Origin of the sequence: Paenibacillus sp. cl6col (assembly GCF_900102125.1) — a bacterium.
GTDB lineage: Bacteria > Bacillota > Bacilli > Paenibacillales > Paenibacillaceae > Paenibacillus_B > Paenibacillus_B suaedae.
The window spans coordinates 1-57671 of sequence record NZ_FNAZ01000003.1 but is presented as its reverse complement, the minus strand read 5'-3'; the positions used below and the strand labels follow the sequence as shown (position 1 = coordinate 57671).

At 51.7% G+C, this 57671-nt stretch carries 32 protein-coding genes (1 of these 32 running past the window's edge); 30 read left to right on the top strand and 2 right to left on the bottom strand.

Annotated elements, in window-relative coordinates; all coding sequences use genetic code 11:
- The 21 genes from BLS15_RS08075 to BLS15_RS07975 form a co-directional block, all read left to right on the top strand.
- Nucleotides 1-577, top strand: the final stretch of a protein-coding gene (locus tag BLS15_RS08075) for an S-layer homology domain-containing protein (protein WP_090511087.1). Its footprint begins 2198 nt before the window's first position; the window shows 577 of its 2775 coding nt (coding positions 2199-2775); the start codon falls outside the window, past its left edge; it ends in the stop codon at nucleotides 575-577.
- 191 nt (nucleotides 578-768) lie between these two features.
- A complete protein-coding gene (locus BLS15_RS08070; RefSeq protein ID WP_090511085.1) occupies nucleotides 769-1719 on the top strand; it encodes a creatininase family protein in 951 nt (316 codons plus the stop codon).
- Nucleotides 1720-1924: 205 nt separating this feature from the next.
- Nucleotides 1925-2914: an ABC transporter substrate-binding protein gene (locus tag BLS15_RS08065; RefSeq protein ID WP_090511083.1), complete on the top strand. Its 990-nt coding sequence runs from the start codon at nucleotides 1925-1927 to the stop codon at nucleotides 2912-2914.
- Between the two features lie 79 nt (nucleotides 2915-2993).
- The gene (locus BLS15_RS08060) at nucleotides 2994-4769 is read left to right on the top strand and encodes an ABC transporter ATP-binding protein (protein WP_090511080.1); all 1776 of its coding nucleotides are present in this window, start codon (nucleotides 2994-2996) and stop codon (nucleotides 4767-4769) included.
- Nucleotides 4666-6525: an ABC transporter ATP-binding protein gene (locus BLS15_RS08055; protein ID WP_254777329.1), complete on the top strand. Its 1860-nt coding sequence runs from the start codon at nucleotides 4666-4668 to the stop codon at nucleotides 6523-6525. The genes BLS15_RS08060 and BLS15_RS08055 overlap by 104 nt, the downstream gene beginning before the upstream one ends.
- A 311-nt stretch (nucleotides 6526-6836) precedes the next feature.
- Nucleotides 6837-9857 carry an Ig-like domain-containing protein gene (locus BLS15_RS08050; RefSeq protein WP_090511073.1) on the top strand — a complete coding sequence of 1007 codons (3021 nt, stop codon included), beginning with the start codon at nucleotides 6837-6839 and terminating at the stop codon, nucleotides 9855-9857.
- A 229-nt stretch (nucleotides 9858-10086) separates the two neighbouring features.
- Nucleotides 10087-10296, top strand: coding sequence for a hypothetical protein (locus tag BLS15_RS08045; RefSeq protein ID WP_090511066.1), 210 nt, complete (start codon nucleotides 10087-10089; stop codon nucleotides 10294-10296).
- 28 nt (nucleotides 10297-10324) lie between these two features.
- Nucleotides 10325-11026 (top strand): hypothetical protein, encoded by a 702-nt coding sequence (locus tag BLS15_RS08040; RefSeq protein WP_090511063.1) that lies wholly within the window; start codon nucleotides 10325-10327, stop codon nucleotides 11024-11026.
- Complete coding sequence (locus BLS15_RS08035; RefSeq protein WP_028532276.1) at nucleotides 11026-12216, top strand: glutathionylspermidine synthase family protein; 1191 nt, start codon at nucleotides 11026-11028, stop codon at nucleotides 12214-12216. Before BLS15_RS08040 ends, BLS15_RS08035 begins: the two co-directional genes overlap by 1 nt.
- On the top strand, nucleotides 12216-12896 hold the full coding sequence (locus BLS15_RS08030; RefSeq protein ID WP_090511060.1) for a hypothetical protein: 681 nt from the start codon (nucleotides 12216-12218) through the stop codon (nucleotides 12894-12896). Before BLS15_RS08035 ends, BLS15_RS08030 begins: the two co-directional genes overlap by 1 nt.
- The gene (locus BLS15_RS08025; RefSeq protein WP_021255924.1) at nucleotides 12893-13282 is read left to right on the top strand and encodes a DUF350 domain-containing protein; all 390 of its coding nucleotides are present in this window, start codon (nucleotides 12893-12895) and stop codon (nucleotides 13280-13282) included. The genes BLS15_RS08030 and BLS15_RS08025 overlap by 4 nt, the downstream gene beginning before the upstream one ends.
- 226 nt (nucleotides 13283-13508) lie before the next feature.
- Nucleotides 13509-14327: an inositol monophosphatase family protein gene (locus tag BLS15_RS08020; protein ID WP_368087122.1), complete on the top strand. Its 819-nt coding sequence runs from the start codon at nucleotides 13509-13511 to the stop codon at nucleotides 14325-14327.
- Between the two features lie 59 nt (nucleotides 14328-14386).
- Nucleotides 14387-15109 carry a thioesterase II family protein gene (locus BLS15_RS08015; RefSeq protein WP_090511055.1) on the top strand — a complete coding sequence of 241 codons (723 nt, stop codon included), beginning with the start codon at nucleotides 14387-14389 and terminating at the stop codon, nucleotides 15107-15109.
- A 175-nt stretch (nucleotides 15110-15284) separates the two neighbouring features.
- Nucleotides 15285-15542, top strand: a complete 258-nt coding sequence (locus BLS15_RS08010; protein WP_090511052.1) for a response regulator — start codon at nucleotides 15285-15287, stop codon at nucleotides 15540-15542.
- On the top strand, nucleotides 15542-16000 hold the full coding sequence (locus tag BLS15_RS08005) for an efflux RND transporter permease subunit (RefSeq protein ID WP_090511049.1): 459 nt from the start codon (nucleotides 15542-15544) through the stop codon (nucleotides 15998-16000). Before BLS15_RS08010 ends, BLS15_RS08005 begins: the two co-directional genes overlap by 1 nt.
- A gap of 128 nt (nucleotides 16001-16128) precedes the next feature.
- A complete protein-coding gene (locus tag BLS15_RS08000) occupies nucleotides 16129-16584 on the top strand; it encodes a GrpB family protein (protein ID WP_090511046.1) in 456 nt (151 codons plus the stop codon).
- A gap of 107 nt (nucleotides 16585-16691) precedes the next feature.
- Entirely contained in the window at nucleotides 16692-17054 is a 363-nt protein-coding gene (locus BLS15_RS07995) for a hypothetical protein (protein ID WP_090511043.1), read from the top strand.
- Nucleotides 16964-17332 (top strand): GNAT family N-acetyltransferase, encoded by a 369-nt coding sequence (locus tag BLS15_RS07990; RefSeq protein WP_090511041.1) that lies wholly within the window; start codon nucleotides 16964-16966, stop codon nucleotides 17330-17332. The genes BLS15_RS07995 and BLS15_RS07990 overlap by 91 nt, the downstream gene beginning before the upstream one ends.
- A gap of 70 nt (nucleotides 17333-17402) precedes the next feature.
- Entirely contained in the window at nucleotides 17403-17870 is a 468-nt protein-coding gene (locus tag BLS15_RS07985; protein ID WP_090511038.1) for a GNAT family N-acetyltransferase, read from the top strand.
- Between the two features lie 173 nt (nucleotides 17871-18043).
- Nucleotides 18044-18574 carry a 2'-5' RNA ligase family protein gene (locus BLS15_RS07980; RefSeq protein WP_175460742.1) on the top strand — a complete coding sequence of 177 codons (531 nt, stop codon included), beginning with the start codon at nucleotides 18044-18046 and terminating at the stop codon, nucleotides 18572-18574.
- Nucleotides 18575-18620: 46 nt separating this feature from the next.
- Nucleotides 18621-19160: a GNAT family N-acetyltransferase gene (locus tag BLS15_RS07975; RefSeq protein WP_021255914.1), complete on the top strand. Its 540-nt coding sequence runs from the start codon at nucleotides 18621-18623 to the stop codon at nucleotides 19158-19160.
- Here the strand turns inward: BLS15_RS07975 and BLS15_RS07970 are convergent.
- Both BLS15_RS07970 and BLS15_RS07965 read right to left on the bottom strand, forming a co-directional pair.
- Complete coding sequence (locus BLS15_RS07970; RefSeq protein ID WP_021255913.1) at nucleotides 19157-19498, bottom strand: hypothetical protein; 342 nt, start codon at nucleotides 19496-19498, stop codon at nucleotides 19157-19159. The genes BLS15_RS07975 and BLS15_RS07970 overlap by 4 nt on opposite strands.
- Nucleotides 19499-19715: 217 nt before the next feature.
- A complete protein-coding gene (locus BLS15_RS07965) occupies nucleotides 19716-20804 on the bottom strand; it encodes a cohesin domain-containing protein (RefSeq protein ID WP_090511032.1) in 1089 nt (362 codons plus the stop codon).
- 245 nt (nucleotides 20805-21049) lie between these two features.
- On the opposite strand from BLS15_RS07965, the gene ant(6) reads away from it, so the two are divergent.
- From ant(6) to BLS15_RS07915, 9 genes are all read left to right on the top strand, one after another.
- Entirely contained in the window at nucleotides 21050-21904 is an 855-nt protein-coding gene (gene ant(6) / locus BLS15_RS07960; protein ID WP_090511029.1) for an aminoglycoside 6-adenylyltransferase, read from the top strand.
- A 218-nt stretch (nucleotides 21905-22122) separates the two neighbouring features.
- The gene (locus BLS15_RS29785) at nucleotides 22123-22338 is read left to right on the top strand and encodes a tyrosine-type recombinase/integrase (RefSeq protein WP_175460741.1); all 216 of its coding nucleotides are present in this window, start codon (nucleotides 22123-22125) and stop codon (nucleotides 22336-22338) included.
- A 735-nt stretch (nucleotides 22339-23073) separates the two neighbouring features.
- Nucleotides 23074-24357, top strand: a complete 1284-nt coding sequence (gene ectB / locus BLS15_RS07945) for a diaminobutyrate--2-oxoglutarate transaminase (protein ID WP_090511027.1) — start codon at nucleotides 23074-23076, stop codon at nucleotides 24355-24357.
- A gap of 439 nt (nucleotides 24358-24796) precedes the next feature.
- On the top strand, nucleotides 24797-25039 hold the full coding sequence (locus tag BLS15_RS07940) for a hypothetical protein (RefSeq protein WP_028532286.1): 243 nt from the start codon (nucleotides 24797-24799) through the stop codon (nucleotides 25037-25039).
- A 45-nt stretch (nucleotides 25040-25084) separates the two neighbouring features.
- Nucleotides 25085-40021 carry a non-ribosomal peptide synthetase gene (locus tag BLS15_RS07935; protein WP_090511527.1) on the top strand — a complete coding sequence of 4979 codons (14937 nt, stop codon included), beginning with the start codon at nucleotides 25085-25087 and terminating at the stop codon, nucleotides 40019-40021.
- A 411-nt stretch (nucleotides 40022-40432) separates the two neighbouring features.
- On the top strand, nucleotides 40433-43741 hold the full coding sequence (locus BLS15_RS07930) for a non-ribosomal peptide synthetase (RefSeq protein ID WP_090511024.1): 3309 nt from the start codon (nucleotides 40433-40435) through the stop codon (nucleotides 43739-43741).
- Complete coding sequence (locus BLS15_RS07925) at nucleotides 43731-45557, top strand: ABC transporter ATP-binding protein (RefSeq protein ID WP_090511021.1); 1827 nt, start codon at nucleotides 43731-43733, stop codon at nucleotides 45555-45557. Before BLS15_RS07930 ends, BLS15_RS07925 begins: the two co-directional genes overlap by 11 nt.
- Nucleotides 45554-47287, top strand: a complete 1734-nt coding sequence (locus BLS15_RS07920) for an ABC transporter ATP-binding protein (protein WP_090511018.1) — start codon at nucleotides 45554-45556, stop codon at nucleotides 47285-47287. The genes BLS15_RS07925 and BLS15_RS07920 overlap by 4 nt, the downstream gene beginning before the upstream one ends.
- Nucleotides 47288-47517: 230 nt before the next feature.
- Nucleotides 47518-57671 (top strand): non-ribosomal peptide synthetase (locus BLS15_RS07915; RefSeq protein ID WP_139170650.1); only part of this gene is annotated, 10154 nt, incomplete at its 3' end.

Here is a 57671-nt window from a genome sequence, read left to right as displayed (position 1 = left end):
TCTTGTAGAAGAGAATTCAAAATCATTCCCGGATATGAACGGCAGAGATCCAGAGTTGATGCAAGCGGTGCAGTTTTTAGGCTCCAAAGGAATCGTTTCTGGAAAAGGAAACGGCAATTTTATGCCCGATTCTCTGCTAACCCGTGCAGAGTTCACGACGATGCTGGTCAAAGTGTTTAACGCTATGGATGAAACGGCAAAGGAAAGCTTCTCGGACGTGGAGCCGCCGCAATGGCATTATCCATTTATCGCTTCTTCCGAAAAAAATCATATCGTTGAAGGTTATCCTGACGGAACATTTATGCCGGATCGTACCATAGAGCGGCAAGAAATGACCGCTATTGGCGCAAGATTCCTGCATGAGAGGAAGCATTATTATTATCCTTCGAATCCGGAGGAGTACTTAAATCGATTTGTAGATAAAGAAACAGTATCCAAGTGGGCTAAGCCCACAATGTCCTTGGCTGTGAAGCAGCGCCTGATCGATGTTCCTGCCGATAAACAGATTAAAGCACGCGAGGCGGTTACGCGCGGGGAAGCCGCACGAATGCTGTATCGTCTTTATTTACAGCTGTGACCCTAGCAATAGCACCGATAAGCAGTTCGCTCCAGATACTTTCTGGCAGCTACTGAAGGAATAATCGACAAGGCTTGTCATAAGCGCATGACACCATTTCAACACAAAAACCGCTCCATAAGGGGCGGTTTTTTATGTTTCGATAGGTAGTTGTATGTTAGTGTGCAAATCGCTACGAGTGAAATTGCAATATGCACAACGCTTTACCCTTATTTCAATCTAAGTATACCAAATGTTTACTTCCAAATATAGACTTGTTATTTTCTGGTTTTTCCATACAATACAAACATAATGATCGGGAGGGATCTTCCATGTATTCTATTTTCGAAGACACGATGGCGGATATGGCGTGGACAGAAATTGAGAGCAGTATTCAAAAGGGGGCGATTGTGCTGCTTCCCTCGGGTGTCATTGAACAACAAGGGCCTCATTTGGCTACAGGAACCGATATTTACGTAAGCCATCTTATTTGCAAAAAGATAAAGCATGAACTAGAGAAAGCGGAAATCGAAAGCATCATTGCTCCTCCATTTTACTGGGGAATCAATCATGTGACTGGGGGATTCCCAGGCTCCTTTACAACTCGAAAAGAAACGATGAAGCATGTCCTTTTTGATATCTTTGCTTGTTTGCACCGTTGGAGCGTAAAACATGTTTTTCTTATAGATATACATGGTGATCATCAGAATGGGATCGCCCTTTACGAAGCGATTGCGGAAGGGCGAGAACAGTTGGGGCTTGATATCCGATCTGTCATTTCTCATTGGGTTGCCAATGAACTGCAGATTGATCAAGATAACAAGAACTTTCTTATTTTTCATGTAGACTTGCCAGCATCTCCGCAACCCCAATATGCTGATGTCCACGCAGGGGCTGGCGGAACGGCAATGATGATGAAGTACTTTCCGAGTTTAGTGAATGTTCAGTTGGCAAAGGAATTGGAAGCTACGAATCTTACTTATGAGGAGTTGAAAAAATGGCAGCATGGCGGGGATATCGCGAGAAAGATTACGCCCCTTGGTTATGTTGGAGCCCCGTCAGAATTTGAGCAGGTAAATGTTGATGACATGGATTTTGTTTCTGTTTTTAGTCGGCAGGCGGCATTTTCAATGAAAGAATACTTGGAAGATTATAAAGGATAAAGGCAAATAGATGTTCTACATATTAAATTGTTATGACTGCTTCCAAGTGAAGCAGTTTTTTTGTTGCCATTATCCGTACAACCGCCAAACTACTCCCTCTACTGGTGGTCAGGAAGAAACGGAAGGTAGTAACATGAATCTATTGATAATGGTTCTCACTACTGTCGTCGATCAGTTTAGAACTAGCAAAGGGGAAGTAGAGAAGATGAAAACAATGAAACGATTCACGGTAATGTTATGTGCATGTCTGCTGCTGATTGCAGGATGCGGCAATCATGATGCCAATGATGCCAAGGAAAATGCCGACAAAGAGAAAGAAGTGGTACAGCAGACAGTTGCGGGCAATAAAGCAGCATCAGCGGCAGCTTACCCGCGAACGATTACACATTTGTCCGGCAAGACGATCGTGGAAGCGAAGCCGCTTAAGATCGCAACGCCTTATATATCCTTTGTCGATTATATGGCCGTATTGGACACGTATCCGATTGCCGGTCAAGGAATTGAAATTATCAAGCGGAATTTCCCCAGCTTGAGCAAGCAAATCGCAGGCAAAGGAATTCAGGACTTGGGTATGGAGACCAATCTCGAGAAGCTGCTGGCGGTTCAGCCGGATTTGATCATCGCGGCAGATGATATGAAGGAGCAGTATGAGCGATTGTCGCAGATCGCCCCGACGGTTATTTTCCCGCAGGCTGGAGAATGGCGAGAAACGCTGAAGCAAATTGCTGAAGTCATTGGCGAGGAGGAGAAGGCTGAGCAGGTGCTCGCGGAATTCGATCACAAGAGCGCGGAGTATAAGGAAAAACTGGCGTTCCGCCAGAATGAGTCCGTTCTATTTACGATGTATAGCGGCAAAGAGATGTTTGTCATGTGGAATGACGGGCGATTTGATCCGTTCTATAAGGGGCTTGGCTTGAAGCCGGTAGAAGCTGCACAAGCGAACGGACAAATAACGCTCGAAAGCCTTGCTGCCTTGAACCCGGATCACTTGTTCGTCATCAACAACTGGCAGAATCCGATCCAAGGCGGTGTTAGGGAAGCGATGAAGATCAGCAAGGTGTGGAACAGCATGAATGCCGTCAAGAACAACCGGGTGTATGAGCTTGCAGACCCTTCACTGCCTGGGCCAATGGCATTGGCGAAGATCGACGGGATCGAAGAGATCATGCAAGCTATGGGGAAAAAGGATCAGTAAGATTAGATGATCCATAGTTCCAGTTATTTGCTGTTCGTTTTAGATTGACGTTTGGAATAAGGAAGGGAGATGCTGCATCATGGCAACGACACCATTGCCGTTTATGCTGCGGCTGGTACAGAAGCGGCGCGTCAAATTAATCGCCTCCTGTATCTGCTCCGCGGCAGGCGCTGTATTTGCTTTGGTTCCGTACGTGCTTGTGTTCCGCATCACGGATCTCTTGCTGCGCTCGACTGTGGAGTGGCACGACATACGTTGGCTCATTCTTATGGCCTTTATTTCGATATTGCTGCGCTTCATCTTGATGGGGGCTTCGACCATGCTGGCGCATGCCGCAGCTTTTCATGTGCTCTATGATTTGCGTGTGCGCTTGATCGATAAGCTGGGCAAGCTGCCGCTTGGCTTTTTCAGTGAACAACACTCAGGACGTGTGAAAAAAATCGTAGCCGATGATGTGGAGCGAATTGAGTCTTTCATCGCTCACCATCTTCCGGATTTGACGGCTTCCCTTGTGGCACCATTGTTAACGATAGCATACTTATTCAGCGTGGACTGGAGCCTTGCGATCGCCGCCTTGCTGCCGATTCCAGCAGCTTATGCGATTCAGGGCATTATATTTTTGCGTGGAAGACGCTCAGAGGATATGAAACAGATGCATCATTTATCGGAAACGATGAACGGCGCAATTGTTGAGTTTGTCCATGCGATGCCTGTCATTAAATCGTTTAATCAAACCGTACATTCCTTTGCCCGCTATCGCAACTCTGTTGAGAGCTATGCAGCCCTGTGGGGGGAGATTGCGCGCAAAAAAACGCCGCTGTATACGCTGTTCCTGCTTCTATTGGAATCGGGATTGCTGTTTATTATGCCGCTGGGAGCTTGGTTGTACGGTCAAGGAAGTGTAACCTTCCCTGTGCTTGTATTGTTTCTGCTGCTCGGTGTCGGATTAACTGCACCGCTGCGCCAGATTTCTACCTTGGCTCATATGATGCAGAACAACATGGAAGGGGTTCGGCGTATTCAACAGCTGTTAGCGGAAGAGGAGCTGTCATCCTCCTTGACCGTCTGCACGGGGAACATGCCAACCACCCGATTCGATATTTCCTTTCAAAATGTCACGTTTGCGTATGAGGATCGGCAAGTGTTACACGACATTCATTTTACGGCAGAGCATGGTAAGGTGACCGCACTCGTTGGGCCTTCAGGAGCGGGTAAGTCAACAGCAGCTCAATTAATCGCGCGTTTCTACGAGGTTTCAGGTGGATCGATTCAGATTGGCGGGATTGATATCCGCTCGATCCCACCAGAGCAATTGATGGATATGGTGTCGTTTGTGTTCCAGGATGTTCCCGTCGTGAGTGATACAGTAGCAGCTAATTTGCGCATGGGGAAAGGGGAAGCTCAGGACGATGAGCTGATATCTGCCACTAAAGCCGCGCAGGCGCATGAATTCATTATGGCGCTGCCAAACGGCTATAACACGTTGATCGGTGAGGGCGGCGTGCATATTAGCGGTGGAGAACGACAGCGCATTGCAATCGCACGTGCCATTTTGAAGGATGCTCCGATAATTATTTTAGATGAAGCCTTTGCATTCGCAGATGCGGAAAATGAAGCGAAAATTCAGGATGCACTAAGCAGACTGATGCATCAACGGACAGTCATCGTGATCGCGCATCGACTGTCCTCGATAACAGATGTCGATTGCATCGTCGTGTTGGAGGATGGACGCATATCCGGCATGGGCACGCATGACGAACTGCTTGCACACAATCCGCTGTATGCCGGCATGTGGAAGGCGCATCGCGGAGCAGACGATTGGTCACTGGAAGGAAGGGACGGGGCCTATGTTTGACACAATACGCTTCATAACCGGTCGTTCGGGAGCCTTATTCACTCGAGCAACACTTTTCACCATCGTGGAAATGGTCGCAAATGCCGCGCCAATGGGGCTGCTATTCGTGGTATTGATATCCTTGTTCAACGGTTCGCCTACGCCCTTGGAAATTGGCTGGTGGCTGGCGATTTTGCTGCTGTTATTTTGCGTCCAAGCGATATTTGCGAGTATGGGACAGATCGATGCACAGCGTACAGGCGCATTGATCATGAAGGATGTGCGGCTGCGCCTGGGCGAACATTTGCGCAAGCTCCCGATGGGGTACTTTTCACGGAAGGATCAAGGGGATATTAGTCACACGCTCTTGGCAAATGTGGATGAAGTGGAAATGATTCTGACGCATCTGTTCAATCAATTCATTGGGGCGATTACACTGCCCATCGTAAGCGCACTGTTCCTGCTGCTTGTCGATTGGCGATTAGCGCTCGCTGTATTTGTATCCGTGCCCTTCGCCTTGCCATTATTATTCTGGTCGCAGCGAGTGATGGCAAAGCGCAGCAAGCAGCGGCAATCTGCAGCAGTGGCTGTAAACTCGCGTCTATTGGAATATGTACAGACGATTCGACTGATGAAGGCTCACAATCAAACAGGTCAGCGATTTAGGAGATTGGAGCAAGCCATGGCACGACTGCGAGATGATAGTATACGAGTGGAGGCAATGACTTCGCCTGTTGTCATGCTGTTCTCCATTGTGCTGGAACTTGGGTTTATCCTGCTGCTTATGGTGGGCTGCTACTTGCTGGAAGGCGGGGTTATCGATGTCTCTGTGCTGCTTATTTTTCTGGTTGTCAGCATGAAGTTCTATCAGCCGCTTCGTGTGGCAGGCGCATCACTGATTCAAATTCGCTATATGACCTCTGCAGGGGAACGCATCAGGGACATTTTTGATGAGGAGCCATTGGAAGAGCCTGCACAGCCCCAGCTTCCGCAATCATTCGAGATTGAATTTGATCACGTATCGTTCAGTCACGGGGATGCTGAGGTGTTACAGGATATTCATTTGCATATCCCTGAAAACAGCCTGACCGCTATCGTTGGGCCTTCCGGTGCAGGCAAGTCTACATTAGCGGGCTTGGTGTCACGTTATTGGGATGTGACGAAGGGATCTGTAAAAATCGGCGGCGTAGATGTGCGTGCGATAAGAAGTGAGGAGCTATTAAGCCGAATTAGTACGGTGCAGCAGCAACCATATCTCTTCAATGAAACGATTGCAGGCAATATTCGAATGGGCAAGCTGGATGCATCGGATGAGGAAGTGGTGAAGGTAGCTAAGGAGGCTTATTGCCATGACTTCATTATGAAGCTTCCGCGCGGTTACGCTACGATTGCTGGAGAAGGCGGGGCGATGTTGTCAGGAGGAGAAAAGCAGCGAATTGCGATCGCTAGAGCCATTCTCAAGGACGCACCAATCATCATTTTGGATGAAGCGACGGCCTCGCTGGATCCGGAGAACGAGATGCATTTGCAGCGCGCGATTAAGAAGCTGACGCAGCGCAAGACGGTGCTCGTCATCGCTCACCGCCTGAAGACGATCCGCGGAGCGGATAACATCGTTGTGCTGGAGCAGGGTCGGGTTGCGGAGCAAGGCACACATGAAGAACTGCTTGCGCATGAAGGCACGTATTATCGCCTATGGCATGAGCAGCAGAAGATCGGCGGCTGGAAGATCCGGAGAGAGGGAAGTGGCAGTAGGGAAAATGGTTGGTTAGATTAGACAAATAGGGGGAAGAGAAGAATAGGGAGAAGGTAATGTTCATTTTCATTGAAAAAGAGAGTCAAGAGATTCACTTAAGATATGTAAATCTAAGGTTGATTAGAATATGATTTCGTCTTGTCATATAGAGGTGTCTACTAAGTCGTTAAGACTCTGTAGACATCTTTTATCTTTTTATTGTGTTATTATTCTTGAAACACTTTGAACAATAATGAGAAAATATTCCCCTGCTTCTATAAAACCATGTATACTAAGTTGTGTAATTATACCAAATGATAGGTTTATAAAAAGAGAGGGGTAACTATCAAAATATGCTAGCAAAGAAAAAACGGAAGAGCACGCTGCGGCAAATATCAATCCTGCTCGTCTGTGCATTAGGATTTGTCTCTGCATTTGGAGGGCTATCGAATCATGTGGCAGCTCAAGTAGCTCATAAAGAAGTAAAATCAGTTTCCTTCCGGGACATTGATGACTCCTACGCTAAGGATGCAATTGTAAATTTGCAGCGCGCAGGCATTGTTGATGGAGAAGGCGCAGGGGAGTTTTTCCCTAAACGCGTAATTACGCGAGCAGAAGCATCTAAGTTTATTGTGCTTGCTTTAGGTCTTGAACAGGATCAAACCTCTGTCCAAGCATTCAAGGATGTGCCTAAGGACAGCTGGTATGCTGGCTTTGTTGGCGCGCTTGTGAAAGCCGGAATTATTCAGGGAACATCAGCAACTACTTTCTCTCCTCAAGATCAAGTAACGAGAGAACAGCTCGCTGTTCTATTTATCCGTGCTCTGGGCTTGCATACTCAGTCTGTTAATGAAAAGGATTATAAAGCAATATCGGACTGGAGTTCCGTTACTGAATGGGCCAAGTCTTCGATTCAAATCGCATTGCATATCGGATTCATCAAGGGAATTGATAATGGGAATGGTACGATACGTTTCGAACCAAAGGAGGCGGCAGAACGTCAAGCCATTGCTTTGCTGACAAACGAAATGATGACGAATAAGTCTACATACTTGAAGTGGGTAAAAGGTTCAGCCGAGGAATCAAAACCAGGTACAGATGATAAAGGTACAACAATACCGCCTACTATGAACAGCAATGGAATCAATAACGGAGGTAGTGGTTCAGTTGGAGGATCTGGAAGTGGAGGTTCAGGAGGCGGTGGCTCTAATGGTGGTTCCACAGGAAATAACGGAGAATCACCGAAGATAGCTTCACTTACTCCTGTCGTAACGGAAGAGATATATAATGTGGCCGGCACGCAGGTTACAGGTTCAGCTGAGAAAAATACTACTGTGTCCATTCGTCATCAAGGAAAGGTAATCGCAGAACAAAAATCGAACGCAAATGGTGAATTTACTATCGATATCCCGAATATCCATATGTTCTCGATTTCTGGTGGCGATACGATAGAAATCACGGCTAAGGCAGATGGCAAAGAAGTAAGTGCACCGCTGCAGAAAACAGTGAAGCAAGGCAGAAAGCCTTCGGGTGCCAAGATTTATGGTTATATAGATGAAGATGGCGGAATTATTGGAACTTCAAAAATTGCAGCAACACTGCAAGATATGATTGTAGTGAAGCAAGATGGCTCATTTATTGAGTGCAAGGAATCTCGTGGTGTAGAGGATGGGGCATGTGCGCTTGCGATAGATAATTCTCTAGCACCACATGAGACACTGAAAGTCTACGCTATGTTCAACGGGCTATCAGTAAGCGATCCTACTGAAATTGAGGTTGAGCCCGTCAAGGGGGAAACCGAGTTCACCGTTGTTACTGCTGCGGTGTACGATGGGTTAAGCTATGTTGATATTAGAGCACCGAAGTATACCCAATTTACGGTGAGGGATAGCAAATTTCAAGTACTTGAAATTAACGTGAAGAAAGAAGCTTATAAAAAATCTGTTCGATTATCCTTAGATGGCCACCACCTTCAACCAGGTGATAACGTTTATGTCTTTGCGAACGGACATAAGAAAAAAATAAGTGAGGCGTATCCGATTACGATACAGTCTGCTGAAAGGGTCAGTATTCCAACGGTAACTGGCGATGTATATAGTGGTGGTGGTGTGATTTCAGGTAAATCAGAACCTGATGCGATTGTAGAAATACATACGGAGAAAGGGGAACTAATTAAAACTGTAAAGACGGACAATCAGGGGAATTTCGCTGCGGGTTTCCAAATTATTGATCCCTTATCCCCTCTTGAGCGCTTGACAGTCACAATCAAAAAGATTGGAAAGAAAGAGAGTATTCCCGTTTATATTATTGCTAAACCGATTACAGGTAAGACAGAACCGCCTAAAAAATTGCCGAATCAAATGAAGGAAGCAAGTAACTTAATATTTGGTATAGCAGATCCATATTCAAGTATCAAGTTTAAGAAAACGGACGGTACTCTTTTGTGGACGCTTTATTCTGAAGAATCAGGTGCTTTTTCGGGAAGAATCCCAATCAAAGGGCAGAAAGAAATAATAGTTACCGCTAATTCCTTCGGAAAAGAAGAAAGCGATCCGGTTACAATTAAAATCATAACATCAAAAACAACAGAAACCCCAATAATATTAGGTGATGTTTATGATGTGAATCCTATTTTCACGGGAACAACTGTCCCTGGAGCTACAGTTGTAGTTAAATCTCTGAATGGATATGGTGAGTACAGCACTTATTCAAGTGATGGTACGTTTCGGATTGAATCAACCCAAAATTATCAAGCGGGCGACGAATTTGGAGTAATTGCAAGGGTTAGTGATCAATGGAGTAGCGCTCCTGCTTTAGTTACAGTTTTGCCAGCATCAGCTTCAAAGGCTGAAGCGCCTACTGTTGTTACTGCTGCTGTATATGAAGATGGGGGAAAACTTGAAGTGATGACATCGCAAAATGCGAGAGTATTTGTAAAAGACAAATTTGGTATGGTCATCGATTCAAGTAGTGGTGATATCATGGGTAAATTTGGATTTTCCTTGTCAGAAGAGCAAGTTCTGCATAATACGGAACTCTTTATTAGCACTAGAGTAAAGGGATTAGTTGATAGTACGCAGGTTACCGTCTCATTACTGCCTGTACAAGGTATTACTCCAGTTCCGACAGTTGTAGGTAATGTATATGCTGAGAGGTCTTATTTTTACGTTAACACTGTTCCGAACGCGCTGATTGTTGTGATGGATGAACAAGGAAATATCATACAAGAAGAAAGAGCAGATCGTCTTGGAAATGTTTTTGTTGTTGTTTTTACTAGACTGGAAGATATCAAAATGCTTACCATAATCGCTGATGGGTTTGGCTTAACCCCAAGTGCACCATTAATTGTCGAAGTTCTCCCTGGCAGGGGATAAACGCATAAACTAAGGGATACGAATAATAATGTCGATAGTTTATGGAAGTATTCTCCTTATAATAAATTGAAAACCGTTCTAAAGTAAAAGGGACTGTAGTACCCATTTACTTTGGAGCGGTTTTTTTCATGCAGGAATAGAGGTTCTTGTCTACAATTCGTACGCTAAAATGATATACTAGGTTAGCTAATGTGGTTTATTTCATCATTTAAGATGGGAGAAATGTGTCATGCAATTAAATATCCTAATTCTTGAAAAAACGTCTTCAGGAGAACTGGTGAAAATAGACGAGCGTGCATGGACTACCAGTATGGTGCAGCTGCTTGAACATGCGAATTATTTGCTCGTGAATGATGCGGAATATGAGATGCTGGAGGGCCGGTTGAATGTAAACACCGGCAATTTTGAATTGCTCGTCGAGTCAGTTCGAAAGCCTTGAAAATATACCGGAAAGCAGGGAAGGAATAATGGAACGAAATGAACAGGAGCAGAAGACGACAAGTCCAGAGACGACTGAATCCTGTACGACTTCGGCAAAGCCGCTCAAGGTATTAAGCACATCCCTGGGCGTTGCGCTCGCCGCCAATCTGCTTATGAGTTCGTCTGCGATGGGTCAACAGAGTGCAGCTCCGTCTGATCAGGCGAAGCTGGTTGAATGGTCGACAGAGGAAGTAAAGCAGTATTTCGATGCCAATATGGACTGGAACATTCCAGTACCTGAGGAGAAACAATCAGAAGGCAGTAGTGTTGGCGGGAGCACTGGCAGCGGATCATCCGGAGGAGGCAGCTCGTCAGGGGGAGGGTCATCTCATACGACATACGTCCATCACGGAGGATTTGGCTGGGATGACATGCTGCTCTATCACATGATCTTCAATCGAGGAAGCGCGTATTCCTCTACGAGTTGGTCTTCAGGCGGTAGCGTGTATGATACGCGGACGAATTCACCTTATCGTGCGAAATCGTTCTCCTCTGATAGTTTTCAGAATCGTCCTGTCGTGAATTCAAGGGTTCGACCTACTACTTCGAACGGCTCGGGTTCCATTATTCGCAGATCGTCGGTTGGATCAAGTAAATCAAGTTCCTCGTCGCCTGGAGGAATCGGCGGTAAATCAAGCAGCTTTAGTTCGTCAGGCGGTTCCAAAAGCGGAGGGTGGTTCGGCGGATAATGGGATTTGAAGTCATTGGTCAGCCGCATCCGAATCGAGCAGAACGTGTCGCGCAATTGGCAGAGCTCGGATTCAACTGGGCGAATATCGAAGAGGAACAATATTGGGTAGATCAGGTCATTGCAATCAATGCGGGCATGAGCCAGGAGCTGCATGTGGTGTCGGCGAAGCTGTGGAGCATCTTTGACAAGGCTGCCCGTTTTATTATCGGTCGCAGAGACCTCTATGAACTCCTCTCGATTCCGGAAGTGTTATGGGACGGCTTGGAGCAGATTGAGCCTAATGAAATAGGTAAGCTGAGTCAATATGCTCGGTTTGACTTTGCTATCGATCATAATGGATCGATTAAGCTGTTGGAGTTGAATGCAGATACCCCAACGGGGTATGTAGAAGCAGCTGTTGCTACACCGTGGGTGTGCAAGCAGTACGGACTTGAGACACCGAATAATGAAATGTCGAAGCGAGTGAAGGAAGCCTGGGCGAGTAATCCGCCTGAATATGCTGCATGTGTAGGTTATGGTGAGCATGCAGAAGATTCGGGTACGATTGACATGCTCGTTAAGCATTCAGAGTTGCCGATGCGATGCATCGATTGTCTGGATTTATGGGTGGATCAAGGGGAGCTGAAGGTAGGAGAGCAGACGATACGCAGTCTGTTCGCGCTGTACCCGAAGGAATGGATGGCCATTGACGAAGGTGGAGAAGCACTTGCTTATTCCATTGAAAATGGGTATACAACGATACTGAACTCACCGCATGCGATCATTTTGCAATCGAAGGGACTGCAGGCGGTTATTTGGGCGATTCATGAACTAGGCTCAGAAATGTTCACGCAGGAAGAGCATGCAGTCATTGCGCATTACATGCTGCCAACATACAACAAAGCTGTCTTTGACGGAAGCTATGTATCCAAGTCGATGTTCGGCCGCGAAGGTGGTTCTGTGCGGCTATTCGATTCGCAAGGAAATGTAGAAACCGAAGATAAGGATGGATTTGATACAAGTCGATTCTTCAGCAGAGTCTATCAAAAACGTGCCGAAATGGCACAAGTGGATTTGCATAACGGCTCCTTTCATTTATTAACGGGTGTGTTCGTCATCAACGGGGTGCCATGCGGGATACTTGGCAGAGTTGGCGGGCTTATTACCGGGAATAACAGCCATTTCATAGCGATTGGAGTGAAAAAATAATGAGCCTGAATCGAAATAGCGGGAGTCGAAATCACGACATTCGTGTTCAGCAGCAAAAAAAGAAACGAATGATCAACAATCTGCTTGTGCTAGGGATATTTGCTTGTCTAATTATTTTCTTCGTGTACATCATTAATCTCGGAGCTGAGGGTAACGACAATTCCACAGAATTAGATACAGCAACGGTACCTTGGGATTATAAGATTGAGAGCGCTAAGGTAGGAGACATCATCGGAGGAGATATGACAATCCTGCCGGATAATCAACTGCTGCCGAATGACAACAATTATGCGACTGGTGATCAAGTATGGACACTCAAGTATATGACAGCTAATATGCTCCCTATTAACGAGAAGGGGAACGATATTAATTTGTCTTCATGGGAACCGATTAAATCGTACTCATCCAAGGAAGCGGCCGAGAGAGATTTGAAGGAGCTGAAGCTCAACTTGAAGGCCGAGGTTGAACTAGTGGGTGTGTACAAAACCGAGTACCAGAGTAAACACCGTCAATTCGCCGTGATTACACTTCCATCCGGACATACGGTGAAGCAGCCAATTGATGACGTGCGTTACCAGAAGTTCAAAAACAAGAAAAAGGTCAGCGTGATGCTGGAGGAAGTTCATGATTTTGTGGACTATGATTTAGCGATGGCCAAATTCCGGGGGTGGGCAGAATGATATTTGTGAATATTTTGATCAGTATTCTTACGATCATGGCGTTGCAATTTATCGGCATGTATGTGTTCAGTGTGCTGACGCCATTTAATGATTTCGAAGAATTGAAGAAGGGCAATGTTGCAGTAGGGCTTGCGATGGGCGGCAAGTTCATGGGCACGGCAATTGTGCTCGGTGTGTCGGCTTTTACGAACTCATCCATTATCCATATGGCACTATGGTTTGGCGTTGGATACATCTGTTTGATCGCAACGTATTTGCTGTTTGATCTCGTTACTCCGAAGATGAGTGTAGCTGAGCAGTTGCAGAATCGGAATACTGCAGTTGGCATATTATTGTGTTTCCTATACATTGGCATGGGATTCGCTATTAGCAGTTTAATCATATAATCGCTTGTGTACACAAAGACTCCCTGATTAGTAACTTAGGAACATGAACTTTTGTTCTATAGAAGGGAGTCTTTTTTTCGTGTGGTTGTCTCAAGGCAAGGAATGGCACCTTCTTTTACAAAATGATTATGTTGTACATGATGTATCTATGAATTGCCTAGTTAACTCGAACCTAGTAAACTGTATACAAGAAATGGAAGATAGATCGAGATAGTTAGGAGGTTATATTCTGAATCAACATGTCATTCAGGATGCAAGAGAAGTAGCGATCAAGGCGGCTCGACAAGCTGGACAGGCAATTAAGCAATTGTTCGATCAAGTGGCGCACGTGGAAATGAAGGATGAGCATGGAGACGTCGTTACAGAGGCTGATCTATTAGCGGAAGCAATCATTGTGAAGGAAATACAGGCTGCCTTCCCTGATCATCAAATCCATAGTGAGGAAGCTGGGGTTATTGGAGTCAGCAGTGATTGGCAATGGCTCGTAGATCCGCTGGACGGAACAAATAATTTTGCAATTGGTATGCCGCTTTTCTCCTGCTCCATTACCGTTATGTACCAACAAGAACCGGTTGTGGGCGTAGTGTATGAGCCGATGACGGATCGACTATTTCACGCAACCGTTGGGAATGGAGCCTATTGCAATGACCAGCGAATGCAAGTGAAGAGCTGTCCTAGCTTGCACAAAGGGAATATTGGCTGGATTCAAGGGCATAAGGTACAGCAGGATCCTACCGCAGTTGGCTTGCGCCATTATATTGACACAAGATGCAAGCGAATGATGCGCCTATGGGCTCCAACCTTGCAATGGTCTATGCTTGCCAAGGGGGATTTGGATGCAATCGTGCTGTACAAATCCGAAGGAGATGACTTGTATTCAGGCATTCTGATGGTTAAGGAAGCGGGAGGGTCTGTCATTCATTTCCATGGAAAACCGTTTACAGGGATGCATTCGGAGCCTTACCTGATTGCTTGTCATCCAGACCATGAGCAAGAGCTGATGCGGATGGTGCGAACGGGCATGTCAGTACCAGCACGACTGTAACTCAGAGCCATATCAATGCTTGTATAGAGATATAAAGCTATATATTTTAGGAGGTAAAGATGAAGCCAGAGATGAAATTATTTTGTTTCCCGTATGCAGGAGCGTCTGCCATGATTTATAACAAGTGGAAAGCCCATATGGCAGAGGGCATTGAACTGATTCCCGTAGAATTGGCAGGCAGAGGCAAGTATTTTGGAACCCCGTTCTATGACAGTTTCGAAGACATGATCGAAGACGTGTATCGCAAGATCGAAAGTCAGCTTGATGAAGGCCCCTACTCGATATTCGGGCACAGTATGGGAAGCTGGATTGCTTATGATCTCGCGCACAAAATATCGGAGCTGAAGCGACCCGAGCCCGAGCATATCTTTTTCTCCGGGCGTAGAGCACCGCATATCGAAAGCAGACGGACGAAATATTACGATCTCCCGGACGATGAGTTTCTGGATGAGATTATTCGATTAGGGGGAACGCCCAAAGAGTTGCTCGAGAATAAAGAGCTTTTAACGCTGTTTCTTCCCGTATTGAGGACGGATTTCAGACTTGTGGATTTGTATCAATATGAAGAGCGTCTGGGCAAACTTTCCTGCAACATTTCTGTATTAAGCGGGGAGGAGGATGCAATCTCCTTGCCAGATTTGCATGCTTGGGAGCAGCACAGCTCGGCTGATTGCACCGTACATATGCTTCCAGGCGGGCATTTCTTTATTAACGAACAGACCGTGCAAGTAACGGATATTTTGAATTGTACCTTAACACGTACGCTCGCCAGACAATACTGAATCGGAAATGCATATACTACTATGAAAGATCTATCATGAATGTTTTATCATGAATGTTTTATCATGCAAGTTCATTAGCGCACATGATTTCAATGCTGCGCTTTTTTTTATGGGCTCAAGAATATAAAAAAGGTGAAACTGATAAGAATTTCCGAATCGAAAGACTTAGCCATTCTTGCATTTGACCGATGAAGGGTTCGAAATTATCGAAATCTCTAATGGCGAGGATACGTGGAAATACGCTGCCGAAGGGCGCCCATTTGATATGGTTATTCTCGACATTATGATGCCCAAGCTGGATGGATGGGAGTTATGCCGCAAGCTGCGCGAACAAGGGGAGTTTCCGATATTGATGATTACCGCCAAAGGCGATCAGGATCATAAAATCAAGGGACTTCATCTGGGGACGGACGACTATTTGACGAAACCGTGATGACCGTAACATTTGGCGGGCTGCTGACGCCATTGATTATTCTGTCTTCGCTGCTGTTCGTTCAAATCGGCTCGTTCGGCGCCTTGCTCGTTACAGGACAGACGTTATCCATGAGCTCAATGATCGGTGTGCTGATGCTCGTCGGCATTGTCGTCACGAATGCGGTCGTCATGCTGGATCGCGTTGAACGGAATGCGAAGTCTGGCATGGAGCTGCAGGAAGCGATCGTCGAAGCGTGTGCGACGCGTCTGAGACCGATACTGATGACAGCCTTTGCCACCATTTTGGCGCTGATGCCGCTTGCCTTGTCGCATTCGACGACAAGCTTGATTTCGGGTGGACTGGCCATCACGGTTATCGGTGGTTTAACGACATCAACACTGCTGACGCTTATCTTCGTTCCGGTGCTATATCTATTGACCGGGCGCAAACGAAAGTTTATCGAAGAAAGCTTCTAAGAGAGAATGAAGTTATTGTATAATAGTGGAATATGACATAGCGACGCGCGACCCGACTTGAGATAATCTTATCTAAGTCCGGGTCGCGTTATTGTTGTGAAGAGGAACGAAACGGGAGGTATGAAACAATGCTGGGTCTTTCGAAAGGAACCATCCATATCCATATCCATAACTATGATCCATATTGCGTTGAATCTTTTCAGGAAGAGAAAGCGATTCTCACCCCTATATTGGGCGATTGTGTAATTGACATTCAGCACGTGGGAAGTACGGCAATCGGAATTCAGGCGAAACCGATCGTGGATATGGCAGTCGGCGTAAACGATCTTGGGGACATATCAACATTTAATGATAAACGCCTGAGGGAGCATCAATATTATAGACTACAGGTACAGCTTGAGGACGAAGTCGTGTATGCCAAATTTTCAAGCCTCGAAAATCTGGTTAAGACTCACTTTCTGCACGTCGTTGTTCATAATAGCGAGAAATGGAATGCGCTATTTATATTCAGAGACCAATTAAGAGCCAATCCGAATCTTGCACAAGAATATGTCGAGCTAAAGCAGAGCCTCGCAGCGTTATAAAGCAATGACGAACTCGCTTACACCGTAGGAAAGGAAGCATTTGTAAAGAAAGTAATACAGGATTTTCGTTCGAATAACTCTTAGATCAGAGAGGGAAGTGATTCAGTATGAAATCTCCTGGTGGATCGATATTTCCTTACTATTACAAGGGTGGGGAAATCCACTGCCTGAAGTACGGAAGCCATTATTCGGATACAGAAAAGTTGTTCGAACTGATGAAGCAAGAAGAGGAGTTTATCCTTCACACCAACAGGAGATTGAAGATATGGGTGGATTTTTATAAGACCACGATTACGGAACAAGTGCTGCAGCAATTTATCGCTCATATTACGAATTTACATGCACGCATTGATAAGCTGTCGATAGTAGGGTTAACAAGATTCAATATGCGGAAGATTGGGGCAGGGAAGGCGATCTGGGTTATATCGCTGAAAATGCCGAAGGCGAATCCATTGGCTCTATCACGGTGAGATACTTTAGTGAGGATAAACCAGGGTACGGATTTGTAAGCAGCGAAGTGCCGGAACTGGGAATGGCGATTTTACCGGCTTATCGCGGACAAGGATTAGGAAGCGCTTTAATGAAGAAATTGTTTGCTGGATTGAGCGAGCAGGGAGTTGAACGCGTATCCTTAAGCGTAGATCCAGACAATGCGGCAGCCGTGAAATTGTATCAGCGATTCGGGTTCAAGGCAGTAGGTGAGGTGGGAACGTCCATCACGATGCTGGCTCACGTAAATAGGGCATGAACTAAGGAATATGAATAGGAACGAGATACATAACGTACTTGATAACTAGACTAGCATGAGGAGATCAACTATGAAAAAACTATTTATCCATCCTGTTACGCGGGATAATTGGGAGACTGCTATTCAAATTAAGATTCATGAGGAGCAAGTGCCATTCGTACCTTCTATTTATGAAGCGCTGACGTATGCATATATCAAGCCTTGGGATGAGGCGCTGGATCCCTTTCTTGTATGTGATGAAGAGATTACGATCGGATTTTTCTACATCAGCTATACACCGAATAGCGCAGATAATTACTGGATTGGCGGCTTTCAAATCGATAAGTCTTGCCAAGGAAAAGGCTACGGTAAGCAGGCAATGAAAAGGATCATTGAATTCATTTGTGAGACTCATCCTTCGTGTAAGCTTATTTCCCTAACGGTTGAGCAGGACAACAAGCTGGCTCAGCGGCTTTATGAAAGCATTGGCTTTGTGAACCAACAGGAGCATAATCAAGACGACGAAGTCATTTACCAACTGGTTCTTGAAGGATCGTAACGCATGAGACCTCAGATCGTGTTACATCTTTTTTTTCGCTGGATGGCAGATTGACGATACCTCCTAACCGCAATGTCAGCGAATGGATGGCGTCGGGATCGATGGGAGAGTCAATTAGTAGCGGGTGAGAGCTATTTTGCGTGCTAGTTATCAGGATGAATGGAGTGGATGCTATGAAGTATTTTTTCGGAATTGTTCCACCTTTGAGCATTTATGAAAAATTGATGTCGGTGCGCAATCAATATCATTACTCTGGGGTTGAACCGCATATTACAGTTAAACTTTCGTACGGGACAGGAACGATAATGCCTGTGAATTGGATGTCCGAATGTAAGAGAATAATAGAAGGATTTCGTCCGTTTTCCGTATCCGTTGGCGAGCTCCGCTATTTCGGTGATAAGGACGTGTTATATATAGGGGCTGACTCTCCCGAATTAATCGAATTACATCGAAAGCTTGTCGCCGTATTTGAGCCGACTGAAGAACAAACGAAGCGTTGCTTCGAATTGAATTTGTATATCCCTCATATAACGGTTGCCAAAAAATCAAGTTTGTCGGAAGAGATTCTCGAAGAAATGGAGCGAACACTATTTCCACATTTTCAGGATAGACAAACCTTTGACGTTCATGAGATCCGGCTGTATGCGCGGGACGATCAGAATAAGACATTTCAGAAATATGAGGACATTCAGATGACACGGTAAGTTAACATAGAGCTGCCCACAAAATAATCATAAAGGAAGATGCCTCATGAAGTTGGAATCGCCACGATTGCTTATCCGCGATTTGCGTAGAGACGATTGGCTAGACGTGCATGAATACGCCTCCAATCCTGAAGTAACGAAATATATGCTTTGGGGCCCGAATTCCGAAGCGGATACGAAAGCATATATGGAGGAACAGCTCGAGCAACAGCAAGCTGCCGAGCGAAGCCATTATGAGTTCGGCGTTATATTGAAGGATACGAATACATTCATTGGCGGCTGTGGGATATACCTGCAAGGAAGTAATGCCGAGATTGGGTATTGTTTCAACCGTGATTATCACGGACAAGGATATGCGACAGAAGCGGCGCATGCCTTGCTCAGGTTTGGATTCGAAACCCTCAATGTGCATCGCATTTATGCCACCTGTCGTCCTGATAACATCGCCTCCGCAAATGTCATGAGAAGGCTCGGCATGATGCAGGAGGGGCATTTAAGGGAACATTTATGGAGCAAAGGGATGTATCACGATTCCTATTTATTCTCTATTCTGCAGCACGAGTACGATTATCCGGTGAAATCCTAAGAGTTATCCTTCATGTAAGCAGATCGTCGGCTCGGTCCAAGGCTCTGGATGACTTGTCCTGTATCGGGGTCAATCGCAACTGAAAAATCATAAAAGTTCTCGCTGAACCCTTCCATCCAGTCTACTAGATCCTCCGAATAGAACCAGAACGAGAGGATGCGGGAATCGGACTGTTGTGCTAGACGCTCCTCCCGACAGTCTATGGAGCAGTTGCTGAGATCCAGACCCAACTCATCCGCTTTCGCCTGAGCCGCTTCGATCGCCTTCATCAGATGTGCGGTATAGGTACGATCAATATTAAAGATACTGTTTGGAAATTGCCTATTTTCACACGTCATCGATTTCTCCTCCAATTCATAAGTCCAACGGCAATCATAGTAGGAGATTCCTACGATAACATACTTTATTTTATAGTAGATGTTAGAGGAACGGAATCATATTTCTGTAAATGGAACAGAAAAAACTGACGCCGGTTTGATGCCGACGCCAGTTGCAGCTTATGCTACGGAGATTTCTTATACGGGAAACCTTCCGTGAGCATAAGTTTTTTCGTTATTATTTATTGAAATCATAGTTCGGATTCGCCAAAATCTCTTGTACGAGTTTATTAAGATCCACATCACCGATAGAACCAGCTTGTCCTAACAAATCTTTCAAATCGGTAGTAAGATTGGACTTATCATCCTCATAATAGTAAGCGAGTTGTCCCAGGTGTTTCAGGCTAAAATCCGTATTGGCGTTCGCGATAACTTCAATCGTTTTCTCACCGACATTCTCGGTTGCTAATGTGAGTTCAGTTTTTCCATTGTCCGCAATTTTCGCCTTGGTCGCATCTACCTTGCCTTTTCCTAAGCCGATTGCCTTGAATTTTAGATGTAAGAGAACGCCGTCGCCATTGATCCCATTAGCTTTACCCTTACTTGCCGTAATAAACCGCAATGGATCATCACTGTGATGCACGATCATCATTTTGTCAGTCGTTTCGAAGCCAACGAGTTGAAAACGAGTTTTGTCGTAGTCGATCGTAAAATCTTCTGCATAAATATTTTGCACGGTGTTTAACGCTAGCTGCACTGTAAACTCTTCGTTAAGATACACGCGATCCGAAACAGACGTAACGTCCAGAACCGGTTCAGTAAAAGGAATGTCAGGGTTGAAAGGTTTCAACTCTGCCGAAGCCGGAAGATCGATTCCTTGAAGAATAATATATTCATTATCTTTATTGTTAATAAATTGCACGGAATGTTCTTTATCGGACAATCCGGTAACCTCATATTTCAGTCTATGTGTATAATCCGAAGGTCCTTTTAATGAAAGTGTTTTTGCCTCTTTACCGTCAATGATAACCGAAATATTATCCGAGGCAGTGCTATAATTAATCGAAATAATACGGAATGAAGTGCCTGTAAAGTTAAATTTAAAGGCGGCATCTTTAGCGACGGTTTCAAATTCGATGCCTCCATATTCGTGCCATCCTTTCCCGGAGTAAGTAATCTGAGGAGACTTATACGAATATCTTGTCCATCCTTCTTCAGGCTTCACCAATGTCTCCCCAACCTTTGCCGCCCCGAAAACCGTTGTCACTGGGATCATTAAAAATAACATCAACCCAGCCAAAAAAGCAGAAAGCATTTTTTTGCCCACAAACAAAACCCCCTATATATATTGAAAAGATTAACAATGCAGGGTACAGTCTATCGGAAAAAACTAACATGAACAAAACAATATTTGATTTATTTTATATATATTTGTAAATGATTTCGAGATTATTTGATAAATTGTCAAAATAATAGTATTCATTCGAGTTTTTTATAGAGGATATGATGTTTATAAAACTTAAAATATTCTAAATTCATGTATAGTTGCAAAAGAAGGGAGAATTGAACCTATTGAGAAAAGAACGAGAAATGATGGACATGTTCATCGAGTTTGCCAAGCAGGATGATCGTATCCGATTGGTAACCTTGGAAGGCTCGCGCACGAACAAAAATATAACCCCCGATACTTACCAGGATTACGATATTTCTTATTTTGTGACCAATCTCGATTCCTTCAAAGCGAACGATCAATGGCTGGATGCATTCGGGGCACGATTAATGATGCAAAAACCTGAGAACATGGAGCTGTTTCCACCCGAACTCGGAAATTGGTTTTCCTATCTTATCTTGTTCGAGGATGGCAACAAATTAGACCTGACACTGATCCCTTTGAATGAAGTCGAAGCTTATTTCACCGATAATGACGGCTTGGTTGAGGTACTGCTTGATAAGGATACGCTTATTCCTAATAAAGTTGTGCCGAATGACAGCCAATACTGGATCAAGAAACCGAGCGCAAGAGAATACGATGACTGCTGCAATGAGTTTTGGATGGTGTCGACCTACGTTGTAAAGGGATTGGAGCGTAAAGAAATCCTGTTCGCCATTGACCATCTGCACGAAGTCGCCCGTCCTAATTTGCTAAGAATGATGGCATGGCACATTGGCGCAGAGCGAGGTTATACCTTTAGCGTGGGGAAAAACTATAAGTTTATAGATCGTTACTTGCCACCTGAAGATTGGGAGACGTTACTCGCAACGTATGCTGAGAGCAGCTATCCAAGCATGTGGCAATCTTTATTTGCTTGCTGTGAGCTATTTCGGAAATACTCGAAAGCTGTAGCTGAACATCACGGATACATGTATCCCGATTATGATCAAGTAATCACAACTTATATAAGGGGAATTTACGACTCATTGTCTTGATGACCGCAGCATACAGAGTGATGAACAGGTAAACATCTATCTGCAAGTTGATAAGGTTTCTGCAAGACAAATATGGACTGGATTCACCTAATAAGGACACATTGACTCGTAATGATGAGAATAAGCCATCGTTATGTTTTTACCGAAAGTAACGGGGCATCTCTATGTAAGTTAATATTTCCAACCAATATTACACAGCCTCGATATTCTAGGGAAGAGTGAGTAAGGTGAGTATAAGCGGTATTTGCGGAGCGAACGGTACAAAAGGCTTTTGGGGAGGGGATGGCAAGGGCTTCAATTTAAAACCAGATACCGTCCATTCACTTCGTCATTCGTTCGCCACTCACTTACTGGAAGCCGGTACGGATTTACGATACATTCAAGAGCATCTTGGCATCAAAGTTCGGAATCACGGTAGGCTATACACATGTTAGTAAAGATCGAGTTAGACGCATTATGAGCCCACGGGATCGGATTATGAGTGAAATGAGAGAGGATGGAACTGACTCGAACCCTACGACCCAAGGAGGCTAGAGGTTCATACATCCATCCATTTTTATACTTGTTTGCGAAGTTCGTAGATATCACTGAATAATTAACCAAATAGAATCAATTATTGGACAGAATGTTATGAATGTTTCAGTAGACAATGGATTTTCCAGCCGAATATCCAGCTGACATCCAGTCACGTTTCCAGCCAGGCTTCCGGAAATTCATGAGGTAACCATGTTAAGTTATCGAAAACGCAAGGATTCGGAGCACCAGCAGAGAATGTATACAGGTAATATACCCCAAATCGGGCCCCCCTTTGAATGTCGACACGCGTCGAATTCCTCGATTGATGGCAAACCATTCCCAACGTTTCTTCTTTATTCGCACTTATATGGCAAAATATTCAAATTAGACTAAAGCTTTACTATGCATTCTTCGAAACTTTGATATAATTCTATTTGGATCATATTTCCTATTATGATAGGGCATAGAATTGAAGGGTTTTTATACCTATTCAAGCTGTGCGAGAGAGACCAGTCCACTGGCTACTAGAAAGCCTGCATGCGGGGACCGACAATGGTGGAAAATGACAGCCGAGAATATGTTGCTCCATGACGTCAGAAGGTTCAGAAAGGTTGTAACCAACCTTATCCCAATTCCGATGGAGGATGAAGCGCGTGAGCATTTTTGAAAAACTGGAATCCAATGTAAGATCTTACTGCAGAAGCTTTCCGGTGGTATTCGACCGGGCCAAGGGGGACCTCTTATATTCTGAGGACGGAAGAGCATATATTGATTTTTTTGCAGGTGCTGGGGCACTGAATTACGGTCATAACAACGATTATATCAAGGACCGGGTTCTCGATTACTTGACCTCCGACCGGATTATGCACGGTCTGGATATGTATACAATGGCCAAGCGTGAATTCATCCAAAGCTTCTCGGAGCGGATCCTGAAGCCGAAGAAGCTGAATTACAAGCTTCAATTCTGCGGTCCGACGGGGACGAACGCGGTGGAAGCGGCCTTGAAGCTCGCACGCAAGGCGAAGAAGAGAAACGGGATATTCGCATTCATGGGAGGCTTCCACGGCATGTCGCTTGGCAGCCTGTCGGCAACAAGCTCCAAGTCAATGAGGGAAGGGGCGGGGCTTCCTCTGGGCGGCGTTACGTTCATGCCGCACCCGAGTGGGGCTTTCGCAGAAATGGATACGCTCGGCTATATCGAGAATATCCTGACTGATTCGCACTCCGGAATCGACAAGCCGGCCGCCATCCTGCTTGAAACGGTACAAGCCGAAGGCGGAATTCACGTCGCCGATGCGCAGTGGCTGCGAGGGCTGCAGCAGCTTTGCCGCAGGCACGATATCCTGCTCATTACCGACGAGATTCAAGTCGGCTGCGGCCGGACAGGCGAATTCTTCTCCTTCGAACGTGCGGGGATCGAGCCGGATCTCATTACCCTGTCGAAGTCGATCAGCGGGTACGGCCTGCCAATGTCCCTCCTGCTGCTGAAGCCTGAACTGGATCTCTGGACGCCGGGCGAGCACAACGGCACCTTCCGCGGCAACCAGCTCGCTTTTGTGGCCGCCAAGGCCGCTCTCGAGTTCCGGGACAGAGCCGCCCTGGACGCCGAGGTGAAGCAGAAGGAAGAGTTTGTACGCTCGTTCCTTGACAAAGAAATCAAGCCTTTGCATCCGTCGATCGCGATCCGCGGACTCGGCCTGATCTGGGGCATTGACGTCTCGGGCTTCACGGATGAAGCCGGGGCGAAGCGGATGACGGAGATCAGCTTCGAGAACGGGCTCATCATTGAAAGAGCCGGCAGAGGAGACCACGTGCTGAAGATCATGCCTCCGCTGACCGTATCGATGGAGCATCTTGCCGCCGGCTGCGACATTATCAAGTCCAGTATACAGCAGGTGATCTCTCATGAGACCCAGGATTTGCTGGTAACGACCTAAGCTCGGCCAAGCAGGTGAGCGTCCCGGCAAGAGGCATGGAAGTGCCTTCCTGAGGCCGTGTGGCTCTGATGTTAAGATAACGTTTTTACCCCATTGGAAGATTTTCTCCCCATGCTGCCTGCGGTACCGTCAGTCAGCATGGAATTCACCGCTAATCCAAGGGCTGTCCCGTTCATGCCACACGGAGCATTCTTTGAGCCTCATGCAGCACCATCTTCACATCTAATCGTCAGGAAAAGCTCACTACCCCGCAGCCGGATCTTTACTTATCCACACCACGCTGCGGGGAATACATAAGTCGTACATAGAGTGTATCAATACCCCTTAAACATAAGCTTCGACAAAGGCAGTTCCGGTGCCGAATCCGGAGGTACGGCCGACTTCCTGCTGGCCAGTACAAACCCTACAGCAAGCCTTACATCGATGGGAGGAACATCCCTTGTCCATTCCCGAATCCAATTCCGAACCCAATATTAAACCAAGACCGTCTTCGGGCGGCTCGTCCGCAGCAAGCATATGGAGAGGAGCCGGAAGTAGCCGCATCCCTTGCGTAGAACGATTATCTTTGTTGTCTTTCACGCATGGGAGCCGAGTGGGACAGCTGCTAGGCAGAGGATTGCCGCATGCGATCAACTGGGCAAGCGAAGCGGTGACCTGGCGAAAGCCATTGATATTGTTGTGACATGTTTGAAAGGCGGGGAGCAAGGCTGTAGCGTTGCTGCAGCATATGCTCCGCCGGATTGCTTTTACCGATGTAGAGAGGGGGACGATCCAGGTGGCTTTTGAAAAAGAAACGTTGTTTTGGAACGAAAAATTCGGTAGTGACGATTATACCTTGACGCGGCTGCCTTACAGCAAAGCTCCAAGCTCCCAGGCGCCCATTATGACAACCGTCGGCGGTTCGCTTTCGGAGAAAGCGGCGCAGCGCGTCCTTCAAATGAGCAAGGGCGCTCCGCTGGCCGCTTTTATGATTTTGCTCGCCGGTGTTCAGTCACTCTTGCATAAATATACAGGAGCTTCTGACATTCTGGTCGGCATGCCGGTTATACGGAAACCGACGGAGACGCGCCGATCCGTTAATCATACGGTCATTTTGAAAAGCTTGCTTTCGGCGGGATCGACTTTTAAAACGCTTCTGAGCGAGCTGAGGACTTCGTTGCCGGAAGCGATTCAGCATCAACATATTCCGTTCTTGAAAATGACGGAGAAGCTGGATCTGCAATATGCAGACGGGATACCCGTCATCCATACGCTAGTATCCCTTAAGGAGCTGCATCTGGATGAAATTGGGCAAAACGTGGTCACGGATTGTTCCTTTGAATTCAGCTTAACCGGTGGGACGATAAACTTAGCGCTGTCATATAACGAGCACTTATATGACTCCAAGTTCATGACTCGGGTCGTCGGTCATCTGAATCGCCTGCTGGCCGTGGGGCTTCACGAGTTGGAGCTGGACATCGTGCGGGTGGACATGCTGTCGGAGGACGAGCAATTTCAATTGCTGCAAAGCTTTAACGATACCGAGAAGGACTATCCCCGTGATCGGACGATTCATCAGCTCGTGGAGGAGCAGGTGAAGCGGGTGCCTGAAGCAACGGCGATTGTCTTTGAGGGGCGGCGGCTTTCGTACGCGGAGCTGAACGAACGGGCGAACCGGCTGGCGCGGACGCTGCGATCGGTCGGCGTGCTGCCCAATCAGCTGGTAGGCTTGATGGCCAGGAGATCGCTGGAGACGGTCGTTGGCATTCTGGCGGTTCTGAAAGCTGGCGGTGCCTACGTGCCGATCGACCCGGAATACCCGGAAGCACGCATCCGCTACATTCTGGAGAACTCGAACGCGCAGCTGCTGCTGACTCAAAGGGAGCTGCAGCAGCAGGTTCCGTTCGAAGGGACCGTGTTGGCGCTGGATGACGAGCAGGCCTACAGCGATGATGGAACGAACCTGGAGCCGGCCAGCGGTCCGAATGATCTGGCTTATGTCATCTATACGTCAGGTACGACGGGCAAACCCAAAGGAGTCATGCTGGAGCATCGCGGTTTGGTCAGCTTGAAACTGATGTTCGCGGACAGGCTCGGCATCACGGAGCATGACCGGATCGTTCAATTCGCCAGCTTGTCGTTCGACGCGTCCTGCTGGGAAGTGTTCAAAGCGCTCTATTTTGGCGCGACTTTGTACATCCCGACGGCTGAGACGATTCTCGACAACCGCCTGTTTGAGAGTTATATGAACGAGCATGCGATTACGGCGGCGATTTTGCCTCCGACGTACAGCGCTTATTTGAACCCGGACCGCCTTCCCAGCTTAACGAAGCTCGTAACGGGAGGCTCGGCGGTATCGGCCGAATTCGTGCAGCAGTGGAAACCGAAGGTCCACTATTTCAATGCTTACGGCCCTACCGAAGCTTCGATTGTTACGACGCTTTGGGATGCGGATGAGGAGCAGCCGGAGCGCAGAGTCGTTCCGATCGGGCGCCCGCTGGCCAATCACCGGATTTTTATTTTGGATGCCCACCTGCAGCTTGTGCCTCCGGGAGTGGACGGCGAGCTGTGCGTGGCAGGCGTGGGGCTTGCGAGAGGTTACCTGAACCATCCGGAGCTGACGGCAGAGAAGTTCGTGGAACATCCGTTCGCGCCTGGAGAACGCCTTTACCGGACGGGAGATCTCGCCCGCTGGCTGCCGGACGGAAATATTGAGTACTTGGGCCGGATCGACCATCAGGTGAAAATCCGTGGATTCCGGATCGAGATCGGCGAGATTGAAGAGCAGCTTCTGAAGATTGACTCCGTGCAGGAGACGATGGTAATCGCGCGGGAAGGCAAAAGTGGGCAAGAATTGTGCGCTTATCTGGTCGCGGGCCGCCCGCTTACGCTCGGCGAGCTGAGAAGCGCGCTGGCGCAAAATTTGCCGAATTACATGATTCCGGCGCATTTTGTTCAGCTTCCGCGGATGCCGCTCACGCCGAACGACAAAATCGACCGCAAGGCTTTGCCCGCCCCGGAAGGAAACGCGCTGATCGGCGGCGCGTACGTAGCTCCCCGCAATGAAGTCGAGCAGACACTTGCCGATGTGTGGCAGGCGGTATTGAACGCCGATCGCGTTGGGGTAACGGATCATTTCTTCGAGCTGGGCGGAGACTCGATCAAGTCCATTCAAGTATCTTCGCGGCTTCATCAAGCCGGGTACAAGCTGGATATTCGGGATTTGTTCAAATATCCGACTATCTCACAGCTCAGCCTGCGTGTGAAACCGATCGGACGTACCATCGATCAAGGAGAAATAACGGGTGAAACGGCGCTGACGCCGATTCAGCATTGGTTCTTCGAGAGCTCCTTTGCGGATCCGCATCATTTCAACCAGTCGGTGATGCTGTACCGGAAGGAACGCTTCGACGAAGAGACGGTGCGTCAGGTGCTGCAAAAGCTGGCCGAGCATCATGACGCCTTGCGGATGGTGTTCCGCAAAACGGAACAAGGGTTTAGCCAACGGAACCGCGCGATTCAGGAAGGCGGGCTGTTCACGCTGGACGTGTTCGACTTCAAGGGTGCGGAGAATACCGCACAGGCTGTGGAATCGAAGGCAACGGATATTCAAGCGGGCATCGATCTGGAGAAAGGGCCCCTCGTGAAGGCGGGACTGTTCCGATGCGCGGACGGCGATCATCTACTGCTCGCGGTTCATCATGCCGTGGTGGACGGCGTGTCTTGGCGCATTTTGATGGAGGATTTCGCTCTGGGTTACGAGCAGGCCGGCAAAAGCGAGGAAATTCGTTTCCCAGCGAAAACGGATGCGTACCGCACTTGGTCCGAGCAGCTGGCCGCTTACGCGCAAAGCCCGGAGATTGCAAAGGAACGGGCTTATTGGCAGGCCGTGGAACAAATTGCGATTCCGGACTTGCCGAAGGATCTGGAGGCGGACGTTACGACGCAGCAGGACAGCGAATCGCTGTTCGTCCGTTTGACTCCCGAAGAAACGGAGCTGCTGCTGAAGCGGGTTCACCGGGCCTACAACACCGAAATGAACGATATTTTGGTAACGGCGCTCGGCATAGCCGTTCGCAATTGGACGGGACACGAACGGGTGCGGATCAATCTCGAAGGACATGGACGCGAATCGATCGGAACGGATATCGACATCACGCGCACAGTCGGCTGGTTTACGACCAAATTTCCGGTCGTCCTGGAGCCGGAAACCAACCGGGATTTGGCCTATCAGATTAAACAGGTCAAGGAAAGCCTGCGCCGCATTCCGAACAAGGGGCTTGGGTACGGTGTATGCCGCTATCTCTCCAAATCGGAGGATGGCTTTGTTTGGGGCGCAGAGCCGGAAATTAATTTTAACTACCTCGGTCAGTTCGACGATGATGTCAATCAGGACGAGATCGGCATATCTTCTTATTCCAGCGGAAACCCGGCCAGTGACCGGCAAACCCGCAGCTTTGTGCTGGATATCAACGGCATGGTGCTGGACGGCGCTCTATCGCTCGATCTCAGCTACAGCCGGAAGCAGTATCGCAAGGAAACGATGGAAGCCTTCTCTCAGGAGCTTGAGCAAAGTCTCCGAGAGCTCATTACCCACTGCGCAGGCAAAGAAAACACCGAATTGACGCCTAGCGACGTGCAATTTAAAGGCTTGACCATCGCGGAATTGGAGCAAATCGGCCAGCGCTCGGGCCATGTCGGGGAAATCGAGAATATTTACTCGCTTACGCCGATGCAGAAGGGCATGTGGTTCCACAGCGCGCTTGACCGGCAAACGGCCGCTTACTTCGAGCAGACGCGGTTTACGATGCGGGGAGCGCTCGACGTCCAGCTTTTCGAAAGGAGCTGGATGGAACTTGCGAAACGTCATCTGGTACTGCGGGCGAATTTTGTGAAAGGACCAGCGGGCGAGCCGCTGCAAATCATATACCGCGACAAACCGGTCGGCTTTGAATATGAAGAGCTGCTTCATTTGCAGGAAGACGAGAAACAAGCGTATTTGGATAAAAAGGCCGAGGATGACAAGCTTCGCGGCTTCGACCTGGAACATGACGCGCTCGTTCGGGTAACGATCCTGCGCACCGAAGAGCAAAGCTATCATGTGCTGTGGAGTTTCCAGCATATTTTGATGGACGGCTGGTGCCTGCCGCAACTGACGCAGGAGTTGTTTGAGACGTACTCGGCCTTGGCATCCGGCAAGCAGCCAGCGGGAGATAAGGGATCGGATTATGGCGCCTATATCGATTGGTTGGAGAAACAGGACGATCAGACGGCATCAGGCTATTGGACGGCATTCCTGGCAGGTTATGAAGGGCAAACCGTACTCCCGGGACAAAAGGAACCGGCACCGAACGGCAGATTTACGGCTGATCACGTCACCGCCGAGCTGGGCAAGGACTTAAGCGAGCGGATGGACCGGGTGGCGAAACAGCGCTTGGTTACGGTCAATACGCTGCTGCAAGCCGCTTGGGGCGTAATGCTGCAAAAATATAACGGAACAAACGATGCCGTATTCGGCAGCGTCGTGGCCGGAAGACCGGCGGAAATCCCGGGTATAGAGTCCATGATTGGGCTGTTCATCAATACGGTGCCGGTCCGCGTCACGAGCGAAGCGGACACCGTGTTCGCCGACCTGATGGCGAAGCTCCAAGAGCGCGCGCTGGAGTCCGGGCGTTATGATTACTATCCGCTGTATGAAATTCAAGCCCACAGCGTTCAAAAGCAGAACTTGATCAACCATATCATCGCTTTCGAGAACTATCCGGTGGACGAGCAGATGGAGCAGGCGGGCGACCAGCAGCACGGCGACCTGACGATCACTGACGTTCAGATGGAGGAGCAGACGAACTATAACTTCAACATGACCGTAGTGCCGGGAGCCGAGATCGAAATTCGGCTCGATTTTAACGCCGAAGTGTTCGATAAGGACAGCATCGAGCGGCTCAAGGGGCATCTCGTCCATCTGCTGGAGCAGGTGACGGATAACCCGGAAATTACCGTGGGCGAGCTGGAACTTGTGACGGAGGCGGAAAAGGTCGACCTTCTCGGACGTTTTAACGACACCACCACGGAATTTCCACGCGGGAAGACGCTCATTCAATTGTTCGAAGAGCAGGCAGAGCGCATCCCGGATGCAGTCGCCATCTCCTTGAATGAGCAAGAGCTGACCTACCGCGAGCTGAACGAACGTGTCAACCGCCTTGCCCGAACCTTGCGCAGCCACGGGATATCCAAAGGACGTCTGATCGCCATTTTGGCTGAGCGTTCCATTGAAATGGTGGTGGGCATGCTGGCGGCACACAAAGCCGGAGCGGCTTACGTACCGATTGACCCGGAATATCCCGAGGAGCGTATCCGTTTCTTGATCGAGGATTCGGGAGGGCAAGTCATGCTGACGCAAAGCCGCTTGCGCGAGCGCCTGGCGGGTTCGGACCCGGTGATCTTACTGGATGACGAGTCCTTCTATCACGAGGACGGAACAAACCTAAATCCGGGCATCGAAGCGACAGATCTAGCCTGCGTCATCTATACGTCAGGCACGACGGGCAAGCCGAAAGGCAACCTTGTTTCGCACCGCAACATCGTGCGGGTCGTGCGAAATACGAATTATATCGACATCACCGAGCGGGATCATGTCCTCCAGCTTTCGAGCTATTCGTTCGACGGAGCGACTTTCGATATTTTCGGCGCTTTGACCAACGGGGCGCGGCTGGTGCTGGTTCCCAACGAGACTTTGCTGGAAATCGGCCGGCTGGCGGATCTCATCCAGCGCGAGCGCATCTCGGTCATGTTTATTACGACGGCTTTCTTCAACATCCTTGTAGATGTGAACGTCGACTGCCTGCGGGATGTTCGGGCGATTTTATTCGGAGGAGAGCGCGTGTCGGTTGGCCATGTGCGTAAAGCGCTCGTCCATATCGGACCGGGCAGGCTCAACCATGTGTACGGCCCGACGGAAAGCACGGTTTATACTACGTACCTTCCGGTCGACTTCGTCGATGACTTAGCGGTTACCGTACCCATTGGACGGCCGATCAGCAATACGACGGTGTATATCGTCGACAGCCGGAACAAGCTTCTGCCGATCGGCGTGGCCGGGGAACTTTGCGTCGGCGGAGAAGGCTTGGTACGGGGCTACAATAACCGGCCGGAGCTGACGGCGGAGAAATTTGTGGACAATCCGTTTGTGCCGGGAGAGCGCATGTACCGGACGGGGGATTTGGCGAAATGGCTGCCGGACGGCACGATCGAATACGTGGGACGGACGGACGACCAAGTGAAAATCCGCGGCTTCCGCATTGAGCTAGGCGAGATCGAAGCTCAGCTTCAGAAAGTGGAGGGAATTCGGAAAACGACGGTATTCGCGAGGGAAAACGCCTCCGGTGAGAAGCAGCTTTGCGCCTATTATGAAGCGGACTGCGAGCTTCCGGCGGCCGAACTGAAGAGCGTGCTTTCCCAGGAACTGCCGGCCTATATGATCCCGGCGTACCTGATCCAGTTGGAGCGGCTCCCGCTGACGACGAACGGCAAGGTTGACCGCCGATCCCTCCCGGCGCCGGAGGAGAGCTTGCAGCCGGGCGGAGGACGTATTCCGCCTCGGACTCCGCTGGAAGCCAGCTTGGCCGGAATTTGGAAAAGCGTGCTCGGACTAGTGCACATTGGCGTTCATGACAACTTCTTCGACCTGGGCGGCCATTCCCTACGGGCGACGACACTGGTGAGCAAGGTGCATCAGGAGCTGAACGTCGAGCTGCCTCTACGCGACGTATTCCGCTACCCGACGATCGAAGAGATGGCTCTCGCCATCTCCCGGATCGGAGAGCAGTCGTTCTCGTCGATTCCGCTGGCAGGCGCAAGAGCATATTATCCGCTTTCCTCAGCTCAGAAGCGGCTGTTTATCCTGAATCAGCTGGAAGGGGCCGATCAGAGCTACAACATGCCGGGCGTGCTTCTGCTGGAAGGATCGATTGACCGGAGCCTGCTGGAGAAGGCTTTCCGCGGACTGATCGCACGGCACGAAACGCTGCGAACCGGCTTTGAGATCGTACAAGGCGAAGCAGTACAGCGCATTTACGAGAGCGTTGACTTTGCCGTCGAGTACCGTCATGCGAGCGAAGAAGAAGCGCCTGAAGTCGTGCAGGCCTTCATCCGGCCTTTCGACTTGGCAAAGCCTCCGCTGCTGCGGGCGGAGCTCGTAGAGCTGGCAATCGAACGTTATTTGCTGATGTTCGACATGCACCATATCGTCTCCGACGGGGTTTCGATGGACGTGTTAGTCGAGGAACTCGTTCGTCTGTACGGCGGCAAGTCAGTAGAGCCTTTGCGCATTCAATACAAGGACTATGCGATATGGCAGCAGTCGGACGAGCAAAAAGTGCAGTTGAAACGCGAGGAAGCGTACTGGCTGGACCGTTACCAGGGCGAGCTGCCGGTTCTGGAAATGCCGACAGACTATCCGCGTCCTGCCGTGCAGAGTTTTGAGGGACAAACGCTGACGTCCTTCGTGGACGAGGCAACGAACGAAGGCTTGAAGCAGCTGGCCGCTCAAAGAGGAACGACGCTGTATATGGTGCTGCTTGCGGCATATACCGTGCTTTTGCATAAATACACAGGTCAGAACGATTTGATCGTCGGAACGTCGATTGCGGGCAGAACGCACGGAGACACGCAGCCTTTGATCGGAATGTTCGTCAATACGCTGGCGCTCCGCAATTATCCGGCTTCGGATAAGACCTTCCTGTCGTATCTCGAAGAAGTGAAAGAAACGACCTTAGGCGCTTACGAGCATCAGAATTATCCGTTCGAAGAGCTCGTTGATAAAGTGCAGGTCAGCCGAGATTTGAGCCGCAACCCGATGTTTGACACGATGTTCTCCCTGCAAAACTTGGAGGATAAAGAGTTTAAGCTGGAAGGGCTGAAATTGTCCCCGTACCCTAGTGAATACGGCACGGCCAAGTTCGATCTGAGTGTGGATGTTACGGAAGAAAACGGCGGCCTGGAGTGCAGCTTTGAATTCGCAACGGCTCTTTATAAAGAAAGCACGATCCGGCGGCTGTCGACTCATTTTGGACATTTGCTTGCGGCGATCGTAAGTCGTCCGGATGCGAAGATCGCCGAGCTGAACTTGTTGACGGCAGAGGAAAATGAGCAAATTCTCGGCGCGTTCAACCCGGCGAAGCCGGAAGCGGCTCCTGCGGCCGCGTTCCACCGGCTGTTCGAGGAACAGGTGGAGCGCACGCCGGAAGCGGAGGCCGTCGTGTACGAGAACGACCGACTGACGTATGGGGAGCTGAACGAGCGGGCGAACCGCCTGGCGGCCACGCTGCGCGCAAGCGGCATCGGGCGGGAGTCAATCGTCGTCATTCTCGCCGAGCGTTCGGTGGACCTGTTGGTGGCCGTGCTGGCCGTCTGGAAAGCAGGCGGGGCGTATGTGCCGCTCGACCCGGATTATCCGGCGGACCGCGTTCGGTTCATGCTCGAAGACAGCGGAGCGAAGGTGCTGCTGACGCAAACGCCGCTGCGAGAGCGCGCCGAAGCCTGGCTCGGCGAAGAGGAGCTGGCGCTGGCAGCGGTGCTGTACCTGGACGACGAAGCATCGTACAGCGAGGAGTGGGCGAATGGGCCGATTGGCTCCGGCATGGTCTCCGGCAAGCTGACGGATGCTGTGGATGCCAGCGATGAGAGCCATCAGCATGTCGGCACCGACAGCTTCCATGAAGCCCGGCCGGAGGATCTGGCGTACGTGATCTACACGTCGGGAACGACGGGCAAGCCGAAGGGCGTGATGATCGAGCACCGCAGCCTGGTGAACACGGCGGCGGGCTACCGGCGGGAATACCGGTTGGATCAGTTCCCGGTGCGGCTGCTGCAGCTCGCAAGCTTCTCGTTTGATGTGTTCGTGGGCGATATCGCGCGGACGCTGTACAACGGAGGCACGATGGTGATTGTGCCGAAGGACGACCGGATCGATCCGTCTCGTCTGCACCATTGGATGGAGCGAGAGCGGGTCACCATCTTCGAATCGACGCCGGCCCTGATCGTGCCGTTCTTAGAGTACGTGCACGATCAGGGGCTGGATATGAGCTGGATGGAACTGATGATCACGAGCTCGGACAGCTGCAGTGTGGCGGATTACTGGACCTTGCAGGAACGCTTCGGCTCGTTGTTCCGGATCATCAATGCTTATGGCGTGACGGAAGCGGCGATCGACTCCAGCTTCTACGACGAGGAGCTGACGAAGCTGCCGCAGACCGGTCATGTACCGATCGGCAAAGCGTGGCTGAATGCGAAATTCTACATCGTGGACGCGCAACTGAATCCGGTGCCGGTCGGGGTGCTGGGCGAGCTGGTCATCGGCGGAGTTGGCGTGGCGCGCGGGTACTTAAACCGTCCGGAGCTGACGGAAGAGAAGTTCGTAGACAGCCCGTTCGCCGCAGGCGAGCGGCTGTACCGCACGGGAGACTTGGCGCGGTGGATGGAGGACGGCAACGTGGACTTCATTGGCCGGATCGACAACCAGGCGAAAATCCGGGGCTACCGGATCGAGACGGGGGAGATCGAGTCGCAGCTGCTGCGGGTGGAAGGTGTCCGCGAAGCGCTGGTGCTGGTTCGAAGTGATGCGAACGGGCAGAAGGCGCTATGCGCGTATTACACGCCGGATACCGGAGCGGAGTTGGCAGTGAATGTTCTGCGCAGCGCGCTGGCGCAGGAGCTGCCGGGCTACATGATCCCGTCGTACTTCGTGGAGCTGGAGCGCCTGCCTCTGACGCCAAATGGAAAAATTGACCGGAAGGCGCTGCCAGCGCCGGAAGGAGAAGCGGGAAGCGGAACGGAGTACGTCGCACCACGCAATGAGTTGGAAACGAAGCTGGCGGCGATATGGCAGGAGGTGCTTGGGCTTGCGAAGGAGATTGGCGTTTACGACAACTTCTTCGACATCGGCGGCCACTCCCTGCGGGGGACGACGCTGGTCAGCAAGGTGCACAAGGAACTGAGCGTGGATCTGCCGCTGCGCGACGTGTTCCGCCATTCCACGATCGAGAGCATGGCTGCCGCCATTTCCCGGCTGGATGAGCAGACATTCGTTGCTATTCCGGTGGCGGATTACCGGGAGGTGTACCCGCAATCTTTTGCTCAAAAACGTCTCTTTATCCTGAATCAACTGGAAGGCGCGGAGCTTAGCTACAACATGCCGGAGGCGATGCTGCTGGAGGGGGCTTTGGACCGGGCAAGGTTCGAAGAAGCGTTCCGTAAGCTCGTGGCGCGGCATGAAATGCTGCGCACCGGGTTCGAAATGGTGGATGGTGAAGCATCGCAGCGGATTTACCAGGACTTGAATTTTGTCGTGGAGTTCTATCGTGTAGATGAACAAGAGGCCGAAGAGACGGTTCGCCGTTTTGTCCGTCCGTTTGACTTGGCGAAGCCTCCGCTGCTGAGAGTATGCCTTGTCGAGCTGGCTCTGGAACGCCATATTCTAATGTATGATATGCATCATATTATTTCCGACGGTGTCTCCATGGAGATCTTTGTTGATGAATTTGTCCGCTTGTACGGCGGCGAGCAATTGGAGCCTCTGCGCATTCAGTACAAAGACTACTCCGTTTGGCAGCATTCGCATGAGCAGAAGGAACGGCTTCAACATCAGGAGGCGTACTGGCTGGACATGTTCCAAGGCGAGCTTCCGGTGCTGGAAATGCCGACCGACTATCCGCGTCCGTCCGTGCAGAGTTATGAAGGACAAACGCTGGAGTTTTTCTTCGACGCTTCGAAAACCGACGGCCTGAAGCAGCTTGCCTCGGAAACGGGCACAACGCTGTTTATGGTGCTGCTTGCGGCGTATAACGTGCTTCTGCATAAATATTCGGGTCAGGAAGACGTAATTGTCGGTACGCCGATTGCCGGAAGGAATCATGGAGATGTGCAGCCGTTGATCGGGATTTTCCTTAACACGCTAGCTATCCGCAGTTATCCGGCTTCGGAGAAGACATTCCTGTCATACCTGAACGAAGTCAAAGAAACGACTCTCCACGCCTTCGAGCATCAAAACTATCCGTTCGAAGAATTGGTGGATAAGGTGCATGTTACCCGTGATTTAAGCCGCAATCCGCTCTTTGACACGCTATTTACGATGCAGAATACAGAGAACGAGGAATTTGAGCTGGAAGGGCTTCGCCTGATTCCCTATCCGAGCGCACTGGATACCGCGAAGTTTGATATCAGCTTGGATGTGGGCGAGGAGAACGGCGGCTTGGATTACAGCTTCGAATATTCGACGTCTCTATACAAAAGGGAGACGATCGAACGTCTGGCGAAACATTACGAGCAGCTGCTCGTAGCGATCGTAAGCCGTCCGGATGCGAAGATTGCCGAGCTGGACATTTTGACACCAGCGGAAAAAGAACAAATTCTCGGCGAGTTCAACCCGGCGCAGCCGGAAGCGGCTCCTGCGGCCGCGTTCCACCGGCTGTTCGAGGAACAGGCGGAGTGCACGCCGGAAGCGGAGGCCGTCGTGTACGAGAACGACCGGCTGACGTATGCGGAGCTGAACGAGCGGGCGAACCGCTTGGCGGGCACGCTGCGCGCAAGCGGCATCGGCCGGGAGACGATCGTCGGCATTCTCGCCGAGCGTTCGGTGGACTTGCTGGTGGCCGTGCTGGCCGTCTGGAAAGCGGGCGGGGCGTATGTGCCGCTCGACCCGGATTATCCGGCGGATCGCGTGCGGTTCATGCTTGAAGACAGCGGAGCGAAGGTACTGCTGACGCAAACGCCGCTGCGAGAGCGTGCCGAAGAGGCGCTGGCGCTGGCTGCGGTGCTGTACCTCGACGACGAAGCATCGTACAGCGAGGAGCGGGCGAATGTGTCGATTGGCTCCAGCATGGTCTCCGGCAAGCTGACGGATGCTGTGGATGCCAGCGAAGAGGGCCATCCGAATATTGGCATGGGCAGCTTCCATGAAGCCCGTCCGGAGGATCTGGCGTACGTGATCTATACGTCAGGAACGACGGGCAAGCCGAAGGGCGTGATGATCGAGCACCGCAGCCTGGTGAACACGGCGGCGGGCTACCGGCGGGAATACCGGTTGGATCAGTTCCCGGTGCGGCTGCTGCAGCTCGCAAGTTTCTCGTTTGATGTGTTCGTGGGCGATATCGCGCGGACGCTGTATAACGGAGGCACGATGGTGATTGTGCCGAAGGACGACCGGATCGATCCGTCTCGTCTGCACCATTGGATGGAGCGAGAGCGGGTCACCATCTTCGAATCAACGCCGGCGCTGATCGTGCCGTTCTTAGAGTACGTGCACGAGCAGCAACTGGATATGAGCCGGTTGGAGCTTTTGATCACGAGCTCGGACAGCTGCAGCGTGGCGGATTACCGGACCTTGCAGGAACGCTTCGGCTCGTTGTTCCGGATCATCAACGCTTACGGCGTGACGGAAGCGGCGATCGACTCCAGCTTCTACGACGAGGAGCTGACGAAGCTGCCGCAGACCGGCCATGTACCGATCGGCAAAGCGTGGCTGAATGCGAAATTCTACATCGTGGATGCGCAACTGAATCCGGTGCCGGTCGGGGTGCTGGGCGAGCTGGTCATCGGCGGAGTCGGCGTGGCTCGCGGGTACTTGAACCGTCCGGAGCTGACGGAAGAGAAGTTCGTAGACAGTCCGTTCGCCGCAGGCGAGCGGCTGTACCGCACGGGAGACTTGGCGCGGTGGATGGAGGACGGCAACGTGGACTTCATTGGCCGGATCGACAACCAGGCGAAAATCCGGGGCTACCGGATTGAGACGGGCGAGATCGAGTCGCAGCTGCTGCGGGTGGAAGGCGTGCGCGAAGCGGTGGTGCTGGTTCGAAATGATGCGAACGGGCAGAAGGCGCTATGCGCGTATTACACGCCGGATACTGGAGCGGAGCTGGCGGTGAACGATTTGCGCAGCGCGCTGGCGCAGGAGCTGCCGGGCTACATGATCCCGTCGTACTTCGTGGAGCTGGAGCGCCTGCCTCTAACGCCGAACGGAAAGATTGACCGGAAGGCGCTGCCGGCGCCGGAAGGGGAAGCGGGAAGCGGAACAGAGTACATCACACCGCGCACTGAGTTGGAAACGAAGCTGGCGACGATTTGGCAGGAGGTGCTGGGGCTTGCGAAGGAGATTGGCGTTCACGACAACTTCTTCGACATCGGTGGTCACTCCCTGCGGGCAACGACGCTGGCGGGCAAAGTATTTAAGGAATTAAACGTCGACCTGCCGCTGCGCGACGTATTCCGTCACTCGACGATTGCAGCGATGGCTGAGGCGATCGCCCGAATGGAACGGCGGGAGCATGAGGGCATTCCTCAAGCGGAGGAGAGAGAGTATTACCCTCTGTCCTCCGCGCAGAAACGGCTGTTTATTCAGCACACGCTGGATGGAGCGGATCAGCTTTACAACATGCCGGAACTGGTGCAGGTGGAAGGCGAGTTTGATTTAGACCGGTTGGAAGCCGCCTTGCGGAAATTGATAACACGGCATGAATCGCTGCGCACCGGTTTTGAAATCGTGAAGGGGAAAGCGGTTCAGCGGATTTACCCGCAGGTCGATTTTGCTGTCGAGCATCATCAAGCGGATAAAGAGGATGCGGCTCAAATCGAGCAGATCGTCCGCAGCTTCGTTCGTCCATTTGATCTCGGCAAGCCGCCTCTGCTGCGCGCCGGGGTCATCGAGCTGGAGCCGAACCTGTATATTCTCATTTTCGACATGCACCATATGGTGTCCGACGGCGTATCAATGGCGATTGTGATCGATGAGTTCTCGAGTTTCTACGCTGGGGAAGAGCTGCCGTCACTGCGCATTCAATACAAGGATTATGTCGTTTGGCAGCAGTCGAAGGCCTACCGAGAACAGATCGGGCGGCAGGAAGCGTACTGGCTGCAAACCTTCAAAGGCGAGCTGCCAACGGCGAACCTGCCGATGGACTACAAACGGTCTGCGGCTCGCAGCTACGAAGGCGCGCATCTGGAGTTTGACGTCGAAGCTTCTCTCTCTACACGGCTGCACGAATTGGCGGCAGAGCGTGAAAGCACGCTGTTCATGGTGCTGCTTGCGGCTTATACCGTGCTGCTGTCCAAATACAGCGGGCAGGAGGACTTGATCGTGGGCACCCCGGTGGCGGGAAGAACGAACGCCGATTTGGAACCGGTCATTGGAATGTTTGTCAATACACTGGCGATCCGCAATCGTCCGTCGAGCGACAAAACGTTTTTGTCCTACCTGGAAGAAGTGAAGGAAACGGCTTTGGGTGCTATCGAGAACCAGGATTATCCATTCGAGGAGCTCGTGGAACGTTTGAATGTGAAGCGGGAGCCGGGCCGATTCCCGCTGTTCGATGCCGTTTTCGACCTGCAAAATATTGAAGAACGAGACGTCGAGCTGGAAGGGGTCAGCCTGAAGACTTACGAGCTTGACCATTTGGAAGAAGCGAAGTTCGATCTGACGCTGTTTATGTATGAAAACAACGGGGCCCTGAGCGGGGGCTTCTTCTACGCCACCAAGCTGTTCAAAGAAGCGACGATCCGTACCTTGACCGAGGATTACCTGCGGGTACTGTCACAAATTGTGGAAAATCCGCAACTTGAGCTAAGTCGGATTGAATGTCATAAACCGGCGGCTGGCGCAAAGAGTGCCGTCGATACGATCGAATTCGCGTTCTAATCCTATAAGCGCGTGTTCAAAAAGGTCGGTTTTCAGCACCGAAGCTTATGCTACCGATGTGCGTTTTTTCAAAACGCCTCAGTTGGATGAAGCTAGGGCCTGAGGAGCGGAGCGTACGTTTTGGGTACATGAGCACCTGAGATGTTTCCGCAGGAAACATACTTCGTAAGCATCTGCTTAGGCCCGGCTGAATTCAAGATTCGATGCCGAGTCCACTTCATGATTTACTTCGTGATCAAAAGCGGACTTTTTGAACAACCTCTATAAGCGCGCCTCCGCCGTCAAGCGAAAGCGGCGCGTATCCCAAGGAAGACGGCGAACAACGTCCAAGCTCATAAATGCGCAGGCCGAAAGCAAGCTTTTCGGATCTGCGCCGGGGCATGGTTTACTTCATTTTTAGGGGAGGTACGAATGAAATCTTTATTTGAAAAGGAAGAACGGTACTGGAGCGGCAAGTTTGACGCCGATGACAGCCTGAGCTTCCTTCCCTACAGTCAATCCTCCAAATTATCCGCCGACGGGGAAGCTGCGGCCGAGCTGGGCTTGCTTCACCGTACTCTGCCGAGCGAACTCTCGGAGAGAATCATTCGCCTCGCCAACGGTTCGGATTTGGCTATGTACATGATTATTTTGGCAGGAGTAAAAAGCTTGCTGTTCAAATATACCGGGCAGAACCAAGTCCTGGTCGGCATGCCTTCTTATAGCGCAGACCCCGACGGGACTCCGCCGCCGCATGACATATTGGTGATCAAGACGGCCATAAGCCGCCAGACTACGCTGAAAACCCTGCTCGGGGGCATCAAAGCTTCCATCGGCGAGGCGCTGGAGCATCAGCATCTGCCTTTTCCAAAAATGGTGGAGTCGCTCCATCTGGACTATACGGTGGACGGCCTCCCGGTCGTCAACACCGTCGCATCTTTCGCCCCGATTCATCCGGTACCGCTGGATAACCGGGTGGCGGCCGATACGGTTTTTCGCTTCGATCGCCAAAACCACTCCATCGAGCTGGAAATAAGCTTTGACGGGCAGCGGTACGAGCGGGCATTTGTGGAACAGGCGGCCGACCATCTTGTTCGGCTACTGTCCTTGCTATTATTTCAGCCGGATCTGGAGCTTGGACAAGCCGATGTGCTGTCCCTAGACGAGAGGGAGACGCTGTTGAAGCGATTTAATGACACCGAAACCGGGTTCGAGCGGGGGAAAACGATTCATGGCTTGTTCGAAGAGCAGGCGGAGTTTTACCCGGACAACGTGGCCGCCGTCATGAACGAGCGGCAGCTGACCTACCGCGAGCTGAATGAGCGATCCAACCGCCTTGCGCGGAAGCTGCGGGAGAAGGGAGTAGAAGCGGATCAACTGGTAGCGATTCTGGCTGAACGCTCGCTCGATATGGTCGTCGGCATTCTAGCGATTCTTAAAGCGGGTGGAGCCTACGTGCCTGTCGATCCCGACTACCCGGAGGAGCGCATCCGCTTCATGATCGAGGATTCGGGCGCGTCGTTATTGCTGATTCAAAAGCATCTGCACGAGAAGACCGACTTCGCAGGAACGCGCTTTGAATTGGATGATTTTGTTTGGGGCGACAGAGGGGCGGACTCCGAAGATGCACTGGACGCTTGGAACCTGGAGCCGATTTCCGGGCCGAGCAACCTGGCTTATGTCATCTACACGTCGGGAACGACCGGCAGACCGAAAGGAACGCTGATCGAGCATAAGAACGTCGTGCGCCTTCTGTTCAACGACAAGAACCTGTTCGACTTCGGTCCGTCCGACACATGGACGCTGTTCCACTCGTTCTGCTTTGATTTCTCCGTCTGGGAAATGTACGGAGCGCTGCTGTACGGAGGCAAGCTGGTCATCGTACCGCCGCTCACGGCGAAAAATCCGGCCGATTTTCTGGCGCTGCTGGGCCGCGAACAGGTCACGATTTTGAACCAGACGCCAACGTACTTCTACCAGCTGCTGCGTAAGGTCTTGGCGGACCATCCGTACGATCTGCGGATTCGCAATGTCATCTTCGGGGGCGAAGCGCTGAGTCCGCTGCTGCTCAAGGGCTTCAAGACGAAGTACCCGGAGACGAAGCTTATCAATATGTACGGCATTACCGAGACGACAGTTCACGTGACGTATAAGGAAATAACGTGGATCGAGATTGAGGCAGCGAAGAGCAATATCGGCAAGCCGATCCCGACGCTGAAGGTGTACGTCCTGGATGAAAACCGACGCCCAGTGCCGATCGGCGTAGCGGGCGAAATGTATGTGGCCGGGGAAGGCCTTGCGAGAGGATACCTGAACCGTCCGGATCTGACGGCGGAGAAGTTTGTCGATTCCCCGTTTGCGGAGGGGGAGAAACTGTACCGCTCGGGCGACTTGGCGGCTTGGCTGCCAGACGGCAACATCGAATACCTCGGCCGGATTGACCACCAGGTGAAAATCCGCGGCTACCGGATCGAGCTGGACGAAATCGAGACGCAGTTGCTGAAGATCGCCGCTGTGCAAGAAGCCAAGGTGCTAGACCGCGACGACGCGAATGGCCAAAAGCAGCTTGTCGCTTACTATGTCGCGGAAACGAGGCTGGCGGCGCATGAACTCAAAGAGGAGCTCGCCAAGCAGCTTCCAGGGTATATGATTCCTTCGCACCTCGTGCAGCTTTCGCGGATGCCGCTAACCCCGAACGGGAAAATCGACCGCAAAGCGCTGCCTGCGCCGGAGGAAGCCGCGGCCGGAGGAGCGGAATATGTTGCGCCGAGAACGCTGCTCGAAATGAAGATCGTCCGCGTCTGGCAGGATACGCTTGGCGTTCCGCAGGTCGGCGTAAAGGATAACTTTTTTGAGTTGGGTGGCAATTCGTTAACTCTGATGAGGCTCGTTCAAGCCGTTTACGATGAAACGGGCATTGAGATACCGCTGAACCGCCAATTCCATCATGTAACCGTTGAAGCCATGGCTTTCGGAGAGGGGGATCTGGGCCTCGATAAAGGGGGAGACTCCTTCATTAAGCTGAATAAAGCAGGAGATTTGAACGTGTTCTGCTTCCCTCCGGGCAGCGGCTTCGGCATCGGTTACCGGGAGCTCGCAAGCAGGCTCGACGGCCGATTCTTGCTTTACGGCATTGATTTTATCGACGATGCCGCTGATTACGAGACCATGCTGAACCGTTATGTGGACGAGATCGTCCGCATCCAGCCCGAAGGACCTTACGTGCTGCTCGGCTACTGCTTCGGGGGCAACCTGATGTTCGAGGTAGCCAAAACGATGGAGAAAAGAGGGTATTCCGTAACGGACGTACTCATGGTGGACTCGTGGATTAAGGACACGCTGACGCCATCAGAAACGTCAGAGAAAGAGCTTGAAGAAATGGTTGCCGATTACGACGAAGAAGAGAAGGAATTAATGAGCAACCCGCTTGTGCGGGAGCGGGTTCATCAGAAGGTCAAAGCGACTTTGGCATACGAAGCGCAGCTTATTAACTCCGGCACGATCCCGGCCCGGATTTACGAACTGATTGCGAAGGACAGCGAAGCGTTCCGCTTGGAGCACCAATTGCCGTCCTGGCGGGGGGCAACGACGCACGCTTACGCCGATTACCGGCTGGAGGGCGCGCATGAGGAATTGCTAGAACTCGCCCGCGTGGACGAAACGGCCATTGTCATTCGGGATATCTTAGAGCAAGTCAAGCGGCAGATCGAAGCGGAGGCCGGGGTACTGCATGGAAGCTGATCGACAGCCGTCCGTTCAAGAACAAGGCACAGCGGCGCCTTCCAAGCGCCAAACCGCTTACGCCACCTGGAAAGCGTTCCGCTGGCTGATGTCCTATGTAAGCCATCACAAAGGCTGGATGATCGTCGGTACCTCGTCCGCAATTGCCGCCGCCGTTATTGAGATATGGACGGGAAGTTTGATCGAGCAGCTGACCACCCAGGCCGAGAAGGGGGCGGGGCCTCTCGTTCTGCAAATCGTATACACGGTCTTTGTGGTCATCTTGATCGGTGTACCGACGAAGTTTTTCATGAGCTTCGGCGTGGAGCGAAGCAGCGCCTCTGCGGTGCAGGATATCCGCAACCATGTCATGCGTCATATCGGCAAACTCCCGGTCTCCTATTTGGAAAAGCAGCACTCGGGCGACGTGTTGTCGCGGATCAACAACGACCTGCAGCTTATCCAGCAGTTTATGATTCGGGATCTTGCCCAGTGGTTTTATCATCCGCTATTGTTCATCGGCTGTTTCGCTTATTTGATCTACCTTCAATGGGAGCTGATGCTGTCCAGCCTGCTGTTATTTCCCGTAGCGCTACTGGTTTCCCAATGGATCGGCAAGCAGTTGGAGCAGTTGACGGAGGAAGCCCAGGCAAACATGGGCCGAATGAACGTCAACCTCCAGGATACGCTTGGGGGTATGCCTATTGTAAAAAGCTACCTGCTATCCGGCATATTATCTCGCTCCTACCAAGTGCTGCTGCAATTGACAGCCCAAAAAAAGCTGGCCGTGAAAAAGCGTGAAGCATGGGTCAACCCGCTGCTTTCCACGCTGATGATCAGCCCGATCATTTTCGCCGTCAGTTACGGAAGCTATTTGATCTACAACGGGCAGCTAGGCGCGGGAGAGCTGATCGCCTTCCTGTACTTGCTGAATCTGTGTCTGGAGCCTCTGGAGCATATACCCGAGCTCATCACGCGGACGTTCGAAATGGCCGGCGCCCTCAGAAGGGTCTCCGAAATCGTCGAGCAGCCGACCGAAACGGAAAATGGCCGTTCGCTGCCGAAAGCGAGTACCGCCCCCATCGAGTTTCAGAACGTAACCTTCGGGTATGAGGAGAGCTCCCCGATCCTGCGGAATGTTAGCTTCACGGTGCCGGAAGGGAAGACGATCGCGCTTGTCGGAGCGAGCGGCGGAGGGAAGAGTACGGTGTTTAAACTTGTATGTGGCTTTTATCCGCTTCCGGAAGATCAGGGTGAGATCCGCGTGTTCGGCAGCCGGATCGACGGCGCCGATCCGGAGCAGCTTCGGTCACATTTTTCCGTAGTAACCCAGGATTCATATTTGTTTAGCGGCACGATCGCCGAAAATATCGGCTACGGGCGGGAAGAAGCGTCGATGGACGAGATTATCGAAGCCGCCAAAGCCGCTCAGGCGCATTCCTTCATTATGCAGCTTGAGGGTGGATACCAGACGTATGTCGGAGAACGTGGAGGCTTTTTGTCCGGCGGGCAGCGCCAGCGCATTGCAATGGCCCGGGCTTTTCTGAAGGATGCTCCCGTTCTGCTGCTGGACGAGCCAACGTCGGCTCTTGATCCGGAGTCGGAAAGCGCGGTTCAGAAAGCGCTGGGCGTATTGATGAAGCAGAGAACGACGATGGTGATTGCCCACCGGCTTTCTACAGTACAAAATGCCGACGAAATTTGGGTCATGGAACAAGGAAATATTGTGGAAAAGGGCACTCATGAACAATTGCTGGAAATGAAGGGGCTATACGCCCAGTCGTACTACCAGGAATTTACCGAGTCTGCCGAACGCAGGGAGGTTGCGTACACATGAGAAAGGGCGGATGGCTCTCGCAAGTGAAAGAACTTGGCTACTTGCTGACCTTTATGAACCGCAAGCGCAAAACCCAGTATGCCATTGGCCTGGCCGTAACGGCGCTCACCCAGACATTGTTCCTGATCGCTTTCAGTTTGATCGTACATAACTTGGTTGATTTCGCCGTGTCCCAAGATACGTCCCTGATGGTGGAAGCCTTTATTATTTTGGGCGCGGCCTTGTTCCTAGAAAATGTGATTTCTCCCTGGTTCATTTACTTATACCAGCGCAGTGTTGAGCTGACTGTGCTGAGCATCCGCAAACGTCTTTATGACAAGTTGTGCCGGGTGCGGCCGAGATTCCTGGAGCAGACGCACCATGGGGACTTGCTGTCGCGGGTGAACAACGACGTAACGACCGTTGAGTTTACATTCTCGCAGGTTTACTTCGTTTTGCTGCTTCAAGTTGTTTTTTGCATCGGCTCCATTGTCTCTATGATGTTGATCGATTGGCGGTTTGCCGGCGTATCCTTCGTCATTCTGCTGCTGTCCTCCGTGGTTAGCCTGAAATTTGCACGGGATATTCGCGTCTTGTCCGAACAAGGCTTGCAAACGCTTGGTAAAATGACCGAAAAATTCAAAGATTTTATGGGCGGCATTCAAATTGTGAAGCTGTTCCGCATCCGCACGATTTACGGCCAGTACGAGGCGTTGAACGAACAGATGACGCAGACGCTTCGGCAAACCGCTCAGAAAAACGGCATGCAGGCTGCGGTGAACCATTTTATCAGCTACGTCACGTTCTGCGGCGTCATCGTCATCGGCAGTCTTCTTTATGCCTACGGACTGATGGGCATGGGAAGCGTCGCTACCCTGGCGGTTCTGCAAGTTAATCTGACGCACGCCTTGTTGGACTTGGGGATCGTTCTGTCGATGACCCAAAATTCGCTCGCGGGCGCTCACCGAATTCAAGAGGTACTAAGAGAGGAAGAGGAACCGGAGCGTTTGGGATCTCCTTACAGCGAGCTCGTCTCGGAGGCTGCGGTGGAGTTTCGCGATGTGGAATTTTCCTATCAGGCAAATAAAAAGGTGCTTGTTGACATGTCCATGCAGGTGTTTCCCGGCCAGGTCGCCGCTATCGTGGGGGCCAGTGGCAGCGGCAAAAGTACGTTGATTAAGCTGCTGCTCGGCTTTTATCCTGTGAACAGCGGAGAAATCCTGCTCCAAGGCAAACCGTTCGGCCATTACACGCTGGACGAAATCCGCAGGCAGATTGCATACGTTCCGCAGGAACCGTTCTTATTTACCGGCACGATTGAGGAAAACATTCGCTACGGCAACCCGGATGCAACGGATGAGGAAGTAATTGAAGCGGCCAAAGCGGCGTACGCTCACCATTTCATTCAGGAACTTCCTGAACAGTATAAAACGTCGGTGGGAGAGAGGGGAGCGTCTTTGTCGGGCGGACAAAGGCAGCGAATTGCGATCGCCCGGGCAATTCTCAAAAACGCCCCGATTCTGCTGCTGGACGAAGCGACTTCTGCGCTGGATAACGAATCCCAGCATTGGGTACAGCAGGCCCTGAATGTATTGATGAAGGGGCGCACCACCATTCTGATCGCGCACCGTCTCAGCACTGTGGAACATGCGGATTTGATTACCGTCATGGACCAAGGGACGGTCGTCGAGCGGGGCTGCCATCAGGACCTGCTGGCGCTCGGGGGTTATTACGCCCGGCTGTACGGCTAGACCCGCCTTGCGGCGGGCGGTTTACGACTTGCGAATGCGACAGAGTCTTTTAGTAATCCAAGGTATAACTTTATAACTGGTTTTTCCCAGAGAACGTAGACACGAAAAAGGGGGAAGAGTCCGCAGAAGCCGTTCCGGGAATGGCCAGCGTGGTTCTTCTTAAGAGTGACTAAGTGAGATCTAGGTACAAAGCCTATCTATAAGAATCTCTAAAACGGGAGTGTGTCGATGTGAGAGAGAATACCAACGGGCAGTATGAACTTACGCAAGCCCAGCGCCGAATATGGTTCATGGAAATTATGAATCCGGGAACGTCCATCACGATGCTTTCCGCGACCTACCAGATTACGGGCCAGATCGACACACAGCTTCTGGAGCAAGCTGCGGCGGAGATCGTCAAAACCTATGACGCTTTCCGAATCCGCATTAGCGGAGATTTGCAAAATCCAACGCAGTGGTTCGAAGAGCCGGAGAATGTTCAAACCAGGATAAGCCGCCTCGAAATAGGCACAACCGAACAATTCTATGCTTGGGTGAAAGAAGTAAGCGAAAAACCGGCCAGCGTGTTCGATGATCACCTCTACCAATTTACGATTATCCATTTTGCGAACGGCCAAGTATGGCTCAATTTGACGGTAAATCATATTATCGCCGACGGCTTGTCCGTCACTGCTTTACTGCATGCGGTGATGGAAAAATACCTGGAACTGCGCAAAGGCATCTCCAGCAGTTACCTGGCCCCTTCCTATCTGGATTATATTTTAGCGGAGCGTGAATATGAGCAATCGCAGCGTTATCAAAAAGGCAAGGAATACTGGCTGACGAAGTACAACACTTTGCCTGAAACAACCGGCATTAAATCGTATCCGCCATTCGCGATCGGCAGCGAATCCAATAAACGGGCCATCACTTTGGACGGTTCCCGGTATGAACGCATTCTGGCCTTTAGCGAACAATATCAGGTCAGCTTATATACGTTATTTCTGTCCGTCATGTATGCCTTGCTATACAAGTTGACCGACAGCACCGATGTTCCGGTCGGCACGGTGTTCGCCAATCGCACCAGCAAGAAGGAAAAAGAAACGATCGGCATGTTCGTCAGCACCGTGGCTACGCGGATTCATCTGAATCCAGACGGGGACGTGCTTTCCTTGATCCAAGCGGTTTCCAAGGAGAATACGGCGGATCTGCGGTATCAGAAATACCCTTATAACCAATTGATCCAGGATTTACGCGAACAACACGGCCGCAACGATCTTTCGGGACTGTTCCGCACGTCTTTGGAATATCTGCCTTTGAAAATTGTGGAGTACGAAGAAATCAAGGTACGCCTGGAGGCTCACTTCGCTAAACACGAGATGGATGATCTGCTGCTGCGCTTCGACCATATGCTGACTGCAGGTCATGTCATTCTCCATGCTTCCTATCGTACCGGCCTGTTCGAGACGGCCGAGATTGATCGGATTATGGAACAGTATGTAACCGTTCTGGACCAGTTTCTTCAGACTCCAGAACTGCTAGTACGCGAGATTTCTCTGCTGAGCGATGAGGAGAGACACCGCATTCTGGGCGTTTTTAACCCGCCGGTGTCAGGGCTGAGCGAGTGGGAAGCATTTCATCGGTATGTTGAAAAGTTTGCCCGGGAAAATCCGGATCATCCGGCAGTCGTCTACATGGACAAGCAGCTGACCTATGGCGAATTGAACGAACGCGCCGAGCGGCTGGCTTCTCTCCTTCGCGAACAGGGCGTGGGAAGGGAGACGATTACGGGGATCTGGGCGGAGCGTTCGGTGGAACTGCTGGTCGGGGTGCTCGCCGTTTGGAAAGCCGGCGGAGCCTATGTACCGCTGGATCCCGATTATCCGGCGGAGCGGATTGAATACATGCTGAGCGATAGCGGTGCATCGGTGCTGCTTACGCAGCGTCATCTGTTGGAGCGGGCCGGAGGTTGGTTGGCCGATGACCGGCTGAAACTTCAAACTGTCAATGCCATGGACGATGAACAGATTTATAACAGGGATGCCTTAGCCGTGGAATTTGAATCTGCCGATAGTGCCCCGCAAGACTTGGCTTATGTGATTTACACCTCGGGTACGACGGGACGCCCGAAAGGCGTCATGATCGAACACGGTAGTCTCGTGAATACGGCGGATGCGTACCGTCGCGAGTATCGATTGGATCAGTTCCCGGTGCGTCTGCTGCAGCTGGCTAGCTTCTCGTTTGACGTATTCGTCGGAGACATCGCGCGGACGCTGTATAACGGAGGCACGATGGTGATTGTGCCGAAGGATGACCGGATTGACCCGAACCGCTTATACGGCTGGATTCGGGACCAAAACATTACGGTATTCGAATCGACACCTGCGCTCATCCTGCCATTCATGCAGCATATTTATGAAGAAGGGCTGGACGTTAGCTCCATGCAGTTGCTGATTACCAGCTCGGATGCTTGCAGTGTCACCGATTACCGATTGCTGCAGGAAAGATTCGGCGGACATTTCCGCATCATCAATAGCTATGGCGTTACCGAAGCGGCCATTGACAGCAGCTTTTACAGTGAGCCGCTGGATAAGCTGCCGCAGTCGGGTCATGTGCCGATCGGCAAAGCTTGGCTGAACGCCCGGTTTTACATTGTCGATGCCGCGTTAAATCCGGTTCCTGTAGGGGTTCCGGGCGAGCTTGTCATCGGCGGCGCCGGGGTGGCGCGCGGGTACTGGAACCGTCCGGACCTAACCGCCGAGAAATTTGCGGACAGCCCGTTTGTGCCGGGCGAACGTCTGTACCGTACAGGCGATTTGGCCCGCTGGCTGGAAGACGGCAACGTTGACTTCATCGGCCGGATCGACTATCAGGTGAAAATTCGTGGGTTCCGGATTGAACTCGGCGAAATTGAAACGGCCCTGCTGCGTTTCCCGGGCGTCAAGCAGGCTGTGGTGACTGACCGTACGGATGAGCAGGGGCAAAAATATTTGTGCGGCTACGTGGCGGCGGATGCTTCCTTGCAGCTGAGCGATCTGCTGTCCCAATTGAAGCAAGAGCTGCCGACCCATATGGTCCCGGCCCGTCTGGTGTCTCTTGATAAGCTTCCACTTACTCCGAACGGCAAAATTGACCGTAAAGCGCTGCCTGAACCGACCGGAGAGGTAGAAGCAGGCCGTGAGTATGTGGCTCCTCGCACAACGCTGGAAACAAGACTTGCTCTCATTTGGCAGCAGGTGCTGGGTATTGCGCGAGTTGGAGTCGAAGACGATTTCTTTGACCTGGGTGGTCATTCCTTGCGGGCCTCCACGCTGGTTTCCAAGATTCGGAAAGAGCTGCAAGTCGAGGTTCCGCTGCGGGACGTTTTCCGCTACACCACGATCGAACAGCTGGCCCAAAGAATCGGCGGTTTAAAGCAGCAGGAGGCGTATGAGATTACAAAGGCAACTGAGGCCGAGTACTATCCGGTTTCATCCGAGCAAAAGCGTCTGTACGTCCTGCGCCAGCTTGACGGGGCCGAGCGCAGCTACAATATGTCGGCGGCGCTTCTTCTCGAAGGCAAGCTGGATCGCACGCGCGTCGAGCACGCGTTCCGGGCTCTGATTCAGCGCCATGAGACGCTGCGTACCGGGATCGATCAGGTTCAAGGCGAGCTTGTGCAGCGCATCTATGACGAGGTGGAGTTTGCTGTCGATTATTTCCAGGTGGGCGAGCGGGAAGTGGACCAAGTGGTGGAAGCTTACTATTGCCCGTTTGATCTGACCAAGCCGCCACTTCTCCGTATCGGCCTAATCGAAGTCGCCGAGGATCGCCACATTCTGCTTTTCGATATGCACCATATCGTCTCGGACGGCATTTCGACAGCGCTGCTCTTCGACGAGTTCAGCCGCCTGTATCGGGGCGAGGAGCTGGCCCCGCTGCGCATTCAATACAAAGATTATGCCGTTTGGCAGCATTCCGAAGCTTACGCGCAACTGCTTCAGCCGCAGAAGGAGTACTGGCTGGAACAGTTGTCGGGCGAGCTGCCGGTCTTGGAGCTGCCGACGGACTTCCCGCGGCCAGCGGTGCAAAGCTTTGACGGCCGGACCGTGAAGTTTTATATCGGGAAAGAGCGGACGGAGAAGCTGAAGGAGCTGGCGGCACGGACCGGGACGACCCTGTACATGGTGCTGCTGTCGGCTTACTCCATCCTTATGCATAAATATTCGGGCCAGGAAGATCTGATCGTGGGAACGCCGATTGCCGGAAGAACGCAGGATGAAGTGCAGCCAATCGTAGGGATGTTTATCAACACGCTGGCCATTCGCAGCCGTCCGGAGCGTTCCAAGCCGTACCTTTCGTACCTGGAAGAAATCAAGGACATCACGCTCGGGGCTTTCGAACACCAAAATTATTTGTTCGAAGACTTGGTGGAAAGTCTTCACATTCCGCGCGCGACCGGCCGGAATCCGCTCTTTGATACGTTCTTCTCCCTGCAAAATACGGAGAACGAGCAAATTGTCATTGAGGGGCTGGAGCAATCGTTTTATCCGCTGGAAAACCAAACATCCAAGTTCGAGCTGCTCCTGGATATTTCGGAGATGGACGGTCAGCTCGAATGCCGGTTGGAGTACGCTACGGCTTTGTATAAACAGGAGACCGCGGAACGGTTCGCCAAACATTATGACAAGCTGTTAGAAACCATCGAAGCAGCTCCGGACGGGGATATTGCCTCGCTGGAAATGCTCACGGAGGAGGAAGTCCGCGAGCTGGTGCGCGGTTTCAACGATTCGGAGGCGGACTACCCGCGGCAGCAGACGATTCACGGCTTGTTCGAAGAGCAGGCGGAGCTTTACCCGGACAACGTGGCCGCCGTCATGAACGAGCGGCAGCTGACCTACCGCGAGCTGAACGAGCGATCCAACCGCCTTGCGCGGAAGCTGCGGGAGACGGGAGTAGAAGCGGACCAGCTGGTAGCGATTCTGGCCGAACGCTCGCTCGATATGGTCGTCGGCATTCTGGCGATTCTCAAAGCGGGCGGAGCCTACGTGCCTGTCGATCCCGACTACCCGGAGGAGCGCATCCGCTTCATGATCGAGGATTCGGGAGCGCCGTTATTGCTGATTCAAAAGCATCTGCACGAGAAGACCGACTTCGCAGGAACGCGCCTCGATTTGGACGATTTCGTTTGGGGTGACAGAGGGGCGGACTCCGAAGGTGCGCTGGACACTTTGAACCTGGAGCCGATTTCCGGGCCGAGCAACCTGGCTTATGTCATCTACACGTCGGGAACGACCGGCAGACCGAAAGGAACGCTGATCGAGCATAAGAACGTCGTGCGCCTTCTGTTTAACGACAAGAACCTGTTCGATTTCGATCCGTCCGACACGTGGACGCTGTTCCACTCGTTCTGCTTCGATTTCTCCGTCTGGGCAATGTACGGATCGGTGCTGTACGGAGGCAAACTGGTCATCGTACCGCCGCTCACGGCGAAAAATCCGTCCGATTTTCTGGCGCTGCTGGGCCGCGAACAGGTCACGATTTTGAACCAGACACCAACGTACTTCTACCAGCTGCTGCGTAAGGTCTTGGCGGACCATCCGTACGATCTACGGATTCGTAACGTCATCTTCGGGGGCGAAGCGTTGAGTCCACTGCTGCTCAAGGGCTTCAAGACGAAGTACCCGGAGACGAAGCTGATCAATATGTACGGTATTACCGAGACGACGGTTCACGTGACGTATAAGGAAATTACGTGGGTCGAAATGGAGGCGGCGAAGAGCAATATCGGCAAGCCGATCCCAACGCTGAGTGTGTACATCCTTGATGAAAACCGTCGTCCTGTGCCGCTCGGCGTAGCGGGCGAAATGTATGTGGCCGGGGAAGGCCTTGCGAGAGGATACCTGAACCGTCCGGATCTGACGGCGGAGAAGTTTGTCGATTCCCCGTTTGCGGAGGGGGAGAAACTGTACCGCTCGGGCGACTTGGCGGCTTGGCTGCCAGACGGCAACATCGAATACCTCGGCCGGATTGACCACCAGGTGAAAATCCGCGGCTACCGGATCGAGCTGGACGAAATCGAGACGCAGCTTCTGAACGTTGAGGGCGTGGAAGAAGCGGTGGTGATTGCCCGTCAGGACGGTGGGAGCGAGAAGGCGCTTGTCGCCTACTTTGTGGCGGACCGGACACTGACGGTCAGTGAAATGAGAACCTCACTGGCCAAGGAAATGCCGGGGTACATGATCCCGTCGTACTTCGTGCAGCTGGAGCGTATGCCGCTGACGTCCAACGGCAAAGTGGATCGCAAAGCGCTGCCGGAGCCGCAAGGCGGCTTACAAACGGGCGTCGAATTTGTAGCGCCGCGTAACCGGACGGAGTCCCAGCTTGTGAAGATCTGGGAGGAAGTGCTGGGCTTCTCCGGCATTGGAGTCCTGGACAATTTCTTCGAGCTTGGAGGCCACTCCTTGCGGGCGACGAACCTTGTCAGCAAGATTCGGAAGGAAATGAACGTCGAACTTCCGCTGCGCGATGTGTTCCGCTATATGACGGTAGAGTCGATGGCCGGGGCTATTGCCAGCTTGGAAGAAACACGGCACAGCTCGATTCCGAAAGCAGAAGAAAAAGCGTACTATCCGGTTTCCTCCGCGCAAAAAAGGCTATACGTCCTGCACCAGTTGGATGGCTCGGAGCTAAATTACAACCTCCCAAGTGTCTTACAATTGGAAGGGGCTTTGAACGAGGCCAAAGTGGAAAAGGCGCTGACTACTTTGGTGGCCCGGCACGATATGCTGCGCACCGGTTTTGAAATTGTGAATGGGGAGCCGGTTCAGCGTATTCATCCACGTGTAGCTTTCAAGGTCGAGAAGCTTCAAGCAAGTGAAGATCAGGTTGCGGCCATTCTTGAAGGCTTCATTCAGCCTTTTGACTTGACCCAGCCGCCTTTGCTGCGTGCCCTGCTGATCGAACTGGAGAAAGAGAAATTCCTGCTTGCACTGGATATTCATCATATTGGTTCCGATGGCCTTTCCATGGACGTGCTGCTGCATGAATTCGTGCGGCTTTACAATGGGGAAGAATTGCCGGAGCTGCGGATTCAATACAAGGATTACGCCGTTTGGCAGCAATCCGAGGAACAGCGCCAGCGTATCAAACAGCAGGAGGAATACTGGCGAGGGGTATTCAACTCCGAGCTTCCGGTTCTTGAGTTGCCTCTCGACTTCTCCCGCCCGGCCGTCCAGCAGTTTGACGGGCGAACGCTCACGTTTACGCTGGATGCAGAGAAAAGCGATGCTCTCAAACGGCTTGCCGGCGATTCGGGGGCGACACTGTATATGCTTCTGCTGGCTGCATACTCCGTATTGCTTCATAAATACGCGGGACAGGAAGATATCGTGGTCGGCACTCCGATTGCCGCCCGTTCTCACGCCGACCTGCAGCCGATTATCGGCATGTTCGTCAATACGCTGGCCCTTCGCTTGGGTCCGGCGGCGGAGCAGACGTTCCTGGATTACTTGCAGGAAGTGAAGGAAACGACGCTTGGAGCCTACGAGCACCAGGACTATCCGTTTGAGGAGCTGGTGGAAGCTCTTCAGGTGAGCCGGGATTTAAGCCGGAATCCGCTGTTTGACACCATGTTTTCTTTGCAAAAGCACGAAAGCTTGGATTTAACCCTGGAAGGCTTGCAATGGTCGCTGTTCGACATTGAGGAAAAGACGGCAAAGTTTGATCTTAGCTTTGATATCGTGGAAGCCGATAACGAGCTGGTTTGCAAGATCGAGTACGCTACCTCGTTGTTTAGACAGGAAACGATGGTACGGCTGGCGGGTCATTACGAGCAGCTTTTGGTGTCGATCCTGGCTCAGCCGGGTGCGCGGATTTCGGATTTAGATATATTGACGGACAGCGAAAAGCATAATTTGCTGGTCGGGTTTGACGTGTCGTCTTCGGCTCTTGCAAAGCAATCCCCTGCAGAGGGTACAGGTTTGGAGGCGGATGAGTCGTGGAGAGAGAGGACGTTCCACGAGCTGTTCGAGGAGCAGGCGGAGTGCACTCCGGGAGCGCTGGCGGTTGTCTACGAAGACAGCAAGCTGACGTATGCGGAGCTTAACGCCAAAGCGAATCGTCTGGCGTATGCACTGCGGGCGCGCGGGGTGAAGCCGGAGCAGGTGGTCGGCATTCTGGCCGGCCGTTCGGCGGAGCTGTTGATCGGGGTGCTCGCCGTATGGAAAGCGGGCGGCGCTTATGTGCCACTTGATCCGGACTATCCGGCGGAGCGGATCGAGTATATGCTCACGGACAGCGGGGCGTCGGTTCTGCTCACGCAGACCCGCCTGCTGGAGCAGGCGGAAGTTTGGCGCAGCGACGAAGCTCTAGCACTGCAAACGGTGCTTGCACTTGACGACGCTGCGACGTACAGTCTCGGAGCGGTGGAAGTGGCTGTGGGCATACAAGCTTTGGGCGAAGCAGGCGCAGAGGCGGAGGCTTTGGCGCAAGCGGAAACGGCTTCTGCCGAAACGTCCGCCACGGCAGAAGCCGAGCAGAACGTACTGGCGTCGGATCTCGCATCGAATCCGGCGAATGTGAACAAGCCGCGCGATTTGGCTTACGTCATCTACACCTCCGGTACGACTGGCCGTCCGAAGGGCGTGGCGGTGGAACACCGCAGCCTGGTGAACACGGCGGCGGGCTACCGGCGGGACTACCGCCTGGATCAGTTCCCGATCCGGCTGCTGCAACTCGCCACCTTCTCGTTCGACGTGTTCGTCGGCGACATTGCGCGGACGCTCTACAACGGTGGCACCATGGTCATCGTGCCGAAGGACGACCGGATTGATCCAACCCGCCTCTACGCCTGGATTCGCGACTACGCCGTGACGGTGTTCGAATCGACTCCGGCGCTGATCGTGCCGTTCATGGAGCATGTGTATGCCGAGGGTCTGGATCTCAGCTCGATGCAGTTGCTGCTCACAAGCTCGGATGCGTGCAGCGTAGCGGATTACCGCATCTTGCAGGAGCGCTTCGGATCGCAGTTCCGTATTATTAACAGCTACGGCGTAACGGAAGCGGCGATTGACTCCAGCTTCTATGACGAGCCGCTGGAGAAGCTGCCGAAGACGGGCAGCGTGCCGATCGGGAAAGCGTGGCTGAACGCCAAGTTCTACATCGTGGATGCGAGTCTGAAGCCGGTGCCGATCGGGGTGTTGGGCGAGCTGGTTATCGGCGGAGCGGGTGTAGCCCGCGGTTACTTGAACCGCCCGGATTTGACGGCGGAGAAATTCGTAGACAGCCCGTTCGCTGCAGGGGAGCGGCTGTACCGGACGGGCGACCTGGCGCGCTGGATGCCGGACGGCAACGTGGACTTCATCGGTCGGATCGACAACCAGGTAAAAATTCGCGGCTATCGGATTGAGACGGGCGAAGTCGAAGCGAAGATGCTGAGTGTAGGTGGCGTGAAGGAAGCGGTCGTTGTCGTCAGGGAAGATCAAGAAGGTCAGAAAGCTTTGTGCGCTTATTATACAGCGGAAGAAGGCTTGACGGCGGCAGACCTGAAGCGTGCGATTGCCAGCGAGCTGCCGGGGTACATGATACCGTCGTACTTTATGGAGCTAGAGTGCCTGCCTCTGACGCCGAACGGGAAAATCGATCGGAAGGCGCTGCCGGCGCCGGAAGGGGGAGCAAGCGCAGGCCGCGAATACGTGGCGCCGCGCACCGAACTGGAGGCGAAGCTGGCTGCCATTTGGCAGGATGTGCTTGTTCGGGAGAAGGCGGTAGGCGTAACAGACAACTTCTTTGACCTCGGCGGACACTCCCTGCGGGCGACGACGCTTGTCAGCAAAATGCATAAGGAGCTAGGCGTTGAATTCCCGCTTCGCGACGTATTCCGCTACTCGACGGTTGAGGAAATGGCCGTGGCTATGGAGCGGCTGGAGATCGGCTCGTTCACGGCTATTCCGGCTGCGGAACCTAGCGAGTATTATCCGCTCTCTTCCGCTCAGAAACGTCTCTATATCTTGAACCAGCTGGAAGGAGGCGAGCTGAGCTACAACATACCAGGAGCTATGCTGCTCGAAGGGGAGCTCGACCGGCAGCGGTTTGAAGAAGCGTTCCGCGGGCTCGTAGCTCGTCATGAAACGCTGCGTACCGGTTTTGAGATGGTAAAAGGCGAAGCGGTTCAGCGGATTTACGAAGAAGCCGCTTTCCAGGTGGAATATGTGCAGATTAGCGGGGAGCAGGCGGAAGAAACGGTGCGCCAATTCGTTCGTCCGTTTGATCTGGCGCAGCCGCCACTTCTGCGGGTAGGGCTTGCTGAACTGGCGCCGAACCGGCACATTCTAATGTTCGATACGCATCATATCGTATCTGACGGTGTTTCGATGGACGTACTGATCGAAGAGTTCGTCCGCTTGTACAGCGGGGAGCCGTTGGA

Coding starts and splice junctions, on each gene's coding strand:
- BLS15_RS07995 (WP_090511043.1), top strand. CDS start 16,692: ATGAAATCTCCTGGTGGATCGATATTTCCTTACTATTACAAGGGTGGG.
- BLS15_RS07980 (WP_175460742.1), top strand. CDS start 18,044: ATGAAGTATTTTTTCGGAATTGTTCCACCTTTGAGCATTTATGAAAAA.
- BLS15_RS07925 (WP_090511021.1), top strand. CDS start 43,731: ATGGAAGCTGATCGACAGCCGTCCGTTCAAGAACAAGGCACAGCGGCG.
- BLS15_RS08005 (WP_090511049.1), top strand. CDS start 15,542: ATGACCGTAACATTTGGCGGGCTGCTGACGCCATTGATTATTCTGTCT.
- BLS15_RS07920 (WP_090511018.1), top strand. CDS start 45,554: ATGAGAAAGGGCGGATGGCTCTCGCAAGTGAAAGAACTTGGCTACTTG.
- BLS15_RS07930 (WP_090511024.1), top strand. CDS start 40,433: ATGAAATCTTTATTTGAAAAGGAAGAACGGTACTGGAGCGGCAAGTTT.
- BLS15_RS07935 (WP_090511527.1), top strand. CDS start 25,085: ATGCTCCGCCGGATTGCTTTTACCGATGTAGAGAGGGGGACGATCCAG.
- BLS15_RS08050 (WP_090511073.1), top strand. CDS start 6,837: ATGCTAGCAAAGAAAAAACGGAAGAGCACGCTGCGGCAAATATCAATC.
- BLS15_RS08030 (WP_090511060.1), top strand. CDS start 12,216: ATGAGCCTGAATCGAAATAGCGGGAGTCGAAATCACGACATTCGTGTT.
- BLS15_RS07975 (WP_021255914.1), top strand. CDS start 18,621: ATGAAGTTGGAATCGCCACGATTGCTTATCCGCGATTTGCGTAGAGAC.
- BLS15_RS08045 (WP_090511066.1), top strand. CDS start 10,087: ATGCAATTAAATATCCTAATTCTTGAAAAAACGTCTTCAGGAGAACTG.
- BLS15_RS08025 (WP_021255924.1), top strand. CDS start 12,893: ATGATATTTGTGAATATTTTGATCAGTATTCTTACGATCATGGCGTTG.
- BLS15_RS08040 (WP_090511063.1), top strand. CDS start 10,325: ATGGAACGAAATGAACAGGAGCAGAAGACGACAAGTCCAGAGACGACT.
- BLS15_RS08055 (WP_254777329.1), top strand. CDS start 4,666: ATGACGAACTGCTTGCACACAATCCGCTGTATGCCGGCATGTGGAAGG.
- BLS15_RS08000 (WP_090511046.1), top strand. CDS start 16,129: ATGCTGGGTCTTTCGAAAGGAACCATCCATATCCATATCCATAACTAT.
- BLS15_RS08035 (WP_028532276.1), top strand. CDS start 11,026: ATGGGATTTGAAGTCATTGGTCAGCCGCATCCGAATCGAGCAGAACGT.
- BLS15_RS08060 (WP_090511080.1), top strand. CDS start 2,994: ATGGCAACGACACCATTGCCGTTTATGCTGCGGCTGGTACAGAAGCGG.
- BLS15_RS08070 (WP_090511085.1), top strand. CDS start 769: ATGCACAACGCTTTACCCTTATTTCAATCTAAGTATACCAAATGTTTA.
- BLS15_RS08065 (WP_090511083.1), top strand. CDS start 1,925: ATGAAAACAATGAAACGATTCACGGTAATGTTATGTGCATGTCTGCTG.
- BLS15_RS07970 (WP_021255913.1), bottom strand. CDS start 19,498: ATGACGTGTGAAAATAGGCAATTTCCAAACAGTATCTTTAATATTGAT.
- BLS15_RS07985 (WP_090511038.1), top strand. CDS start 17,403: ATGAAAAAACTATTTATCCATCCTGTTACGCGGGATAATTGGGAGACT.
- BLS15_RS08015 (WP_090511055.1), top strand. CDS start 14,387: ATGAAGCCAGAGATGAAATTATTTTGTTTCCCGTATGCAGGAGCGTCT.